Below are 49,147 nucleotides of genomic sequence, written 5' to 3' on the forward strand. Positions count from 1 at the left end.
ACAAGGATTAACGTCATGATGCACGCGGATTTGATTGACCAGGATGACCTGCTGGGCCAGCTGCGGTCGTTGGGTTTCGAGGTGTCCAGCGGCGCTACCGCCGAGCAGGCTTGCGAGTGTGCGGTGCGCGGCTTGAGCGCGGCGCGGGCCAAGGCGCTCAAGGGTATGGTTGAGCAGATGTACACCGGCAGCGCGACGATCTTGCCGGCGGTGAGGCAGGCGATCGACAAGCAGTTGTTGCCGGCGCTGGTGCAATTTCGGCAGAACTCTGGCGCCTGATATACCGCATTCGCGAGCAAGCCCGCTCCCACATTCGACCGCGTTCCTACTGAAAAAACGCGGTCAAGTGTGGGAGCGGGCTTGCTCGCGAATGCAGGCGACTCGGTCTAAAGCCTTACGCTGGCGAAAGTCGACTCATTCCTGGCCTGGCTCAACGCCGACAACGGCCCGGACAACGGTGACAACACCAGCGCCTGCGGAATCGGCATCATCGCTACCTGCTGCGTGGTGTTGGAACCCACACGCTCATCCCGCGGCGGAATGCCGAAGTATTCGCGGTAGCACTTGGAGAAGTGCGGCGTGGAGACAAACCCGCACACCGACGCCACTTCGATGATCGACATCGGCGTTTGCTTGAGCAACTGCCGCGCACGGATCAGGCGCAACTTGAGGTAGTAGCGCGACGGCGAACAGTGCAGGTATTTCTGGAACAAGCGCTCCAGCTGACGCCGGGACACCGCTACGTACACCGCCAGTTCATCGAGGTCGATCGGCTCTTCCAGGTTGGCCTCCATCAGCGCGACGATTTCCTGCAACTTCGGCTGGTTGGTGCCAAGCATGTGCTTGAGCGGCACGCGCTGGTGATCCTGTTCGTTGCGGATGCGCTCGTACACAAACATCTCGGAGATCGCCGCCGACAATTCACGGCCGTGGTCGCGGCTGATCAGGTGCAGCATCATGTCCAGCGGCGCGGTGCCGCCGGAGCTGGTGAAGCGGTTGCGGTCGAGGGTGAACAGGCGTGTGCTCATGGCCACGCGGGGAAAGGCTTCCTGCATCGACGCCAGGCATTCCCAGTGCACGCTGCAATCAAACCCGTCCAGCAGGCCGGCGCAGGCCAGGGCCCAGCTGCCGGTGCACACCGCGCCAAGGCGACGGGATTGGCGCGCCTGGCTTTGCAGCCACGACACATGTTCACGGGTCACGGTGCGCTGGATACCCACGCCGCCACAGACGATCACGGTGTCCAGGGCCGGGGCTTTGTGCATGGAAGCATCGGGGGTGATTTGCAGACCGTCGCTGGCCCACACCTGGTTTCCGTCCACACTCAACGTCGTCCAGCGATAAAGCTCGCGGCCGGAGAGTTGGTTGGCCATGCGCAGGGGTTCGACTGCGGAAGCCAGGGAAATCAGCGTGAAATTGTCCAGCAGCAAAAAGCCGATGGATTGAGGCGCACGGTTCTGGGGTTGAGCCCCGGAGTTGAACGACGTCATCGCGGTATCTCCTCACACAAAGCGGGTGATGGCCTCAGGCGAGGCTCTTGTTATTGCGCTCATCGCCTTAAGGAAACTCCTATGGCGAGAGGCTTTGTATTGATAGAGCAAATGCCATGCCTAAAGTTGAATGCGTATTCAATAACTCCTGAAAACGACCTCATGACGTGTCTATATAAGCCCGCGCATGGAGTGGGGGATATGACCCAGAAAAGACGTGAGAGAACGCAGGCTCAAGGTGTGTGAGCAGATCGGTAGCACTTGTGGGAAGGGAGAGAAACGACGTGGGAAAAGTCTGTCACCACAAGCACGGGTGACCGATGGTCATGAGGGGAAATCGTTCGGGAGCTACTTATCTAATTGCGACGCGCTAAAAGGTGGCGCTTGCGGGTGTCGGTGTTCACTTTATGAGCAATGTTGCTCTTCTGTGGCGAGGGAGCTTGCTCCCGCTGGAGTGCGAAGCGCTYCCAAGATTTTGGGGCCGCTGCGCAGCCCAGCGGGAGCAAGCTCCCTCGCCACAGCAATCTACCTCCCCACAGCAATCTCTCCCCACAGCAAGCTCCCCCGCCACAAAAGCCTTTCCGGTTGTTTGTAGACCGCTATAACAACGACAGCGGGTAACTGATGAATATCCGGTTTTCATCAAACTCGTTGGTACTGAAATCCCGGCGCATCGTTGCGTTGCGCCAGCGCACATTCAGGTCCCGCAGTGGACCGCTTTGTACCGTGTAGGCCAGTTCCGACTCACGGCCCCACTCCTTGCCATTGGTGATCGCCCCGGTGTGCACGTTATCGCCACTGATGTAGCGGTTCATCATGGTCAACCCGGGAATGCCCAGTACCACGAAGTTGAAGTCGTGCCGCACCTGCCAGGATTTTTCCTTGGCGTTGTCGTAGCTGGCGTTGTAGCTGTCGTTGGCCAGGGTGCCGCCGCTGGTGCCGTTGACCCGCATCCAGGCGCTGTCGCCGGTGAGTTTCTGCAGGCCGATATAGAAGCTGTTGCCTTTGTATTTGGCCGAGAGCAGGGCGAACGCGGTTTTGTTGTCGAGGTCGCCGGCCAGGGCCTTGCCGTCTTCCTTGCCGGTGAAGAACCCGAGGTTGGCGCCCAGGGTCCAGTCGCCCACGGGCTGGCTGTGGGTCAGGTTGAAATACTGTTGCTGGTAGATGTCACTGAGTTCGGCGTACCACACGCCAACCTGGGTGCGCTTGTCGTTGAAGGTGTATTCGCCGCCGCCGAAGTTGAAGCGGTCCGAGGTGAATGCGGCTTTGCCGTTGAGAAACATGTCATCCATGCTCGCGTCGTTGCGCGGGCTGTTGCCGCGAAACTGGCCGCCATACAAGGTCAGGCCGGCGATTTCCCTGGACGTTACCTGGCCGCCGCGGAACGTTTGCGGCAGTGAGCGGCCGTCATCCGAGCGCAGGATCGGCAGTACCGGCATCCATTCGCCGACTTTCAATTCGGTGTTCGACAGCTTGGTTTTCAGCGCCACGCCCAGGCGCCCGAAGTTATCGGCAGGACGGCCATCGCTGCGGGTCGGCAGCAGTTGGGTGCCGGCGGTACCTTTGCCGCCGTCGAGTTTCTGCGAGTACAGGCCCAGCACGTCCAGGCCGAAACCGACGGTGCCTTGAGTGAAGCCGGACCTGGCATCGAGAATGAAGTTTTGCGTCCACTCCTCGGCCTTGCCCTGGGGGTAGGCGGGGTTGGTGAAGTTGCGGTTGAAGTAGGCGTTGCGCAGGTTGAGCGTGGCGGTGGCGTCATCGATGAAGCCTTCTGCCGAGGCGGTGGCGGGGAGGGTAAAGGCCAGGCTGCTCAAACCGATGGCGGCAAAACGGGTGGTGCCGGAGAACTGGCGGACGTGTTGGCTCACAGTGACGCTCCCTTGTCTTTTTGTTGTTTTTATTTTTTGTTATACGTTGTCGTACAACATTGAGGGCGATATTTGCGAGGTTTCAGGGGGTTGTCAATCGAAAGTTATACGATGACTCCCTGCGTGAAGGGAGTCAGTGGGGGAGGAGTTATCCCGCTGCAACCATGGGCGGCAAGGTGCCAAGCAGCGAAACGGCGGCTACCGCTGAAACACCTAGTAACCATTCAATCATCACGCTGGCCTTCAAGGCAGGCAGCCGCTGCTCACAGTTGTGAATCCGCAGGCGGTTCAGGAGCGCCAGGGCGAGCATGCCGAACACCAGCAGCACCTTGATCAACAGGATCAGGGCGAACCCTGTGAACAAGGGCGTCGGCCAGAACTGCCCGGTGAGCACCCGCACGTTGATCAATCCGGTCACCAGCAGCCCTGTCACCAGGCCATAACCGATGCCACTGAAGCGCTTGAGGATCGGTTCCAACGGATAGCGGGGCGATTGCCTGAGGATCAACACCAGCAGGAGCAGGCCGCCCAGCCAGGCACCGACACACACCAGGTGCACCACCTGATTGAGGATCAGCAACTGTCCGGCCATGCCATTGAGCATGGCGCCATGGCCCACCGGTGCCAGTGTCGCCAGCAGCAATGCACAGAGCGGCAGGCGCAACGCTTTCCACGGCGTCATCAGGCCCAGCACCAGCAGCACGTTCAGTAGCAAGTGCCAGGTCCAGACCTGGCCGAAGAAGGTTTTGCCCAGCACCAACTGCACGGTCGACCATTCCAGCGCGCCCAGCCCGACACCGGCCATGCTCGCGCTGATCAACAGCAGCCACGCCACCCCCGACACCAATGCCAGCCACGCCAACCCTTGGGTGATGCGCGACAGTTGGCGGTCCAGCACCGGTTGCGGTCCCGCGCCCAGCAGCCAGGGCCTGAACACACAGGCCCCGAACATCAACAGCACGACGATGAAATGCAGGAAACGGCACAGCACCAGCAGGGTGGCCATGGATTACTGGCCGACCTTGAAGCTGTATTCACCGTTGCTCTTGTGGGTATCCACCGAGACCGCGTTCCACACCACTTTGTAGGTGCCGGCGGCCAAGGGTGCGGCCGGTGTCACCACCAATACTTTCTTGTCGGCGTCCGGGGTTTCCAGGCCCTTGATCGCGACTTCGGTGCCGTCCTTGCTCAGGGATACCTTGGTGAAGGTCGCTTCAACGCCTTCGCTGAACGTCAGGCGCAGGTCCTTGGGCGCGGCGACGCTGCTGTCGGCGGCAGGCTCCGAGCTTTTCAGGTGGGCGTGGGCAAACGCGGCCGAGGCGCCCAGCAGGGAAGCGAGCAGGGCAACGGTGGTGAGGGTCTTCTTGATCAACATTGTTCAATACCTTCAGGTGAGAGTCAGTCGTTCGGTAGTGCCATGTGCAACAAGGGGAAGGGCTTGCCTTCGCCATCGACGGGCGAGCGGCCGGTCTGGATAAAACCATAGTGCAGGTAGAAACCCACGGCCTGTGGATTCTGCTCGTTCACGTCGACCCGCAGGGTGTCGTGGCGGGCGCGTACGAAGTCCAGCAACTGGCGACCGATGCCCTGGCCGCGTCGGTTCGGGTCGATAAACAGCATCTCGACATTATTGCCGCCGGTGCCGACGAAGCCGCCAATGCCTTGGGTATCTTCGTACACCCACACTTCAAGTGCGGGCATCGGCAGGTAGCAGTCGCGTACCAGGGGCAGCAGGCGCTGGATGTCGTCTTCGCTGAGAAAGTCATGGGTGGCGCGCACCGAGCGTTCCCACAGTGCACCCAGCACCGGGTCGTCGCACGCGCTTCGCTGTCGAATAGTCATGGGGGATGATCCTTCGAGGGGATGGCGATGCTAACCAATCCGCTATCGACGGGGAAGGTTCTTGTACGAAGTTTCACAGTGGCGTGTCGCCGCGATCTAGAGCGGATGGTAGTCTTGAAGCCATGTTGTTGTCAGGGAGCCCTTATGGGCAATCACAAGATCGGTATTCGTCGGGTCAACGTCGAAAAGATTCTGCTGGCGGCTGAAAAGGTCTTCGCCGAGAAGGGCTATGGCAGCACCGCCATGGCCGACATCGCTGAAGAAGTGCAACTGCCGCGCTCCAACCTGCATTACTACTTCAGTACCAAGAGCGAGCTGTACAGCGCGGTGTTGTTCGACCTGCTGGAGGTATGGAAGCAGGACGCCTTGTGCTTCGAGATGTTCGACGACCCGCGGGTGGTGCTCAGTAGCTACATCCGCGCCAAGATGCAACATTCCCGCAGCCGGCCTTATGGTTCGAAAGTCTGGGCGAATGAAATCATCCACGGCGCGCCAACCCTGGGGGAGGCGCTGGATGTGAGCCTGTATGACTGGGCCAAGATGAAGGAAGCGAAGATTCGCCAGTGGGTGGAGGACAAGCGGATTTTGCCGGTGGAGCCGTCGAGCCTGCTGTATATGATCTGGGCGTCGACCCAGCACTATGCCGACTTTGATCATCAGGTGAAGATCCTGAATGACCATCAGCCGTTGTCGGACATGCAGTTTGAGCGGGCGGTGCAGACGGTGACGAGTGTGATCCTGCGGGGGATCGGGTTGGAGCCCTAGATCGTTCCCACGCTCCGCGTGGGAATGCCGCCCTGGACGCTCTGCGTCCGCTCTTAAGGTCGTGACGCGGAGCGTCAACGGATGCATTCCCACGCGGAGCGTGGGAACGATCATTCAGGCTACACCGCCTCGCGGTAGGGGTTCCTCGGATCCTGCGTCCAGTTCAAAAACGGCTTCCCGGTATCCACCGGCACCATCTCGATACAGTCCGCCACCGGGCAGGTGATCTGGCACAGGTTGCACCCCACGCACTCATCATCGATCACCTCGTATTTATGTGTCCCATCTGCCTGCTTCAAGCTGGCAATCGCCTGGTGCGACGTATCTTCACAGGCAATATGGCAACGCCCACAGCCAATACATGCCGCCTGGTCAATTTTGGCGATCACCTGGTAATTGATATCCAGGTACTTCCAATCCGTCGTATTGCCCACCGCCCGCCCGGAAAATTCCTGCAGGCTGCTGTAACCCTGGCTGTCCATCCACCGCGACAGCCCGTCCTTCATTTCTTCGACAATCCGAAACCCATGCAGCATCGCCGCCGTGCACACCTGCACCGCGCCGCAGCCCAGCGCAACGAATTCCGCTGCATCGCGCCAGTTGCCAATCCCGCCAATCCCGCAGATCGGCAAGCCTTGTGTCTGTGGGTCCCGGGCAATCTCCGCCACCATGTTCAGCGCGATGGGTTTCACCGCCGAGCCGCAGTAACCCCCGTGGGTGCTTTGGGTGCCGACCATCGGCAGGGCGACCATGCGCTCCAGGTCGACACTGGTGATGGAGTTGATGGTGTTGATCAGCGACACCGCATCCGCGCCCCCACGATACGCTGCCCGCGCCGCCACGCGTATGTCGGTGATGTTCGGCGTGAGCTTGACGATCACCGGCAGCGAGCAATAGGTCTTGCACCAGCGCGTCACCTGTTCCACATACTCCGGCACCTGGCCCACCGCCGCGCCCATGCCGCGTTCCGGCATGCCGTGGGGGCAGCCGAAGTTCAGCTCGATGCCGTCGCAGCCTGTGGCTTCCACCAGCGGCAGGATGTGTTTCCAGGATTCTTCAACACACGGCACCATCAGCGACACGATCAGTGCGCGGTCGGGCCAGTCTTTTTTCACCTGGGTGATTTCCCGCAGGTTGATCTCCAGGGACCTATCGGTAATCAGCTCGATATTGTTGATGCCGAGCACTTCACGGTTGGCGCCAAAGTGCGCCGAGTAGCGCGATGAGACGTTGACCGCGGCCGGGTCTTCGCCGAGGGTTTTCCAGACCACGCCGCCCCAGCCTGCTTCAAAGGCGCGGACCACGTTGTAGGCCTTGTCGGTAGGCGGCGCGGAGGCCAGCCAGAACGGATTGGGGGCTTTGATGCCGGCGAATACAATCGAGAGATCGGCCATTACGCAGCCTCCACATTCAGCATGAGTTGAGCGTGCATGGCTTCAGCGGCCAGCTTGCCGTGTTGCACGGCCTGGACGGTGAGGTCCTGGCCGAGGCTGACGCAATCGCCGCCGGCGTACACACCGGGGATGCTGGTGCGCAGCTGTTCGTTGACGAAGATCCGATCGCCCTGGCGTTGCAGTTGGTGGGCCAGCGGGTCGTGCAGCGCCTCGTCGTCGAAGCCTTGGCCGATGGCCTTGAAGATCGCGTCGGCGGCCAGTTCGAAGGTCTCGCCGGTGGCTTGCAGGCGGCCATCGACCATGCGGGTGCGGGCGAAACGCATGCCGCGCACATGGCCCTGGTCGTCGAGCAACACTTCTTCGGGCTGGGCCCAGGTCAGCAGGCGTACCTGGTTGGCCTTGGCGATGTCCTGCTCATGGCCGGTGGCGCCCATTTCAGCCAGGCCACGGCGATACACCAGGTTGACGTCACGGGCACCGAGGCGGGCCATTTGCACCGCCATGTCGATGGCCGTGTTGCCGGCGCCGAGCACGATGCAACGGTCGGCCAGGGGCAGTTGACTGAGATCGTCGGCCTGGCGCAGTTCACGGATGTAGTCGGTGGCGGCGAGCAGGCCGGGGGCGTCTTCGTGTGGCAGGCCGAGCTGTTTGCTGGCAGCCAGGCCAAGGCCGAGGAACACTGCATCGAACTGCTGGTGCAGTTCGCTCAAGGTCAGGTTATCGCCCAGGCGCTGGCCGTGACGGATCTCGATGCCGCCAATTTGCAGGAGGAAATCCAGTTCCTTTTGCGCGAAGTCATCCACCAGCTTGTACTTGGCGATCCCGTATTCATTCAGGCCGCCGGCTTTTTCCCGGGCTTCGAAAATCACCACGTCATGGCCGTGCAGGGCGCTGCGATGGGCGCAGGACAAACCCGCAGGCCCGGCGCCGACCACCGCGATGCGCTTGCCGGTGGGCGCGGCGCGCTGGAACGGGTGTTCGCTGAAGTGCGCGTTGTCCACCGCGTAACGCTGCAACAGGCCGATCAGCACCGGGGCGCATTCCTCGGCATTGTTGCGCACGCAGGCTTGCTGGCAGAGGATTTCCGTCGGGCAGACCCGGGCGCAACTGCCGCCGAGGATATTCGCCGAGAGAATCTTCTGCGCGGCGCCCTGGACGTTCTCCGTGTGGATATTGCGGATGAACGACGGGATATCGATCTCGCTGGGGCACGCGTTGACGCACGGCGCGTCGTAGCAGTAGAGGCAGCGCGACGCTTCCAGTTGGGCTTGCCGGGCATTGAGCGGCGGCGCCAGGTCGGTGAAATGCGCGGCGAGGGCCGCCGCATCTTCATGGGGGTGGGGAAGATGGTTCAGGGTCTGGATCACGGTATTGGCCTCACGGTTTTTGAGGTGCTGCCTCTGGTGGGCAGTGGTTTTTTTGTTGCCTGTACCGGCCTCTTCGCGAGCAAGCCCGCTCCCTCATTCGTCCCCATTCCAGCAGGATAAATGTAGTCGAATGTGGGAGCGGGCTTGCTCGCGAATGGCGGCCTCAGCGTTTCACAGCAACCGGCCTGGAACGCTCCGCCCGCTTGCTCAACTGCTCAAACACCGGCGGATACGTCGGCCGTTCGATATACCGACCCGCACCCCGTTCGGCGCGCAAATCCCCATCCGCCCAGACCAGCTTGCCCTGGCTGATGGTATGGCTCGGCACGCCGCGCACGGTCTTGCCTTCGAAGATGTTGAAGTCGACTTTCTGGTGGTGAGTCTTCGCGGAAATGGTCCGTGTGCCTTGCGGGTCCCACAGCACCAGGTCAGCATCGGCCCCCACGCGGATCGCTCCTTTGCGTGGATACAGGTTGAAGATCTTCGCGGTGTTGGTAGACGTCAGCGCAACGAATTCCTGCATCGACAAGCGCCCGGTGTTCACGCCCTCATCCCACAACAGCGCCATGCGGTCTTCGATACCGGCAGTGCCATTGGGAATCTTGCTGAAGTCATCCCGCCCGGCGGCTTTTTGCTCGGCGCAGAAGCAGCAATGGTCGGTGGCGGTGGTGTGCAGGTTGCCCGATTGCAGGCCATGCCACAGTGCCTCCTGATGCCCGCGCGGGCGGAAGGGCGGGCTCATCACATAGCCGGCGGCGGTCTGCCAGTCGGGGTGTTGATACACGCTGTCGTCCAGCAGCAGATGCCCGGCCAATACTTCGCCGTACACCGGCTGGCCCTTGCTGCGGGCGTAGGTGATTTCATCCAGCGCTTCCTTGGTGGACACGTGCACCAGGTACAGCGGCGTGCCGATGGTTTCGGCAATCCTGATCGCCCGGCTGGCGGCTTCACCTTCCACCTGCGAAGGCCGCGACAACGGATGCGCTTCAGGCCCGGTAATGCCCTGGGCCATCAGCTTGCGTTGCAGGTGATACACCAGCTCGCCGTTTTCGGCATGCACCGTCGGTACCGCACCCAGTTCCAGGCAGCGTTCGAAGCTCGCCACCAAGGTGTCGTCCGCGGCCATGATCGCGTTCTTGTACGCCATGAAATGCTTGAAGCTGTTGATGCCGTGTTGGCTCACCAACTCGGCCATTTCCTCGCGGACCTGCTCGCTCCACCAGGTAATGGCGACGTGAAAGCCGTAGTCGGACGCCGACTTCTCGGCCCAGCCGCGCCACTGATGGAAGGCTTCCAGCAGGGATTGCTGCGGGTTGGGAATCACGAAGTCGATGATCGACGTGGTGCCGCCCGCCAACCCGGCGGCCGTGCCACTGAAAAAATCTTCACTGGCCACGGTGCCCATGAAGGGCAACTGCATATGGGTATGGGGGTCGATGCCGCCGGGCATCAGGTATTGACCGCTGCCGTCGAGTATCTCGGTGCCGGCGGGAATATCCAGATCAGTGCCAATGGCGCGGATTAGACCGTCTGCGCATAAAACATCGGCTCGGTAACTTTCATCATGGGTAATAACGGTAGCGCCACGGATCAACAGCGACATGTCGAGTTCCTCACAGGCTTGACCGGCTTGTGCCAGTTCTAAATGTTGTCATGCATCGCGCCGCTGGAAAGTTAATTCCTGTCAGCGGTGACAGGAATAGAAACTAGCCCGAGTTTTTCGAATGAGCAAGAATATTTTTTATAAGCTTATGTCTGTAATAACTGATTGAATTTTAACGATAAAAAATCAAAATCACCAAAATGTAGCGGCCTCTCACCATTTTGACGCACTTGACAGGTTCCCAATATGAGCAACATTTCCTATTGCAAATCAGACGCTTGAGACATGCCTCTTGACGGGGCCGGTAAATAAAAATAATTGTGTTGCACCAGATTGAGTCCTGATGGTTCGGACAACTTCTGCGTTAGTTGGCCTGAGTAACGCTGAAAGTAACGAGGGGCTCTTCGGTCGAGACAATAAAGCTGATAAACATCAGCAAGTTATATAAGCGGTGCGGGCAGGTTGACGGTTTACGGCACGGTTATTGAGTGCGGTGGCGGTTGGCCGGGTCCCGGATGTCATGTTGTCAACGAGGTACTCCGGCCATCCCGTGCACGTCACGGGATGAGCAAAAATAATTCGAAAAAACCGTGGAGCGGCCATGCAACAGAACAGATCGCAAGTCATTGAGCGCAACGGCCTGTACGAACTCGACGCCGGCCCCGACGTCCTCGACAGCCCCCGCTACAACCACGACATGGCACCGACCAAGGTGCGCGAACGCACCTGGAACAAGTGGCATATCACCGCGCTGTGGATCGGCATGTCGGTGTGTGTGCCGACCTACACCCTGGGCGGCGTGCTCACCGCGTACTTCGGGTTGTCGGTGGGCGAGGCGCTGATGGCGATCCTGCTGGCCAATATCGTGGTGCTGATCCCGCTGACCCTCAACGCCTTCCCCGGTACCAAGTACGGCATCCCGTTTCCGGTGTTGCTGCGCTCGTCCTTCGGCGTGCTCGGCTCCAACGTGCCGTGCCTGATCCGCGCGTTGGTGGCGTGTGGCTGGTTCGGTATCCAGACGATGTTTGGCGGCCTGGCGATCCACCTGTTCCTGGGGTCGATTTTCGAGGGTTGGAAATCCCTTGGCGGCACCGGTGAAGTGATCGGCTTCATGATCTTCTGGACCCTGAACCTGTGGGTGGTATTGCGTGGCGCCGAGTCGATCAAATGGCTGGAAACCCTGTCGGCACCGCTGCTGGTGGCGGTGGGAATCGGGCTGCTGGTGTGGGCGCTGCCGAATGTCTCGCTGACCGAGTTGATGGCGATCCCGCCCAAGCGTCCCGAAGGCGCGAGCCTCACCGGCTACTTCATGGCAGGCCTGACGGCGATGGTGGGTTTCTGGGCCACCTTGTCATTGAACATCCCCGACTTCAGCCGCTACGCCAAGAGTCAGAAAGACCAGATCCTCGGGCAGATTTTCGGCCTGCCGCTGACCATGTTCCTGTTCGCCGCCCTCGGCGTAATCATGACCGCCGCCTCGGTAAAACTGGTGGGCGTCAGCGTCTCCGATCCGGTGACCCTGATCGGCCATATCCAGAGCCCGGTGTGGGTAGCCGTGGCCATGGCGCTGATCATCATCGCCACCTTGTCCACCAACACCGCAGCGAACATCGTCTCACCCACCAACGACTTCCAGAACATCGCGCCCAAGCTGATCAACCGCACCACGGCGGTGGTGCTCACCGGCCTGGTGGGCCTGGCGTTGATGGCCCATGAGCTGCTGAAAAAGCTCGGGCTGATCATCTCCGACGTGAGCCTGGAAACCGTCTATTCCAACTGGTTGCTGGGTTACTCAAGCCTCTTGGGGCCGATCGCCGGGATCATGGTGGTGGACTATTTCATCATCAAGAAACAGCAACTGGACCTCGCCGGTTTGTATCGCGATGACGTGTACCCGGCGTGGAACTGGCATGGCTTCCTGGCGTTTGGTGTGCCGGTGGTGCTGACGTTGCTGTCCCTGGGCAGCGATGCGTTCAGCTGGTTCTACAGCTATGGCTGGTTCACCGGCTCGGCGCTCGGTGGCCTGTTGTATTACGCCCTCTGCATGAAACGCGGGGCTCGTGTGGTCGCCGTGAAAACACCGCTTTAATCGATGTGGAATGCAATCAAATGTGGGAGCGGGCTTGCTCGCGAATACGGTGTGCCAGTCGCCAGATGTGTTAGCTGAATCACCGCCTTCGCGAGCAAGCCCGCTCCCACATTTTTGATCGCAGTCCTCCAGTGAGAGTCTGGTCAAATTCATAAGAACTACTGCCTGAGGAGATCCCCATGAACGCTGCCATAGACGTTCTGCAATCCACCCATCAGCACATCAACCGCGATCGTCTGTGGCTGTCCCTGATGGAACTCGCCAAGCTCGGCGCCACCCCCAAGGGCGGTGTGTGCCGCCTGGCCCTGACCGACCTCGATCGCCAGGCCCGCGACCTGTTTGTGAAGTGGTGCGAAGAAGCGGGCTGTACCGTGACCATCGATGGCGTCGGCAATATCTTTGCCCGCCGGCCGGGGCGCAATCCCCAGTTGCCGCCGGTGATGACCGGCAGCCATATCGACACCCAGCCCACCGGCGGCAAGTTTGATGGCTGTTTTGGCGTGCTGGCGGGCGTTGAGGTATTGCGCACCCTCAATGACCTGAAGGTGGAAACCGAAGCGCCGCTGGAAGTGGTGGTGTGGACCAACGAAGAAGGCTCGCGCTTTCCTCCCTGCATGATGGGCTCCGGGGTGTTTGCCGAGAAATTCACCCTGGTCGACACGCTGGCCAAGACGGATGCCGATGGCGTGACCGTGGGCGATGCGCTGAATGCCATTGGGTATGCCGGATCACGCCCGGTGAGCGGGCACAAGGTGGGCGCATATTTCGAAGCACATATCGAGCAAGGTCCGATTCTTGAGGATGAAAAGAAAACCATCGGTGTGGTGCTGGGCGCCCTTGGCCAGAAATGGTTCGACCTGAAACTGCGGGGTGTCGAGGCGCATGCCGGGCCGACCCCGATGCACCTGCGCAAGGATGCCCTGGTCGGTGCCGCGGCCGTGGTGGCTGCAGTTAACGCGGCGGCGTTGGGTCATCAGCCTCACGCCTGCGGCACCGTCGGTTGCCTGCAAGCGTATCCGGGCTCACGCAACGTCATTCCTGGCGAAGTGCGCATGACCTTGGACTTCCGCCATCTGGAACCGGCGCGGTTGGATTCGATGATTGCCCAGGTGCGCAAAGTGATTGACGAAACCTGCGCCAAGCACGGCCTCACGTTCGAGATGACACCCACCGCTGACTTCCCGCCGCTGTACTTCGACAAAGACTGCGTGGATGCCGTGCGTGATGCGGCCAATGGGTTGGGGTTGTCCAACATGGATATCGTGAGCGGGGCAGGGCATGACGCGATTTTCGTCGCGGAACTGGGGCCCGCGGGGATGATCTTTGTGCCGTGTGAAGGTGGCATCAGCCATAACGAAATCGAGAACGCGGCGCCGGATGATTTGGCGGCGGGGTGTGCGGTGTTGCTGAGGGCGATGGTGGCAGCTTCGGTGGCAATCGCCAGCGGTAAGTTGGCTGCCTGAGTACGTCCAGTCACTGCGATAAAATGTGGGAGCGGGCTTGCTCGCGAAGGCGGTGTGTCAGCCAGCATATCCGGTGCTGACCCACCGCCTTCGCGAGCAAGCCCGCTCCCACAGTTGATCACTGTCGTTCTTGAGACAGGTATCAGGCGTCGGGCTTCCAGCCTCCGCCCAGCGCCGTCACCAACCCCACACTCGCCTGCAACTGCCGCGTCTGCACCGCCTGCAACGTGCGCTGCGCCTGCAACGCCGCCGTCTGCGCCGTCACCACATCCAGGTAACTCACAGCCCCCGCCTGGTAACTGTTCATCGCCAGTGCCTGTGTGTGTTCGGCGGCATTCGCGGCAGCCTGTTCATCCATCGCCTCCTGCTGCAAGTCGCGCAGTTGCCCAAGGTTGTCTTCCACCTCACGCACGGCTCTTAACACCTGGCTGCGATAGTGCGCCGAAGCCTCTTCAAACTCCGCCTTGGCCTGGCGCTCATTGGCGCTCAGCCGGCCGCCATCAAAGATCGGCAGATTCACCAGCGGCCCCAGCGCCCAATACCGATTGGCGGCGGAGAACAAGTTGCCCACACCTTGGGTCTGCCCGCCAATCAAGCCGGTCAAACTGAAATCCGGGTACCACGCCGCCTTGGCCACGCCGATATTCGCGTTGGCCGCAAACACCCGTCGCTCGGCTGCCGCGATATCCGGCCGGCGTTGCAGCAGGTGGCTCGGCAGTTGTTGCGGAATCCCCGGCAGCGCGATCAATTGCTTGCTCGGCGGCAGCTGGAATTCACTGGCGGATACGCCCACCAATTCACCAATCGCATGCTCGGTGAGATTGCGTTGACCGCGCACATCGTCAAGCTGCGCCTGTGCTTCAGCCAGCTGATTCTGCGCCCGGGTCAGGTCGAGCTCCGAGGCGATCTGCCCCTCGTACCGGCTGCGGGTCAGTTTCAGCGCCTGGCCAAAATCATCCAGCGAACTGCTGAGAATCCGGCTCTGGGCATCCAGCCCGTTGAGCTGCACGTACAGCGTCGCCAACTGATGCTGCAGGCTCAGGCGCGCCACCGCCAAATCATCCCCGGAGGCTTGGGCCTGTGCATCGCCAGCCGCCACCTGGTTGCGGATTTTGCCCCACAGATCCAGATCGAAGCTCAGCGCAAACCCCGCCGTGTTGCTGTTGTACACCGAAGGCTGGGTATCACCCCGCAGTGGCCGATTGTCCGATTGCCGCTGGCGCAACGGTTGCGCGCTGGCGGTTATTTGCGGGAACAGCCCGGCATGCAGTTGGCTGGCATACGCTTGTGACGCATCGAAATGCGCCAGCGCTGCGGCCAGGTCCGGGTTGGCCTTGAGCAGTTGTTCCTGCAGGTCGTTCAGGCGCGGGTCCTGGTAAAGCTGCCACCACTTCGGCGCCAGTTGGTCGGACGGTTGCGCGCTGTGCCACGGCCCGTCGCTGGTCTGTTCGCGGTAGTTGGCCGGCAGGTCGATGGTCGGCGCCTTGTAGGTGGGCGCCAGCGAGCAACCGTGCAGTGCCACCAATACCAGGGCCGCGAGGGGTTTAAGCCTTGGGCGCATGGGCACCTCCGGCATCGGCCATTTGCACGGCGTCGCCTTCGCGCAGTGCGTCGGGTGGGTTGTCGACTACGCGGTCAGTGGGTTTCAGGCCCTGGTCAATCACCAGGCGCTCGCCGAGGTCGAGGCCGATGTGGATGTCTTGCAGGTGCACGTGGTTCTTGGCGTCCAGTACCGCGACCTGAGTACCTTCGGCGCGGAAGATCAGGGCGCTGGCCGGGATGCTCACGCCATGGGTATCCGCCGGAATCGCCAGGGTGGCTTCGGCGTAGTCGCCGGGCAGCAACTTGCCGTCCGGGTTGTCGGCCACGAACTGTGCGAGCAGGGTGCCGGAGCGGCGGTCGATGGCGGTGGAGTCGCCCATCAGCTTCGCGCTGAAGTGTTCGCCGGGGTGCTCGGGTACCGTCAGTTGGGCGGCCAGCCCGGGATGAATCACCGCGGCGTAGTTCTGCGGCACCGGCACGTAGAGGCGCAGTTGGTGGGTGTCGGCGATGTCGAACAGTTCCGGATCGCTGTCGCTGTCAGCCTTGATCAACTGGCCGATGTCGGTGTTGCGCGCGGTGATCACACCGGCGAATGGCGCGCGAATGGTCTTGTAGTCTTCCAGCGCCGAGAGCCGCGCATAGTCAGCCTCGGCGGCCTGGGCGTTGGCCTTGGCCGCCAGCGCGTTGGAGGTTTTTTCATCGGCCTCCTGGCGCGATACCGAATGGCTGTCCAGCAGGTTTTTCCAACGGGTGGCAGTGGTTTCTGCCAGTCGTGCGTTGGCCTGTTCCTGCACCATGCGCGCGTGGGTTTGCGCTACTTGCTGGTCGAGGTCGGGGCTGTCGATCTCGGCGAGAATCTGCCCGGCCTTGACCTGGCTGCCGATGTCGACTTTCCAGTCTTTCAGGTAACCGCTGACCCGTGCATGAATCGGTGCCTTGCTCCAGGCTTCCAGATGCGCGGGCAGGCGCAGGGTGTCGCCGGCCGCGTTCTGTTTGGGCTGGAACACCAGCACCTGCGGCACGGCGGCGGTTTCGGTCCAGGCGGTGACGGATTTTTCATGCATCGTACGGGCGTGCAGGCCGTTGGCGACCAACAGGGCGGCCAGTGTCAGGCCGCCGACACCCATGAGCATCAGACGCTTGCGCGAGGGTTTGTGATCAGACGACATGTGAAGTTTCTCCAGCAGCAGCGCGAGTAGGGTGACGACCGTGGACCAGGCTGAAGACCACGGGTACAAACAGCAAAGTGGCAGTGGTGGCGAGGATCAGGCCGCCGATCACGGCACGTCCCAGCGGCGCGTTTTGTTCTTCGGACAAGGCCAGCGGCAACATGCCGATGATCATCGCCAGGGCGGTCATGCAGACTGGGCGGAAACGGGTGTAGCCGGCTTCCAGTGCGGCCTTGAGTGCATCGCCATGTTCGGCCAGGCGCTCTCGGCAGAAGCTCACCACCAGGATCGAGTTGGCGGTGGCCACGCCCATACAGAGGATGGCCCCCGTGAGTGCGGGCACCGACAATGACGTGCCGCTGAGGAACAGCATCCAGACGATTCCCGCGAGCGCTGCCGGCAGTGCGGTGATGATCACGAACGGGTCAGTCCAGGACTGGAAGTTGACCACGATCAGCAGGTAGATCAGCACCACCGCACCGAGCAGGCCGAAGCTCAAGCCGTTGAACGCTTCATGCAGCGCATCGATCTGCCCGTGCAGGCTGATGGTCGCGCCTTTGGGGCGCATCGGGGCCATGTCGTTCAGCACTTTTTGCACATCGCTGGCGACGCCGCCGAGGTCGCGGCCTTGCACGTTGGCGTACAGGTCCAGGGTCGGCTCGATGTTGTAGTGGGTCACCACGGCCGGGCTTTGTACCCGCGAGATGGTCGCCACGCCGCCGAGGATCTGCGACTGACCATCGGCACCGGTTACCGGCAACGCTTCTAGGGACGGCAGGCTGTCGAGGCGGTATTGCGGGGTGGCTGCCACGATCGAATACGACACGCCGTTGGCCGGGTTGAGCCAGAACGTTGGTGCGGTTTGCGAGCTGCCGGCCAGGGACGCAACCATGCTGTTGGTTACGTCACGCTCGGTGATGCCCAGGCCGTTGGCACGCATGCGGTCCACGTTGACTTGCAGTGACGGGTAGCCGGTGGACTGCTGGATGCGCAGGTCGGCAATGCCCGGTATGTGTTTCAGGCGACGTTCCAGTTCGATGGCGTAGGCGCGGTTTTCTTCATCGCTGCGCCCGGAGATTTTCACGTCCAGCGGGGCCGGCGAACCGAAGTTGAGGATCTGGCTGCTGATGTCTGCCGGGAGGAATGCGAACTGGCTGCCGGGGAAGCTTTCGGGCAACGCTTCACGCAGTTTTTTCACGTAGTCGGCGGTGGGCGCATGGTCCTTTTTCAGGGTGACCTGGATATCGCCGTCCTGTGGGCCGATGGTGCCACTGCTGCTGTAGGCCATGTCGATGCCGCTCAGCGGGATGCCGATGTTGTCGACGATGGTGTCCAGTTCGTCGGCCGGAACGATCTCGCGAATCCGCGCTTCGATCCGGTCAAAGGCCGCCGCGCTCTCTTCGATGCGTGTGCCCAGCGGCAAGCGCACGTGCAGGGCCATGGCCCCGGCGTCGGTGGCCGGGAAGAAGTCCTGGCCCAGGCTTGGCAGCAGCAGGAACGAGGCGAGGATGCACGTCAGGAAGCCGATGATGAAGCGCTTGCGGGCGCCGAGGGCCAGGGTCAGCAGGCCGTGGTAAACGTCCCGCACGTTGGAGAAGTGACGCTCAAAACCCTGCTGGAAATTCAGCACCGATTGCAGCACCGCGTTGCGCTGCGGTTTGTGCTGGTCGCCCTCGTGATGGTTGATGAATTCATCTTCCGGGTGATGACCTTCACCTTGCTCCGGCACGTGCGGCTTGAGCAGGAACATCGCCAGGGTCGGCACCAGGGTTCGCGACAGAATGAACGAGCTGGCCATGGCGAAAATCACCGCCAATGCCATCGGGCGGAACAGGTAGCCGGCGATGCCTTGCAGCATGAACATCGGCACAAACACGATGCAGATACACAGCAGGGACACGAACGCCGGGCCGACGATCTGCTTGGCGCCGTCGAGGATCGCGTCCTTCACCGCCTTGCCTTGTTCCAGGTGCCAGTTGATGTTCTCGATGGTCACTGTGGCGTCGTCCACCAGGATCCCCACGGCCAACGCCAGCCCGCCGAGGGTCATGACGTTGAGGGTTTGCCCGGTGGCCGCCAGCAGGGCGATGGCCGACAGTACCGCGAGGGGAATCGACGCGGCGATGATGATGGTCGAGCGCCAGCTGCCGAGGAACAGCAGGATCATCGCACTGGTCAGCAAGGCGGCGATGATGCCTTCCTGGGCCACGCTGCCCACCGACTGTTTGACGAACACCGAGGCGTCGCCGAGCAGCGAGGTCTTCAGCGACGGCGGCAGGGTTTCATTGATGCGCGGCAGCATCTGGCGGATGCCGTCGATGATCGACAGGGTGGAGATGCTGCCGTTTTTCAGGGCCGGCATCAGCACCGCACGGTGGCCGTCGACGCGCACGATGTTGGTCTGCGGCGGCGAGCCGTCACGCACGTGGGCCACCTGGCCGATGGTGATGATCGCACCGTCGACTGTCTTGATCGGCAAGTCGTTGAGCTCATCAATCGCCTTCGGGCTGTTGTTGAGCAAAATCGTGTATTCGTTGGGGCCGAGTTTGGCGGTACCCACCGGGATAATCTGGTTCTGCAGGGCCAGGGCGTTGCCTACGTCCTGCGCCGAGAGACCTTTGGCGGCCAGCGCCTGTGGGTCGAGGTCGAGGGTGATCTGGCGTTGCTTGCCGCCCATTGGCGTGGGCATGGCCAGGCCGGGCAGGGCGCTCAGGGGCAAGCGGATGTTGTTCTGCACCAGGTCGCGGATCTTCGCTTCCGACAAGCTGGGGCTGGAGAACGCCATCTGCAGAATCGGCACCGTAGAGGCGCTGTAGTTGAGGATCAGCGGCGGCGTAATGCCCGGTGGCATCTGCTTGAGCACGGTTTGTGACACCGCTGTTACCTGGGCGTTGGCGGTGCGGATATCCACTCCGGGCTGGAAGAAAATCTTCACGATGCCCATGCCGGGTAACGACTGCGATTCAATGTGCTCGATGTCGTTGACGGTGGTACTGAGGGAGCGTTCGTAGGTGTAGATCACGCGACCGGCCATGGCGTCCGGAGACAGGCCGTTGTACTGCCAAACCACCGCAACGACGGGGATACCAATATCGGGAAATACGTCAGTGGGGGTACGCAAGGCCGCCATGGGCCCGATGATGCAGATGAAAATTGCCAGCACGATAAACGTGTAGGGCTTGAGCAGTGCGGTCTTTACCAGCCCGAGCATGCCGTAACCTCCAAAGGAGTTGGATTGCAAACGCTCGCAGTCTTGACGGACCCACCTAACACGCACCTTTCAGCCAGGTGAAGGAAGATTTAGTTAACGGCTGAAGATCCTTTCATATGTATTCATTTGTTCAACAATGGTGACAGTAACAAGCTGGATACCGATCGAACGGGAGCTGTTTCGCCTGTTCACTCTTTATCCATTTGGAGTTCTGCCATGTCGCTTAAACCCTTGTTGTTGATCCCGGCCTTGAGTGCGGTCCTGTTGTTGTCGGCGTGTGCCGGCCCGATGCCGAAGGCGGACCCGAGCGAAGCCTGGATCGGCTTGCAAGAGGAGGCACCCAACGACCTGATGGCCGAGCGGGTAGACGGTAAAAACATTAATGATGGCCGCTACTTCGAAGTGAAACCCGGCGCGCATCGCCTGGACGTCACCTTGTTTGAAGAAGAGGCGGGGGATGATAACCAGCAGGATTGTCGCGGGCATGTGACCTACGGCAACTTCAAGGCCGGCGAGCATTACACCCTGGTGGAATCCAGCCTGGGTACGACGGTGCGTGCCGAGTTGAAGGATAGCCACGGCAAGGAATTGGCGCAGACCGAAGACTTCAGTTGCATGCCTGGCTAAGGCGTCAGGCGTGGTGCCCGGCGGGTTTGTGCAGCTTGCCGGGTGCTGCGGGTTTTACGTGTGGGTGATGGTGCCGGCGGGTCACGCGCATCACGCCCCACAGCATGGCGGCGGCGACGGCCAGCCAGCCACAGATCAAAAGCAGAATCGTTGTTGTCAGGCTCATAAGTGCCTCCTTTCGCCCGGTGCCGGGCACACACTGTCTTCTCAATGGACAGTCTAGCTATCCGCAGGTTGCCTGCTATTGACCAATGGTCGTGTGCGTCCAACTTGTTTGCTCTATCGCCGGCCTTTTACTGCGCTGCAAGGCTATACCCGCGCCCCGGAGCGTCCTATGATCAGGGCCCACGTCGACCGTTGATCAAGTGAGTGAAGAAGTTGCGGTTTCCCTCGAACATTAAAACCTCCTGGTGGGTCGCCGCCTGTTTCATGGGGCTGGCGGCCTGTTCCTCGCATCCAAAACCCACGAGCATCCCGGGGCTGCCGGAGAGTGTCGAGCTCAAGGGCGTGCCGGCGTTTCGCGGTGAGACTTACCTCGGTGGCCCAGCCGCTCTTGCCAGCATGCTGTCCCAACAAGGCATTGTGATTACACCGGGGCTATTGGATAAGCCACTGCATTTGCCGGGCGCTGAAGCGGACCTTGAACGCAACATGCAGGTGCTGGCCCGTGAATACGGGATGTTGGTGTACCCGCTGGAAGATCAGCTGCCGGCGCTGCTGGCACAGGTCGCGGCCGGGTACCCGGTGATGGCGCGTATCACCCAGGGCTCGACCTTCTGGGCCGGTCCGCGGTATGTCGTGGTGGTGGGTTACAACAAGCAGAAGAGCATGGTGCTGCTGCGTTCAGGCTTGGCGCGGCGCATGCCGATGGATTTCAGCGCGTTTGAGTCGGCGTGGAAAGACGGCGGCAAGTGGGCGGTACTGATTCAGCGGCCCACCCAGTTGCCGGTCAAGGTCGACGCCCAGCGCTGGCAGCAGGCTGCCAGCGCCACCGCGCAGGCGGGCCAGGAACAGGCGGCGGCCCAAGCAGTCAAGGCACTGGCCAGTCAGGCGAAATAAAAAAACGGCGCTCAAGGGCGCCGTTTTTTATGTCGCTATTTACGGATCAGCGGGATTCGGTGACCTGAACATTCGCCCGTGGGCGGTTCTTCAGGTTTTTGTCAGCCTTGTAGCGCAATGCGACGTCTGGCACCGAGCCGCTCTTGCCGGTTTCGACCCAGCTGCGGATGCGCCCGGCATCGGCAAAGTGGGTGAATTTGCCGAAGGCATCGAGGATCACCAGCGACACCGGGCGATTACCCATGCTGGTCACCAGCACCAGGCAATGGCCGGCCTGGTTGGTAAAGCCGGTCTTGGTCAGCTTGATGTCCCAGTTGGCGCGGTTGATCAGGTGGTCAGTGTTGGAGAAACCCAGGGTGTAGTTGGGTTTGCGGAACGAGACGGTCTTTTCCTTGGTGGTGCTCAACTGGCTGAGCATCGGGTACTTGCGTGCGGCGGCCAGCAGCTTGCTCAGGTCGCGGGCGGTGGACACGTTATGGATCGACAGGCCGGTAGGTTCCACATAATGGGTACTGGTCATGCCCAGTGCCTTGGCCTTGGCGTTCATCGCTGCGATGAAGGCCGGGTAGCCGCCCGGGTAGTGGTGGGCCAGGCTGGCGGCGGCGCGGTTTTCCGAGGACATCAGGGCAATCAGCAACATCTCCTTGCGCGGCATCTCGCTGCCGATCTTGACCCGGGAGAACACGCCTTTCATCTCTGGCGTGTCCTTGATGTTGATGTCGATGTATTCATCCATGTTCTGCTTGGCTTCCAGCACGATCAGGCCGGTCATCAGTTTGCTCACCGAGGCGATCGGCACGATGACATCCGGGTTGCTGGCATAGATGACTTTGTTGGTCTGCAGGTCTACCACCATCGCACTGCCGGAGGCGATGTGCAGGGTGGACATGTCGCGGGGAGCGGTGGTGGTTTCGCTTGCGCTCGCGAAGGTGCCTGTCAATGCAAAAAATAGGCTGACAATGGAAAGATGAATTTTCACGCGGATGAACTCGCTAAAAAAAGTAGGGATATACCGTTCTGCACGGACTTTCTGATAAATGCCGTTACATTTTAGGAGTATGGATCAGAAACTGTCGAATGTTCTTCTAGAAACAGATGAAACCCCTTAAAAACAAAGAAAAAACTACTTTTTTTCGGCCAATAAAAAGCCCTGCGATAAGGCAGGGCTCTTTCAGAACGGCTGGTTATTAGACGTGCAGGGTTTCGGCTGCGTACAGGGTATTTTCCAGCAGGCAGGCACGGGTCATCGGGCCGACACCACCGGGTACCGGGGTGATCCAGCCGGCACGGGGCAGGGCGGTTTCGTACACCACGTCGCCCACGAGCTTGCCATCGTCCTGGCGGTTGATGCCCACGTCGATGACGATGGCGCCCTCCTTGATCCACTCACCCTTGACCAGGCCCGGCTTGCCGGCGGCGACGACCACCAGGTCGGCGCGGCCAACGTGGCCGGCCAGGTCCTTGGTGAAGCGATGAGTCACGGTCACGGTGCAGCCGGCCAGCAGCAGTTCCATGGCCATCGGGCGACCGACGATGTTCGAGGCGCCGACGACGACGGCATCCAGGCCATACAGATCGACGCCGGTGCTTTCCAGCAGGGTCATGATGCCCTTCGGGGTGCACGGGCGCAGCAGCGGGATACGCTGGGCCAGGCGGCCGACGTTATAAGGGTGGAAACCGTCGACGTCCTTGTCCGGGCGGATGCGTTCGAGCAATTTCGACGCGTCCAGATGCTCGGGCAATGGCAGTTGCAGCAGGATGCCGTCGATGGCCGGATCGTCGTTGAGGCTGTCGATCAGGTCGGTGAGGGCCTGTTGGGTGGTGTCTTCAGCCAAGTCGTAGGCTTTGGAAATAAAGCCGACCTCTTCACAGTCTTTACGCTTGTGCGAGACATAAACCTGAGAGGCAGGATCGCTGCCGACCAGGATCACCGCGAGGCCCGGCGTGCGCAGGCCTTGTTGGCTGCGCTCGGCGACTCGTTTGGCGATCTGCTGGCGCAGGCTGGCGGCGATTGATTTGCCGTCGATAAGTTGTGCAGTCATTACGCGTGATTAACCATCGAGAGGGGGAAGAAAAGTGCGCGTATTCTCGCATGCCATGGCGTGAGGGCAAAGGCGCTTGGTCTGCAAATTCCCCTAACCCCTTAAATAAAATGAATTTTTTATAAAAAGGATTTGACGGGTTTCGGGTCCATCTATACTATTCGTCGCACTTGTCGGGCACAGCCTAGCACTGGTTAGTTTGTAATCCTCCAAGAGTACAGATTAATAAGGCGCCCGTAGCTCAGCTGGATAGAGCATCCGCCTTCTAAGCGGATGGTCGCAGGTTCGAGTCCTGCCGGGTGCGCCATTAGGCAGCTTTGGCACAAGTAGCGCAATATGGTGGGCGTAGCTCAGTTGGTAGAGCACGGGATTGTGACTCCCGTTGTCGAGGGTTCGATCCCCTTCGTCCACCCCATATTTCGAAAGGCGCCAGATTAATAGTCTGGCGCCTTTTTTGTTTCAGCGGTTTGAGTTTCAACGCAGTCGCAGGTGTTGGGCTGCAGGGCAGGGCGTTTCGTCGTATTTATGTTTCGCGATGATGCCGCACTGCCTGCCGGCCTTGTTCGCAGGGTCGGTTGTCAGGGAGATGATTGGCAACCGCTTCTATATATAGAAGGGTTGGCGCAGAGCCCTGGCATGATGGGATGTATTTGCCACCGGGGCGAGCTGCACTCGTGCATTCGCACCTATAAATTGCCTGCTGTTTTTTTACCCGTTTTCAGTAGGGTGACTTCTTGAGTTTGACCCACTAGAATGCATGCCCTTGATTCTGGGGTCGGAAACGGCCAGCTAACGTCTGTGCAACGAGGAATATCCATGCAAGTTTCTGTTGAAAATACTTCTGCTCTTGAGCGCCGCATGAGCATCACCGTGCCGGCCGAGCGCATCGAGACCCAGGTCAACAAGCGTCTGCAGCAGACTGCCCAAAAGGCCAAGATCGCTGGTTTCCGTCCAGGCAAAGTGCCAATGAGCGAAATCAAGCGCCGCTTCGGTGCTGATGCACGTCAGGAAGCTGTAGGTGACGTGATCCAGGCTTCCTTCTACGAAGCCGTTGTCGAGCAAAAGCTGAACCCGGCTGGCTCGCCTTCCATCGAGCCCAAGTCCCTGGAAGCAGGCAAGGATCTGGAATACGTTGCAATCTTCGAAGTGTTCCCTGAGTTCGAAGTTGCCGGTTTCGATTCGATCGCCATCGAGCGCCTGAGCGCTGATGTTGCTGACTCCGACCTGGACAACATGCTGGAAATCCTGCGCAAGCAGAACACCCGTTTTGAAGTGGCCGATCGTGCTGCCCAGAACGAAGACCAGCTGAACATCGATTTCGTTGGCAAGGTTGACGGCGAAGCATTCGCTGGCGGCTCCGCCAAGGGTACTCAGCTGGTGCTGGGTTCCAACCGCATGATTCCTGGTTTCGAAGACGGCCTGGTTGGCGCCAAAGCCGGCGAAGAGCGCGTTCTGAACCTGACTTTCCCGGCTGACTATCAGAACCTGGACCTGGCTGGCAAAGCCGCCGAGTTCACCGTGACCGTCAACACCGTTTCCGAGCCCAAGCTGCCAGAACTGAACGAAGAGTTCTTCAACCAGTTCGGCATCAAGGAAACCGGCATCGAAGGTTTCCGCACCGAAGTTCGCAAGAACATGGAGCGTGAACTTCGTCAGGCCATCAAATCCAAGGTCAAGAACCAGGTGATGGACGGTCTGCTGGCTGCCAACCCGATCGAAGTGCCGAAGGCCCTGCTGTCCAACGAAGTTGATCGTCTGCGCGTGCAGGCTGTTCAGCAGTTCGGCGGCAACATCAAGCCTGACCAGCTGCCGGCCGAACTGTTCGAAGAACAGGCCAAGCGCCGCGTTGTACTGGGTCTGATCGTGGCTGAAGTGGTCAAGCAATTCGACCTCAAGCCTGACGAAACCCGCGTTCGCGAAATGATCCAGGAAATGGCTTCGGCCTACCAGGAGCCTGAGGCTGTTGTGTCCTGGTACTACAAGAACGACCAGCAGCTGAACGAAGTGCGTTCGGTTGTGCTGGAAGAGCAAGTTGTGGATACTGTTCTGCAGAAGGCTAAGGTGACCGATAAAGCGGTCTCTTACGAAGAAGCAGTCAAGCCGGCTGAAGCAGCACAAGCCGACTGATCGCTCAACTCGTTTGAAAATACACCCATAAGCCAGCCTCGCGCTGGCTTATGCGTATTCAAGACATGACTATTTGGGAGTAACTGCAGAGCATGTTCCGTAATTCGTATATTCAGCAGAACTCTGATATCCAGGCCGCTGGCGGCCTGGTCCCGATGGTTGTCGAGCAATCTGCTCGTGGCGAACGCGCCTATGACATCTACTCGCGCCTGCTCAAGGAGCGAGTGATCTTTCTGGTTGGTCCGGTAGAGGACTACATGGCCAACCTGATTTGTGCGCAGCTGCTGTTCCTTGAAGCGGAAAATCCGGACAAGGACATCCATCTCTACATCAACTCCCCGGGCGGTTCGGTGACAGCGGGCATGTCGATCTACGACACCATGCAGTTCATCAAGCCGAACGTATCGACCACCTGTATCGGTCAGGCGTGCAGCATGGGTGCTTTCCTGCTGACCGCTGGTGCTGAGGGCAAGCGTTACTGCCTGCCGAACTCACGCGTGATGATTCACCAGCCACTGGGCGGTTTCCAGGGCCAGGCATCGGACATCGAAATCCATGCCAAGGAAATCCTCTTCATTCGTGAGCGTCTCAACACGCTGATGGCCAAACATAGCGGGCATACCCTGGAAGAGATCGAGCGCGATACCAACCGTGACAATTTCATGAGCGCCGAAGCGGCTCGTGAATACGGGTTGATCGACGCAGTGATCGAAAAGCGCCCCGCTTAATATAAGCAGCTCAAAATAGGGCTGGTCGGCAGGTCCGACCACCAGTGGACTTGAAAAAGCCCTCAATAGCCTTCATCTTGTGTTGCAAGCCTATCGGATTTGGATCGAACGAATGACTGACACCCGCAACGGCGAGGACAACGGCAAGCTGCTCTATTGCTCCTTCTGTGGCAAAAGCCAGCATGAAGTACGCAAGTTGATTGCCGGCCCCTCGGTCTTTATCTGCGACGAGTGCGTCGACCTGTGCAATGACATCATCCGTGAGGAGGTGCAGGAAGCCCAGGCCGAAAGCAGCGCGCATAAATTGCCTTCGCCTAAAGAAATCAGCGGCATCCTTGATCAGTATGTGATTGGTCAAGAGCGTGCAAAGAAGGTTCTGGCCGTAGCGGTGTACAACCACTACAAGCGTCTGAACCAGCGTGACAAGAAAAGTGACGACGTCGAGCTCGGCAAAAGCAACATCTTGCTGATCGGCCCTACAGGCTCGGGTAAAACCCTGCTTGCAGAGACCCTGGCTCGCCTGCTGAACGTTCCCTTCACCATCGCCGACGCAACCACTCTTACCGAGGCCGGTTACGTAGGTGAAGACGTCGAGAACATCATTCAGAAGCTGCTGCAGAAATGCGACTACGACGTGGAGAAGGCCCAGATGGGCATTGTCTACATCGATGAAATCGACAAGATTTCGCGCAAATCCGACAACCCGTCGATCACCCGGGACGTTTCCGGTGAAGGCGTGCAGCAAGCGCTGTTGAAACTGATCGAAGGCACGGTTGCTTCCGTACCGCCACAAGGCGGCCGCAAGCACCCGCAGCAGGAATTCCTTCAGGTTGATACGCGCAACATCCTGTTCATCTGTGGCGGTGCGTTCTCCGGCCTGGAAAAGGTTATTCAAAACCGTTCCACCCGTGGCGGCATTGGCTTCAGTGCAGAAGTACGCAGCAAGGAAGAAGGCAAGAAAGTCGGTGAATCCCTGCGTGAAGTCGAGCCTGACGATTTGGTCAAGTTCGGTCTGATCCCGGAATTCGTTGGCCGTCTGCCGGTCCTGGCGACGCTGGACGAGCTGGATGAGGCTGCGTTGATGCAGATCCTCACCGAGCCGAAAAACGCCCTGACCAAGCAATACGCCAAGCTGTTCGAGATGGAAGGTGTGGACCTCGAGTTCCGTGCTGACGCGCTCAAATCGGTGGCCAAGCGGGCACTGGAGCGCAAGACCGGCGCCCGTGGTTTGCGCTCGATCCTCGAAGGCGTACTGCTCGACACCATGTACGAAATCCCCTCGCAGTCCGAGGTGAGTAAAGTGGTGATCGACGAAAGCGTTATAGAAGGCAAGTCCAAGCCACTGTATATCTACGAAAACAGTGAGCCGGCTGCCAAGGCTGCGCCAGACGCTTAAGCGTTGCACCGCCGAGCTGCACAAAATAAAGGGGCCTTAAGGGGCCCCTTTGTTTTTACTGCGTTTAACTGATGCCATTACGCTTGTTTTTTTTGCAGGCAGCCCCCATCTTGGTTTCAAGCTTACTTTCATCTGTCATAGAGGCGAAATCATGAAGACAACCATCGAATTGCCTCTCCTGCCGTTGCGTGATGTCGTCGTCTATCCGCACATGGTTATCCCGCTGTTCGTGGGGCGCGAGAAGTCTATCGAAGCCCTCGAGGCCGCGATGACGGGCGACAAGCAGATCCTGCTGCTGGCCCAGAGAAATCCTGCTGACGATGATCCGGGCGAAGATGCCCTGTATCGCGTTGGTACCGTTGCAACTGTCCTGCAACTGCTCAAGCTGCCTGATGGCACCGTCAAGGTGCTGGTGGAAGGCGAGCAGCGCGGTGCGGTCGAGCGCTTCATGGAAGTGGACGGCCACCTGCGTGCCGAAGTGGCGCTGATCGACGAAGTCGACGCCCCTGAGCGCGAATCCGAAGTGTTCGTTCGCAGCCTGCTGTCCCAGTTCGAGCAATACGTGCAACTGGGCAAGAAAGTCCCCGCAGAAGTCCTCTCTTCCCTCAACAGCATTGATGAGCCAAGCCGCCTGGTCGACACCATGGCCGCGCACATGGCGCTGAAAATCGAGCAGAAGCAGGACATTCTCGAGATCATCGATTTGTCGGCCCGGGTCGAACACGTCCTGGCGCTGCTGGATGCCGAAATCGACCTGCTGCAGGTTGAGAAGCGCATTCGCGGCCGTGTCAAAAAGCAAATGGAGCGCAGCCAGCGCGAGTACTACCTGAATGAGCAGATGAAGGCCATTCAGAAAGAGCTGGGCGACAGCGAGGAAGGCCACAACGAAATCGAGGAGCTGAAAAAACGCATCGATGCCGCCGGCCTGCCGAAAGACGCGTTGACCAAGGCCACTGCCGAGCTGAACAAGCTCAAGCAAATGTCGCCGATGTCGGCCGAAGCCACCGTGGTTCGTTCGTACATCGACTGGCTGGTGCAGGTGCCGTGGAAGGCCCAGACCAAGGTGCGCCTGGACCTGGCCCGCGCCGAAGATATTCTCGATGCCGATCACTACGGCCTCGAAGAAGTCAAGGAGCGCATCCTCGAATACCTCGCCGTGCAAAAGCGCGTGAAGAAGATTCGTGGTCCGGTGTTGTGCCTGGTCGGTCCTCCTGGTGTGGGTAAAACCTCGCTGGCGGAGTCGATTGCCCACGCCACCAACCGCAAATTCGTGCGCATGGCCCTGGGCGGTGTTCGTGATGAAGCGGAAATCCGTGGTCATCGCCGGACTTACATCGGTTCGATGCCAGGAAGATTGATTCAAAAGATGACAAAGGTGGGTGTGCGCAACCCGCTGTTCCTGCTCGATGAAATCGACAAGATGGGCAGCGACATGCGTGGCGACCCGGCGTCTGCTTTGCTGGAAGTGCTCGACCCCGAGCAGAACCACAATTTCAACGACCATTACCTGGAAGTCGACTACGACCTGTCCGACGTAATGTTCCTGTGCACCTCCAACTCGATGAATATTCCGCCAGCCTTGCTGGACCGGATGGAGGTGATTCGTCTGCCGGGTTACACCGAAGACGAGAAGATCAACATAGCCGTCAAATACCTCTCGCCCAAGCAGATTGCGGCCAACGGCCTGAAAAAAGGCGAGATCGAATTTGATGCCGACGCGATCCGCGACATCATTCGTTTCTACACCCGCGAGGCCGGTGTACGGGGCCTTGAGCGTCAACTGGCGAAGATCTGCCGCAAGGCCGTGAAGGAACATGCGCTGGAAAAACGCTTCTCGGTGAAGGTCACCGCTGACCTGCTGGAACACTTCCTGGGCGTGCGCAAATTCCGCTACGGCCTGGCTGAGCAGCAGGACCAGGTAGGCCAGGTCACTGGCCTGGCGTGGACCCAGGTGGGCGGCGAATTGCTGACCATCGAGGCCGCCGTAATCCCGGGCAAAGGGCAACTGATCAAGACCGGTTCCCTGGGTGACGTGATGGTTGAATCCATCACCGCCGCGCAGACCGTGGTGCGCAGCCGCGCCAAGAGCCTGGGGATCCCCCTGGACTTCCACGAGAAGCACGACACCCACATCCACATGCCGGAAGGGGCAACGCCGAAAGACGGTCCTAGCGCTGGCGTAGGCATGTGCACGGCACTGGTATCAGCCCTGACCGGCATTCCGGTGCGCGCCGATGTCGCCATGACCGGGGAAATCACCCTGCGTGGCCAGGTACTGGCCATTGGTGGCCTCAAAGAGAAATTGCTGGCTGCACACCGCGGTGGTATCAAGACTGTGATCATTCCTGAAGAGAATGTTCGAGACTTGAAGGAGATTCCTGACAACATCAAGCAGGATCTGCAGATTAAACCGGTTAAATGGATTGACGAGGTCCTGCAAATTGCGCTGCAATACGCGCCGGAGCCCTTGCCGGATGTGGCTCCGGAGATAGTTGCAAAGGATGAAAAACGCGAGACTGACTCTAAGGAAAGAATTAGCACGCATTAATACGTTTAAGCCTGGGGGCTTCCTTGACAGCTTTTTAGAGCCCTTGTTATAAAGCGGCTCTTAAGTGTCTGTAGGCCATTCAGCACTGGTTTTTGCTTTCACCAAAAAACTTAGAATCATACTCAATAGATATAAGGGGACTTAGAGTGAACAAGTCGGAACTGATTGATGCTATCGCTGCATCTGCTGATATCCCGAAAGCCGCTGCTGGCCGTGCGCTGGACGCAGTAATCGAATCCGTCACTGGCGCTCTCAAGGCCGGCGACTCTGTGGTACTGGTTGGTTTCGGTACTTTCTCTGTGACCGATCGTCCAGCTCGCACTGGCCGTAACCCACAGACTGGCAAGGCTCTGCAAATCGCCGCTGCCAAAAAACCAGGTTTCAAAGCCGGTAAAGCCCTGAAAGAAGCCGTTAACTAAGCTTCGCTCAAGCCTTACCCATCCGGGTCGGACGCAGGTCTGACCTGGCAGCGGAGCGGCAGCTGACCCGAGTATCCATCGGGTCGCCACGCCGGGGGTGTGGGTTCAAACCCCCGTCCGCTCCGCCAGTTACGAGAAGGCGCATCCTCGGATGCGCCTTTCTTCTATCCGGACTCTACCCACGCTCCACGGTTGCCTAATTTTGAAGTTCAACCGTTTCTGGGGGACGCATGCTGCAGAATATCAGGGACAATTCACAAGGCTGGATTGCCAAGACCATTATCGGGATCATCGTCGCATTGATGGCGTTCACCGGTATCGAGGCTATTTTTCAGGCTTCGACCAACAACAAGCAGGACGTGGCCAAGGTCAACGGTGAAGAAATCACCCAAAGCGAACTGGGCCAGGCCGTCGACATGCAACGTCGCCAGCTGATGCAACAGCTGGGCAAGGACTTCGATGCTTCCTTGCTGGACGAAAAGCTGCTGCGCGACGCCGCCCTCAAGGGCCTGATCGATCGCAAGCTGCTGCTGCAAGGCGCGGCCGATTCGAAATTCGCTTTCTCCGAAGCTGCGCTGGATCAAGTGATCCTGCAGACGCCGGAATTCCAGGTGGATGGCCAGTTCAACGCTGAGCGTTTCGACCAGGTGATCCGTCAGCTGGGCTACAGCCGTATGCAATTCCGTCAGATGCTGAGCCAGGAAATGCTGATCGGCCAGGTTCGTGCAGGCATTGCCGGCAGCGGTTTTGTGACTGATGCCGAAGTGCTCGCGTTCGCCCGTCTGGAAAAACAGACCCGCGATTTCGCCACCGTCAGCGTCAAGGCCGACCCTGCAGCAGTGAAGATCACTGACGACGAGGTCAAGGCTTACTACGACCAGCACGCCAAGGAGTTCATGACCCCGGACCAGGTGGTCATCGACTATCTGGAGCTGAAGAAGGCTTCCTTCTTCGACCAGGTCGCGGTCAAGGACGATGAGCTGCAAGCCCTCTATCAGAAAGAAACCGCCAACCTCGCTGAACAGCGTCGCGCGGCGCACATCCTGATTGAAGTCAACGACAAGACCACTGACGAGCAGGCCAAGGCCAAGATCGAAGAAATCCAGGCGCGCCTGGCCAAGGGCGAGAAGTTCGAAGCCCTGGCCAAGGAGTTCTCCCAGGATCCGGGTTCTGCGAACAACGGCGGTGACCTCGGTTTCGCTGGCCCTGGCGTCTACGACCCTGCCTTCGAAACAGCGCTGTATGCACTGAACAAGGACCAGGTCTCGGCACCGGTGCGTTCCAGCTTCGGCTGGCACCTGATCAAGCTGTTGGGCGTTGAAGCACCAGAAGTGCCATCGTTCGCCAGCCTGAAAGACAAGCTGACCCGCGAGCTCAAGACCCAGCAGGTTGAACAGCGTTTCGTCGATGCGACCAAGCAACTGGAAGACGCTGCATTCGAAGCTTCCGACCTGGCCCAGCCGGCGTCGGACCTGAAGCTGACCGTGCACACTTCCGCGCCGTTTGGCCGTGAAGGTGGCGAAGGCATCGCTGCCAACCGTGCCGTAGTGACCGCTGCATTCAGCCCTGAAGTACTGGATGAAGGTGCCAACAGCACCGCCATCGAGCTGGATCCGGAAACCATCGTGGTGCTGCGTGCCAAAGAGCACCTGAAGCCTACCCAGCTGCCGCTGGAAAGCGTTGCCACTGCCATCCGTGCCCAGTTGACCAAGGAGCGCGCGAGCGCTGCGGCGAAGACTCACGCGGACGAGCTGATTGCCAACCTGCGTGATGGCAAGACACCGCTGAACCAGCCGGTGGATGGCCAGGCCTGGAAAGTCACCGAAGCGGCCACCCGTGGCCAGGAAGGCGTCGAGCCAGCCGTGCTGCAAGCCCTGTTCCGTATGCCAAAGCCTGCGGCCAAGGACAAGCCGACCTTCACCAGCGTGACCCTGCCAGACGGTAGCCTGGTGATCGTGCGCTTGAACGCGGTCAATGAAGCCGCTGCACCGACCGATGACGAGAAGGCTCAGTACCGCCGCTTCCTCGCGTCCCGTGTCGGCCAGCAAGACTTCGCCGCCTATCGCAAGCAGTTGGAAACCAAGGCTGAGATCAAGAAGTTCTGAGCTCGTAACAGTCTGAATAAAAAGACCCCGGCCTGAAGAGGCCGGGGTCTTTTTTTATCCACTAATCAGCTGACTCAACCAGTCTTGATTCAACGCGCAAACTTGAGCTTGCCCCAACTCAGGCCAATCACAGCCGCCAGGGTCGAAGCGCTCAGCACACTCAGCTTGGCAGCCGACAGCAGCGTCGGATCGGAGAAGGCCAGCGACGAGATGAAAATCGACATGGTGAAACCAATTCCCGCCAGCAGGCCCACCAGGGCGACGCCGTTCCAGGTCACGCCCTCCGGCAGCTGGCAGATGTTCAGTTTGACCAGCACCACGCTCGCCAGCATCACACCGAGCGGCTTGCCGAGCACCAACGCCAGGATGACCCCCATGAACACACCGTGGGGCAGCGGGTCGTTCAGGTTGAACCCTTGCAGGCTCACCCCCGCGTTGGCCAGGGCAAACAGTGGCATGACGCCGAAGGCCACCCATGGGTGTAACCCGGCTTGAATCCGCTGCACCGGCGGCAACATTTCCCGTTGGGCCTGTCTCAATTGCTTCAATGGTTTGGCGACCTGATGGGCACTTTCTGACGGATGCGAAAGCCGGTCCATCAGCTCGTTAAATGTGCGCCCGATGGTGTCCAGAGGGCGTTCCCGAGTCGGTCTGGAAGTCACGGGCGTTATCAGGCCAAGCATTACGCCCGCGAGCGTCGGATGCACGCCGGTCTTGAGCAGCCCAAACCAGACAATCGCCCCCGGCAACAGGTACACCACCGCCTTGCCAATTCCCATCCGCTGAAAAACCAGCACCAGCGCCAGCCCGCAGGCCGCGATCACCAGGCCCATGTAGTCCAGGCTGGCGGTATAGAAAATCGCGATGATCAGGATGGCGACGATGTCATCAATGATCGCCAGCGCCAGCAGCAGGATGCGCACGCCGGCGGGGATGGATTTACCCAGCAGCGCCAGCACACCCACGGCAAATGCGATGTCGGTGGCTGTGGGCACCGCCCAGCCACTGGCCGCTACGGTGCCATGGTTGAGCAGGGTGTAAATCAGCGCCGGCATCAGCACGCCACCCAGTGCCGCGCCGAGGGGCAGGGTGGCCAGTTTCAGGTTGGCGAGTGCGCCGTCCCTGATCTCCTGGCGAATCTCGGCGCCCACCACCAGGAAGAAGATGGTCATCAGCCCATCGTTCACCAGGAAGTGCAACGAGCGCGAGACCGTGAAGTCTCCCAGCCCGATAGTGAGTGGGGTGTTCCAGAAGTGTTCGTAGGAATCTGCGACGGGGCTGTTGGCCCAGACCAGCGCGACGATCGCTGCCAGCAGCAACACGATACCGCTGACTGCTTCGATCCTTGAAAACCGCTCCAATGCGGACAGGGCGCCTTCGACCAGAACCTGGGGGCGCGGAATAGCAGGGTGTTTATCAGGCACGACAAGTCTCCATTGGCGGCCCGACCAATGCTTATCCTTTAACCTGCGCTGTGCCGTATGCAGCAGCGCACCCGGTGCGATCATAAGAGTTAAGAAACATCACGTCACGTTTCGTTTAAACATCGGTTAAACGCAGCGTCGCGATCAGCGCCAGTACGACCAACGCGGCGACCGCCCATGGAAACGATGTCACTCCCCACCCTTGCAACAACATGCCGCCGAGTAGTCCGCCACCGGCGATGCCCAGGTTCCACACCGTCACCAGCATCGACTGTGCGGCATCGGCTGAATCCCCGGCCGACTTGGCCAGCGCCGTTTGCAGCAATGCCGGCAAACCGCCAAACGCCAGCCCCCATAACGCCACCGTGGTGTAGATCACCGTCGCCGAGGTGATCCAGAACGCCAGCGCCAGGGCCGACAGCGCGAACATTGCGCAGCTGATCACCAATAAGGCGCGCAACCGCTGATCAATCAGCGCGCCGACGATCCAGATACCCAGCAGCGCCGCCAGGCCAAACACCAGCAGCACCTGGTCGATGTCCGCTGCAATCCCGGCAGGTACCAGGAACGGCGCGATATAGGTGTAGAGAATGTTATGAGCTAGTACGTAGGTGAAAGTCACAAACAGCACCGGACGAATCCCTGGCAGTGCCAGCACCTGGCGCAGCCCCAGGCGTTTTTCCGCCTGTTGCCCGGCAAAGTCCGGGACCTGCCAGCGCACCCAGGCCAGCAGCACAACCGTCAGGCCGGACATGATCGCGAAGCTCAGGCGCCAGCCCACCGTGGTGCCCAGGAATGTCCCGGCCGGTACACCCAGTGACAGCGCCAATGGCGCGCCGAGCATGGCCACGGCAATGGCCCTGCCTTGCAGGTGCGGCGCAACCATGCGGCTGGCATAACCGGCCAGCAGCGCCCAGAGCAATCCCGCGAACACCCCGGCGAAGAACCTGGCCACCAGGGTCAGCAGGTAATCGCTGGAAAACGCCGTCACACTGTTGACCAAGGCAAACCCGCCGATGGCAATCATCAGCAATGGCCGCCGGCGCCAGCCCCGGGTGGCGATGGTCAGGGGAATCGCGGCCAACAGCGAGCCCAGGGCGTACAGGGTCACCAACTGGCCCACCAACGCTTCGGACACCCCGAGGCCGGCGCCCATTTGCGGGAGCAAGCCCGCCGGCATGGCTTCGGTGAGGATGGTGATGAAGCCGGCGGTAGCCAATGCCAACAGGCCGCCCAGAGGCAGTCGTTCACGGCTCACCGTGGGGGTCGTGGAAGATAGGGCGCTGTCGCTCATGTTTCTTGGCTCCGGTTTTCAGACGAAAGGGCAGGGAGCCAGAGTAGGGTGCTGCACGGTGGAGAAAAACAGGCTAAGGTTCCGAACTTATCGGACGCCAATGTCCGCAATCCTCGGGAGCGAGACGATGGACAGCCTGGGCAGTATTTCAGTGTTTGTGCAGGTGGCCGAAACCCGCAGCTTTACCGAGGCCGGGCGCATGCTGGGGGTGTCGTCCTCGGCGATTGGCAAAAGCATCGCGCGCATCGAAGAGCGCCTGGGGGTGCGGCTGTTCCATCGCAGCACCCGCAGTATCACGTTGACCAGCGAGGGCGCGCTGTTTCTCGAACGCTCCCGGCGCATCCTGGCGGAAGTCGAAGCCGCAGAACAGGAACTGAGCCAGGCATCCGCCACCCCCAGAGGCAAGTTGCGCGTCAGCCTGCCGCAAGTGCGCGGCTTGTTGATGCCGGTACTGACGGATTTCATGCGCGCCTATCCCGAGATCGAGTTGGACGTGGACTTCTCCGACCGCATGGTGGATGTGATCGAGGAGGGTTTCGACGCGGTGATCCGCACCGGCAAACCCGAGGACTCACGCTTGATGGCGCGCCACCTCGGGTATTACCGCCTGGTGCTGGTGGCGTCCCCGGAGTACCTGCGCCTGCACGGTACGCCGCGCCAGCCCCGGGATTTGAGCGACCACGCCTGCCTGCGCCACAAATTCTGCGCCACCGGCAAACTGGAAACCTGGCCACTGCGCCCGGAGCCGGGCCTGCCGGAGCCGACCCTGCGTGCGCCGCTGGTCTCCACCACCATCGAATCACTGATGCACGTGGCCCATGAAGGCCTGGGGATTGCCTGCCTGCCAGACTTCATGGTCCGCGAATCGGTGGAGCAGGGCCGGCTGCAACGGGTGCTGGACTATTACCTGGAGCACAGCGGCAGCTTCTGGATGCTCTGGCCATCAAGTCGCCATGCCTCGGCGAAATTGCGCGTGTTTATCGACCATATGGGCGAGCGGCTTTTTCCTGCGGACACCGTCCCGTAAGGCTGTGACGTTTTACCGACAGGAATTCGCGCGCCGAGGCCACGTTCTGTTGCACAATACCGCCCTGACTGTTTTCCTCAGGATTTTCGATGTCGACATCATTTCACTTGCGTAGCCTCGGGTTGGCGCTGGTGCTGGCGGGCGCTGCGGGCTGCTCGTCACCCAAGACCGCTATTTATGAACATGAGAACTTCGACGACTCCGGCACGTTTTCCCGTGATTACCCGGTCAGTGACACGGCGGCCTGCGAAGCGGCGCGGCGTGCGCTGTTGAGCCAGGGTTACATCATCACCAGCAGCGATCCAAAGCTGGTGGCGGGTAACAAGAGCTTCCAGCAGACCGGCGAAACTCACCTGCAGATCAGCTTCAACGTGGTGTGTGCCGACGATGGCAGCGGCAATCATCACTCGACGATGTTCGCCAACGCCTTGCAGGATCGCTACGCCTTGAAGAAGGTCAACAACTCCGCCAGCCTCGGTGTGGGTGTGTTGGGTTCGGTGTCGATGCCGATTGGCTCCACCGACGACTCCATGGTCAAGGTGGCCAGCGAGACGGTGTCTGCGCCGAAGTTTTATGAGCGTTATTTCGCCCTGGTGGACGTTTTCCTGCCCCAGGAAGTGAAAAAGGCAGCGCATATTCCAGAGAAGCCCAAGGCTGACCTGGGCATCCCGGAACCTAAGGCAGCTCCGGCGGCCGATAAGGCCGATAAGGTTGAAGCGCCGAAAGAAGTGCCAAAAGAAACGCCGGCCACACCGGCAGCCCCAGTGACACCGGCGGTGGTGCCAGCGGCATCGGAGCCGGTGGTACCACCGGCGGAACCCGCGCCGATTGCACCAAAGGAAGCCCCGGCACCTGCGCCAGAGGCCACCACTCCTGCGCTGCCGGCGCCGACCGAAGCGATTCCGCCTCTGCCGACGCCTGCGCAGTAACTACACCGCTACGGGGTTGGCCTTGTCGACGTTGATCCCGTAGCGGCTGATCGCCTCCGCCACCCTGGCGCGGCTGATCAGGCCGTCATCCGCCAGCGCCTTCAAGGCCGCCAGGGCAATGAAATACCGGTCCACCTCGAAGAACTCGCGCAAGGTTTCGCGGGTATCCGATTGCCCGAAGCCATCGGTGCCCAGCGCCACAAAGCGCCGGCCCGGTACAAACGGGCGAATCTGATCGGCAAAGATTTTCATGTAGTCGGTGGCGACCACCACGGGCCCGGGCTGGCCCTCAAGGCACTGCTCGACATAGCTGGTACGCGGTTCGCTTTCAGGATGCAGCAGGTTCCAGCGCTCCACGGCATGGCCTTCCCGGCGCAGCTCGGTCAGGCTGGTGACACTCCACACATCGCTGGCCACGGCAAAATCATCGCGCAGCAGGTCCGCGGCGGCGATGACTTCCCGCAGGATCGAACCGCTGCCCATCAGTTGTACCCGTGGTTGCGTGGTGTCTTCAGCCGCCTTCAACCGATACATACCCTTGAGAATCCCGTCCTCGACGCCTTCGGGCATCGCCGGGTGCGGGTAGTTTTCGTTGAGCAGGGTGATGTAGTAGTAGATGTCCTCTTGCTCGACGTACATCCGGCGCATGCCTTCGCGAATGATCACCGCCAGCTCGAAGGCAAACGTCGGATCGTAGGAAATGCAGCACGGGATCACCGACGACAGCACGTGGCTGTGGCCATCGTCATGCTGCAGGCCTTCGCCCATCAGCGTGGTGCGCCCGGCCGTCGCCCCCAGCAGGAAGCCCCGCGCCCGTGCATCGCCCGCGGCCCAGGCCAGGTCGCCAACCCGCTGGAAGCCGAACATCGAATAGAAAATGTAGAACGGCACGGTCATCAAGCCGTGGTTGGCGTAGGACGTGCTCGCTGCGATCCATGAGGAAATGGCGCCGGATTCATTCAGGCCTTCCTGCATGATCTGTCCGTCCTTGCTTTCCTTGTAGTAGGAAAGCTGACCGGCATCCTGTGGGGTGTAGAGCTGGCCGACAGCGGAGTGAATGCCGATCTGGCGGAACAGGCTTTCCATGCCAAAGGTGCGGGACTCGTCCGGCACGATGGGCACGATCAGTTTGCCCAGGTTCGGGTCCTTGAGCAGGGTGCCGAGGATGCGCACAAAGGCCATGGTGGTGGAGATCGCGCGTTCGCCGGTGTCCTTGAGCTGGGTGGCGAAGGCATCCAGTTCCGGGATCTTCAGCGACTCGACCGCGCTATGGCGGGCCGGTACGTAGCCGCCCAGTGACTGGCGGCGGGCGGCGAAATAGCGTGCCTCTTCGCTGTCGGCGGCCGGTTTGAGATACGGGATTTCAGCCAGTTGGTCGTCGGCCACTTCCAGCCCGAAGCGATCGCGGAAGGCTTTGACGGCTTCAGCGCCCATCTTTTTCAGCTGGTGGTTGATGTTCTGGCCTTCGCCGGCCTCGCCCATGCCGAAGCCCTTGACGGTTTTCGCCAGGATCACCGTCGGCTGGCCGCTGTGACGCACGGCGGCGGCATAGGCGTTGTAGACCTTGTCCGGGTCATGGCCGCCTCGTGAGAGTTTCCAGATATCGTCGTCGGACATATCTGCCACCAGCGCCAGCAACTCCGGGTATTTGCCGAAGAAGTGTTCCCGCACGTAGGCGCCGTTTTGCGATTTGTAGTTCTGATAGTCGCCGTCCACGCATTCCATCATGCGCTGGCGCAGCAAGCCGCTTTTATCCTTTTCCAGCAGCGCATCCCAGCCGCCGCCCCAGATTACCTTGATCACGTTCCAGCCGGCGGCGCGGTACAGGCTTTCGAATTCCTGGATCACCTTGGCATTGCCGCGCACCGGCCCATCCAGGCGTTGCAGGTTGCAGTTGACCACGAAGATCAGGTTGTCGAGCTTCTCGCGCCCGGCCAGGGAAATGGCTGCCAGGGATTCCGGCTGATCCATCTCGCCATCACCGAGGAACGCCCACACCTTGCGGCCCTGGTGCTGCTTGAGGTCGCGGAACTCCAGGTAGCGCATGAAGCGCGCCTGATACGCGGCGGTAATCGGTCCGAGCCCCATGGAAACCGTAGGAAACTGCCAGAAGTCTGGCATGAGGCGAGGGTGCGGATAGGATGACAAACCGTCGCCACCGGCTTCCCGGCGGAAGTTGTCCAGCTGGGCTTCGCTGATCCGGCCTTCGAGGTACGCCCGCCCGTAAATGCCCGGCGCGGAGTGGCCCTGGATGTACACCAGGTCGCCATCGAAGCTTTCAGTTCGGCCACGGAAGAAATGGTCGAAGCCTACGTCATACAGCACCGCAGCCGACGCATAGGTTGCGATATGCCCGCCCACGCCGGAATGTTTGCCCGCGCGCAGCACCATGGCCATGGCGTTCCAGCGAATAAACGCATTCAGCCGGCGCTCGGTGGCCAGGTTGCCGGGGTAGGGCAACTGGCGGTCTACCGGGATGGTGTTGACGTACGGGGTGGTCACCCGCCCGTAGAAGTCGCCATGCCGCGCCACGTCGAAATCCAGCAACTGATCAATCAGGTAATGCGCGCGCGGGCGGCCTTCGGTGGACAGCACCGATTCGATGGACTCCAGCCATTCGCGGGTTTCCTGTGGATCGTCGTCGAGGCGTACTGCAGTGTTCGGGGTCATGTCAGGCTCCAGGGTGGACGGGTTTCAGCGTGTGGGCTCCTTGTGGGAGCTTTGCGAATGTAGTTGCAATTGCAACTACATGGCTGAATCTAGCGCGGGATGAGCTACTATTGCAACCTTCTTGAAATTCCCCGGATGGTGTTGCATGTCGTCGAAAGAGCCTGATGTCTGGTTCCGTTTTGTTCGGGCCCACAGGACGGTCATCCGTGAAATCGAACGGCGCCTGGCCGATGCCGGTCTGCCGCCGTATGCCTGGTACGACGCTTTGTGGGGCCTGGAAAGTGGCCCCGATGGCACCCGGCGCATGCACGAATTGGCCGATGTGCTGGCCATCGAACGCTACAACCTGACGCGCCTGGTCGACCGTCTGGAAAAGGACGGCCTGGTGGTGCGTTCGCGCTCCGACGGTGACGGGCGTGCTGCCTTTGTCTCGATCACCGACGCGGGCCGGGTATTGCGTAAAAAGATGTGGAAAATCTACGAAAGCAGCGTGGATGAATTGTTTTTGTCGCAGCTCGACAGCGAGCAACGCCGGGGTTTTGCCGAGGCGTTGGAACGCACTGCAGGGCTGGCGATGGAGGCGGGTGTGCAGACCCGTGGGCGGCGTAAGACCTGAAGCAAATATTCCAGGCGACGCGGATTCCGTGTGGGAGCGGGCTTGCTTGCGAAAGCGGTGTGTCAGCAACAGTAATATCAACAGGCACACCGTCTTCGCGAGCAAGCCCGCTCCCACATTTGATCTGCGATGGATTGCAGATCGTCATTTCAGGTGATATCGATTCAGGGCGGTCTCCACCTGTTCTGCTTCGATCCAGCCGTCATCCGCCAACGCCTTCAATGCCAGCACCGCTACCCAATATCGACTGGGTGCTGACGTTTCCACGGAGCCCGCACCCAATGCTACAAAACGCGCATCCACATGCCCCGCCAATTGATCGACGATAGGCTGCGGATACCCGGTGACTGCGACCACCGGCGCGCCATCCCCAGCCAGGCAATCCCTTAGATGACAACTGCGCTTCGGTGCCAACGGGTGCAGGCGATTCCAGCGTTGCGCTGCATCCGCTTCGCGGGCCAGCCGTGTGTAGCTGGGGCAACTCCACAGTTGCGCCTCGACGTTCCAATCCGTCTCGAGCAACTGCGCGGCGTGCACGACTTCTTCAAACGCTCGACCCGCACCCAGCAACCGCACCCTCAATTCACTCGTGTATGAGCGCCAGACCCGGTACATGCCCCTGAGCGCATGGTCACTATCCTGGGGGCTCAGCCCTGGCCCTTCGTGTTGATCGTGCAGTGCCAGATAGTAGAACCCCGGCTCGCCGTCGACATAAAGCGCCTGCAAACCCGCCAGCACAATCGCCCGGGCTTCCTCGCCGGAGGCCGGGTCATAAGGTGTGCAGTGAGGATTGCTGGCCAGCCATAAGGGCAGTGAAGGGGAGGGCTGGGTTGCATTGTCGTTGCACAGGATGCCCCGCTGACGGGTCTCGCCGGACAGCGCGCGCAACTGCGCCGATGACGCGGCAGTGTGCAGGTACAGCATGGGTTTTTCCCCGGTATTGCGCGCGAACCAGGTGGGCCAGCTCACCACTCGGCGTGAGCGCGACTGGCCGCGAATCACCCACGCCTGCCGGCTGGACTCCAGGGTGTTGGCCATGGTCATCACGCTATACAGGGGCGAGCAGCGGGGCTGCTGCGTTGCATTCAGGGCGTCGATGCAGATCAGGGCAGAGCGTTCGGTGCTGGCAGTCATGAGCAGGGTCGCTTGGCAACGGGTGCCCATACCCTAAAGGAATTCGGCTTACGATTGCAATTGCAATGATTGCAGTTGCATCTAAAATTCATCCGGCTAAATCAAGGCAATCCTGCTACGTTTAATCCTGAAGTGCAGGAACGTCATGCCACGGACATTTTTTCGTCATGACGGCACTTTAGGCTGGTTGTGCAGGTCACTAAGCAACCCCTTTTCATAAAACAAGGAGTCAACCATGGACGATTACCAGGAAGAATTGCTCGAGTACCACGCCTTTGAACTGGATCCGCTGGATCCGGCCGATGATGCCACCGAGCTGTAAGACAGACGTCAGGCGGAATGCCGCTGACTGCGGCGAAATTCCCCTGGGGTCTGGCTGTTCCAGCGCTTGAACGCCCGTTGAAAGGCTTCCGCTGAAGCAAAACCGAGCAAATAGGCAATTTCACCGAACGCCAGTTCGGTATCGCGAATGTAGGTCATGGCCAGGTCGCGGCGAGTGTCGTTGAGAATCGCCCGGAACTGAGTCCCTTCTTCCGCCAGCTTGCGCCGCAGGGTCCAGGTCGGCAGTTTCAAGCGTGACGCCACTTCTTCTAGGTCGGGTTCCCGGCCACCATTGAGCATCGGCCCGAGCAAGCGGGTAATGCGCTCGCGCAGGCTGCGGGTGCGCGTCAACTGCTCCAGTTCCCGTTCACACAATTGCACCAGTAATTGCCAGGTACTCGGGCAATGTTCCGGGTTGCGCAGGGCCAGGGTTTTCTGGCTCAGGCGCAGTTGGTTGTGCTCGGCGCCAAACTGGATCGGGCAGTCCCCCAGCACGCTGTAGCGCTCGCTGTAGTCCGGTGCTTCGAATTCGATTTCGATGCGTTGCGCCTGCACCGGTTGCAGGCTCAGGCTCGACAACTGATGCAGCCACCCGGCGATGATCGAATCCACCACAAAGCGGTTGTAGGCGTTGTAGGGGCTGATGGAATAGAAGCGCAACCAGGCGCCATCCGTGTCCTCGTGAAAGCTCGACTGGCCGCGATAGTTGGAGCCGTACAAGGCTTCGAAGCGCGTCAGGGTACGGGCGGCTTCGCGCACGGTGGGCGCCTGGGCGGCGGTGACCCCGGCGAGCCCGGCCTGGCTCAGGCGGCTGAGCTGGCCCATGCGCAGGCCCAGGCTGGCGTCGCCGGTCAACTGGATGGCCGCAAAGCCCAGGCGCATATAGCGCGGGATCGACAAGCGTGCACCCGCCTCGGCCAGGCGTGCCGGGTCAAGGCCGTATTGCAGCAGCAACGGTTGCGGGTCCAGGCCATGGCTGTGGATCGCATCGGCCAAGGTGTGGACGAAGCCCACCGACAAATCCCCAAGCCGCACCGGCTTCATTGAGTTACAGCCACACGTTCAGCAGGCGCGCGCCACGGGCATTGCCGTCGGCGAACACCTGGCCGTTGCTGCTGAGGAAGCTTTGCCCGGCGCTGCCCATGTCAAAGAACTGCCCGCGCAGGAACACGCTCATGCCGGCGGTGGCCTGGCTGATGGGTTGCTGGCTGATCAGGGTCAGGCGGTGCCAGGCTTCGCCTTCGCTGAGCTCTTCGGGCTTGAGGCTGATCTCGGCTGGCGTCGACACGCTTTTGAAGCCGCGCCACGGCTTGTCCCAGGTTTCGCGGCCAATCACGAAGGCCGGCACCGCCACCAACTGGGCGCCTTGCTCGTTGAGCTTGCGGTAGTTGTCCGGGTACCAGCTGTCGCTGCCGATCAGGATGCCCAGGCGCCCGGCCGGGGTATCGACCACGCTGACGCTGTTTTCATCGCCCGGCTCAATAAAGCCGCGCTCGTCAAAAATCGGATACAGCTGGCGTTGCGGCTGGCCCAGCGGCAAGCCATCGCGGTCGAAGACCACACTGGTGTTGTACAGCGCGCCATGGCCGATCTGCAGCTGGCCCTGGTTGACGCTCGGGTTGGGCAGGGCAATGGAGCCGGCCACCAGGGTCACGCCGAATTCCTTGGCCAGGCCACCGAACAGCACTTGATAGTCGCGGGCCATGGCCGGGGCCTTCATACGCAGGTAGGCGTCGTCGATGCGGTCGTCACCCTTGGCGCTGATCAAGGCCCGCAGGAACAGCAGCGGGTTGCTCGCCGACAACCAGTTCATCGCTTCCTTGAGGTTGGTGGCCTGGTACAGCTCGTTCTTTTCGCCGCTGACCATCAGCCAGGTGCCGATATGTTCCGGCAGTACCACGATGGTCTTGTCGTTGATCAGGCCCTGGTCACGGGCGTTTTGCAGGTAGGCCGCCAGCTTGAGGTGCAGGCGTTCCAGGCTCTGGTAGTCGGCGGGGAACAGTTCCGGCTGGATGCCCAGCAGGTTGCCGCGGTCGGCGGGCACGCCCTGGTCGACTGCCAGGTTGATCCGCAGGTCGGACAGGTAATGGCCCACGGGGCGCTCCTGGGTCCAGACCAGATAGGCGGAAACGGCGGCGACCAGGGCCATGATGAGGGTGAAGCCAAGAAGTTTACGCATGGGGCAAATGACAACGGACCGTGTGCTGGGTTTGCATTTTCTCTCAAATTTCTGGGCTGGGTACGAAAAACCGTGGTTTGGCACGAAAATCTCAAAAGCCTTGAGTGCGTGTTTTCGCCGCGGGCCGGATCTTCCAGGGTCGACAGTAACGGGTTGTGACCACAGGTGCACGCGCGCGGGTCAATGCCGTGGGATGTTACTCGTGCGCGCACCAGCTTCTGGCAGATTGTTACTTTGTGCCTCAATACCGTGCGCAAGTTCCTCGCCAAGGTTGATTCGCGCAATGGGTTCGCGGAGGGCTGGCCTCGCAACTCAAGTGTTTCAGCGCCTTACAGGCCTCTCTGTTCAACGACGCGTCGAGTTGGCAACAACCTTGCATATGCTTGTATGTACAAGTAAAGATGTGTGCGTAAGAGTCCATGARCWTCCTCTTCGCACCCATCAATGTTCGCGCATTGATCGTTGAGGATTTTTTTGTGACCAAGCCTACCCAATACCGTGACGTTGAAATCCGTGCCGCACGCGGCAACACGCTGACCGCCAAAAGCTGGCTGACTGAAGCGCCGCTGCGCATGTTGATGAACAACCTCGACCCGCAGGTTGCCGAAAATCCGAAAGAACTGGTGGTGTACGGCGGTATCGGCCGTGCGGCACGTAAYTGGGAATGCTACGACAAGATCGTCGAAAGCCTGACCAACCTCAACGACGACGAAACCCTGCTGGTGCAATCCGGCAAACCCGTCGGCGTGTTCAAGACCCACAGCAACGCCCCGCGCGTGCTGATCGCCAACTCCAACCTGGTRCCGCACTGGGCGAGCTGGGAGCATTTCAACGAACTGGATGCCAAGGGCCTGGCCATGTACGGCCAGATGACCGCCGGCAGCTGGATCTACATCGGCAGCCAGGGCATCGTGCAGGGCACCTACGAAACCTTCGTCGAAGCCGGTCGCCAGCACTACAACGATGACCTCAAGGGCCGTTGGGTCCTGACYGCCGGCCTCGGCGGCATGGGCGGCGCCCAGCCACTGGCCGCGACCCTGGCCGGTGCCTGCTCGCTGAACATCGAATGCCAGCAGGTCAGCATCGACTTCCGCCTGAGCAGCCGCTACGTCGACGAACAAGCCACCGACCTCGACGACGCCCTGGCGCGCATCGACAAATACACCAAGGCCGGCCAGGCGATCTCCATCGCGTTGCTGGGCAACGCCGCTGAAATCCTTCCGGAACTGGTCAAGCGCGGCGTGCGCCCGGACATGGTCACCGACCAGACCAGCGCCCACGACCCGCTCAACGGCTACCTGCCCGCCGGCTGGACCTGGGACGAATACCGCGCCCGCGCCAAGACCGAACCGGCCGAAGTGATCAAGGCCGCCAAGCAGTCGATGGCCGTGCACGTCAARGCCATGCTCGAGTTCCAGAAACAAGGCATCCCGACGTTCGACTACGGCAACAACATCCGTCAGATGGCGCAAGAAGTGGGCGTGGAAAACGCCTTCGACTTCCCGGGTTTCGTCCCGGCCTACATCCGTCCGCTGTTCTGCCGTGGCATCGGCCCGTTCCGTTGGGCTGCGCTGTCGGGCGACCCGCAAGACATCTACAAGACCGACGCCAAAGTCAAAGAGCTGATCCCGGACGACGCGCACCTGCACAACTGGCTGGACATGGCCCGCGAGCGCATCAGCTTCCAGGGCCTGCCGGCRCGTATCTGCTGGGTTGGCCTGGGCCAGCGCGCCAAGCTCGGCCTGGCATTCAACGAAATGGTGCGCAGCGGCGAGCTGTCGGCRCCSATCGTGATCGGCCGCGACCACCTGGACTCCGGCTCGGTGGCCAGCCCCAACCGTGAAACCGAATCGATGCAGGACGGYTCCGACGCCGTGTCCGACTGGCCACTGCTCAACGCCYTGCTCAACACCGCCAGCGGCGCGACCTGGGTTTCGTTGCAYCACGGCGGCGGCGTCGGCATGGGCTTCTCCCAGCACTCGGGCATGGTGATTGTCTGCGACGGTACCGACGAAGCCGCCGAGCGTATCGCTCGCGTGCTGCACAACGACCCGGCGACCGGCGTGATGCGTCATGCGGATGCGGGCTACCAGATCGCGATTGATTGCGCCAAGGAGCAGGGTTTGAACCTGCCGATGGTCAAGTAAACCAGGCAGCCAGTTGCACCCTTTGCTTCATGGACGTCGGGCAGGTTGAGACGGATTTCAAGGTTCCGGTGCTTTATGTGTTTTCGGTAGGAGTGACTTGATGAGTCTCATGCAGATGCTCAGTTTTGGCGACACGGGTTGGGGGATGGCCTTGCTCAAGGCCGCCCTCATGACCGTGTTGTTGACCCTTGCGGCGCTGGTGGTCGGTGCGCTGGTCGGCAGCCTGGTGGCCATGGCCAAGCTTTCCAAAAAGCGTGCCTTGCGATACCTGGGGGATGCGTATTCCATCCTGTTCCGGGGGATTCCGGAGCTGTTGGTGATCTACCTGTTCTATTTCGGCGGTGCCAGTGTGGTGACGGCCGTCAATCACTGGTTTGGCGGTGAAGGCTATGTCGATGTCCCGCCGTTCATGGTGGGGGCCATCGCCGTCGGATTGATCTCGGCGTCGTATCAGGCTGAGGTCTATCGCGGTGCCTTTATCGCGGTGGCCAAGGGTGAGCTTGAGGCGGCACTGGCGATCGGCATGAACCGCGCAACGCGGATTCGCCGGGTGCTGATCCCGCAGATCTGGCGGTACGCGCTGCCGGGCCTGGGCAACGTCTGGCAAATGAGCCTGAAAGACTCCGCGCTGATTTCGGTGATTGGCCTGGTGGAACTGATGCGCGCCAGCCAAGTGGCGGCGGGTTCCACGCGCCAGTACTTCACGTTCTACATCGTCGGCGGCGTGTGCTACCTGATTCTGACCGGGCTTTCGGGCCGTCTTTTCAATATTGCCGAAGCGCGCGTACAGCGTACGCAGCGGCGCAATCCTGCACAGTCGTGAGAAGGGACCGTTTGCCATGATCGATTTCGCCTTTCTTGCCGACACCATGCTCAAGTTGCTGGGTGCCTTGCCCATCACCCTGGCCTTGTTTTTTTCGTCCCTGACCCTGGGGTTGCTGCTGTCGCTGGGCGTGGTGTCCATGCGCGTCAGCCGCTGGCCATTCCTCAGCTACCCGGCGCGTTTCTACATCATGCTGTTTCGCGGCACGCCGCTGATGATCCAGATGTTCCTGATCTATTACGGCCTGGGCCAGTTCCCGGCGATTCGCGACAGCTTCCTGTGGGTGGTGTTGAGGTCGCCTTATGGCTGCGCCGTGGTCTCCCTGGCGCTGTGCACCGCCGGTTACACCGCTGAAATCATTCGCGGTGGCCTGCTGAGCGTGCCTCAAGGGCAGATCGAAGCGGGGCAGGCGGTGGGCATGGGGCGTTGGACCCTGCTGTGGCGAGTGATCGGCCCCGTCACCTTGCGCCAGGCGCTTCCGGCCTATTCCACCGAGGCCATCTTGCTGGTCAAGTCCACCGCGCTGGCCAGCCTGGTCACCGTGTGGGACGTCACCGGCGTGGCGCAACAAATCATCCAGCGTACCTACCGCACCATGGAAGTGTTCATTTGTGCGGCGTTGATCTACCTGATCCTGAATTTCCTGGTGGTGCGTGTGGTGGCCTGGATTGAACATCGTCTGTCGCCCCATCTGCGTGAGCGGCCGAAAGACGTGCCGGTCAAGCAAACCCCCGAACCTATTTCTCATTCCTGATTGCAGCGGAGCTTGTCATGAGTACTCAGATTCAGAGCGCCCTTACGGTTAACAACATTCACAAGGCTTTCGGTTCGGCACAGGTTCTCAAGGGGATTTCGCTGGAGGCTCACAAAGGTGACGTGATTTCCATCCTCGGTGCCAGCGGTTCGGGCAAGAGCACTTTCCTGCGTTGTATCAACCTGCTGGAAACCCCGGACGAGGGCAGTATTGTGCTCGACGGCGAAACCATCGAGCTCAAGCGCCAGCGCAACGGTCGGTTGTTGCCTGGCAGCACGCGGCAGGTGGAGACCATGCGCAGCAAGCTGGGCATGGTGTTCCAGAGTTTTAACCTGTGGTCGCATATGACGGTTTTGCAAAATGTCATCGAGGGGCCGATGCGGGTGCTCAAGCGTTCGAAGGCCGAGTGTGTGGAGGAAGCTGAGCAACTGCTGCACAAGGTGGGGCTTTATGATCGCCGTGATTATTACCCGGCGCATTTGTCGGGTGGGCAGCAGCAGCGGGTGGCGATTGCCCGGGCGTTGGCGATGAACCCGCAAGTAATGTTGTTTGATGAGCCGACGTCGGCGCTGGACCCGGAGTTGGTGGGGGAGGTGTTGCGGGTGATGCGGTCGCTGGCCGAGGAAGGGCGGACCATGTTGGTGGTGACCCATGAGATGGGGTTTGCGCGGCATGTGTCCAATCGGGTGGTGTTTATGGCCAATGGGTTGATTGATGCCCAGGGCACCCCGGCGGAGTTGTTTGAGGGGTTGCCGACTGAGCGGTTTCGGCAGTTTGTATCGAGTCATACGCAGCGTAGTGCGGAGTAGTGGTTGGGTGTTGGTTGGGTTTGGGTATATATCCGTTGCTGCGGTAACGGCCGCTTATGGTTTCGCTCTTACAGCGAGTCACTTTGCAAAAGCGTGTACGGACCGGACACATGGTTGACGGGTGTACGGGGACATGGTTGACACTTTTCGGCGAGCTAACTACGCC

Annotated in this window: 39 protein-coding genes and 2 tRNA genes; 21 read left to right on the forward strand and 20 right to left on the reverse strand. The window is 60.5% G+C overall.

All coding sequences use genetic code 11. The features are described from left to right. The first annotated feature begins 15 nt into the window (after window positions 1-15). Complete coding sequence (locus A462_RS27320; RefSeq protein WP_003216918.1) at window positions 16-279, forward strand: hypothetical protein; 264 nt, start codon at window positions 16-18, stop codon at window positions 277-279. A 107-nt stretch (window positions 280-386) separates the two neighbouring features. On the opposite strand, the gene A462_RS27315 is transcribed toward A462_RS27320, so the two are convergent. The 5 genes from A462_RS27315 to A462_RS27295 form a co-directional block, all read right to left on the reverse strand. Continuing rightward, window positions 387-1,490 carry a GlxA family transcriptional regulator gene (locus tag A462_RS27315; RefSeq protein ID WP_003216915.1) on the reverse strand — a complete coding sequence of 368 codons (1,104 nt, stop codon included), beginning with the start codon at window positions 1,488-1,490 and terminating at the stop codon, window positions 387-389. 599 nt (window positions 1,491-2,089) lie between these two features. Then, window positions 2,090-3,358: an OprD family porin gene (locus A462_RS27310; protein WP_008431917.1), complete on the reverse strand. Its 1,269-nt coding sequence runs from the start codon at window positions 3,356-3,358 to the stop codon at window positions 2,090-2,092. 148 nt (window positions 3,359-3,506) lie between these two features. Continuing rightward, a complete protein-coding gene (copD, locus tag A462_RS27305; protein WP_003207822.1) occupies window positions 3,507-4,364 on the reverse strand; it encodes a copper homeostasis membrane protein CopD in 858 nt (285 codons plus the stop codon). A 3-nt stretch (window positions 4,365-4,367) separates the two neighbouring features. Next, entirely contained in the window at window positions 4,368-4,733 is a 366-nt protein-coding gene (gene copC, locus A462_RS27300) for a copper homeostasis periplasmic binding protein CopC (RefSeq protein ID WP_003207825.1), read from the reverse strand. 23 nt (window positions 4,734-4,756) lie between these two features. After that, window positions 4,757-5,200 (reverse strand): GNAT family N-acetyltransferase, encoded by a 444-nt coding sequence (locus A462_RS27295; protein WP_003207827.1) that lies wholly within the window; start codon window positions 5,198-5,200, stop codon window positions 4,757-4,759. Between the two features lie 144 nt (window positions 5,201-5,344). Between A462_RS27295 and A462_RS27290 the strand changes: the two genes are divergently transcribed. Beyond that, window positions 5,345-5,965 carry a TetR/AcrR family transcriptional regulator gene (locus A462_RS27290; RefSeq protein WP_003207828.1) on the forward strand — a complete coding sequence of 207 codons (621 nt, stop codon included), beginning with the start codon at window positions 5,345-5,347 and terminating at the stop codon, window positions 5,963-5,965. Between the two features lie 119 nt (window positions 5,966-6,084). On the opposite strand, the gene preA is transcribed toward A462_RS27290, so the two are convergent. The 3 genes from preA to hydA all read right to left on the reverse strand — a co-directional run bounded on the left by preA (window position 6,085) and on the right by hydA (window position 10,329). Next, window positions 6,085-7,359: an NAD-dependent dihydropyrimidine dehydrogenase subunit PreA gene (gene preA / locus A462_RS27285; RefSeq protein ID WP_003207829.1), complete on the reverse strand. Its 1,275-nt coding sequence runs from the start codon at window positions 7,357-7,359 to the stop codon at window positions 6,085-6,087. Beyond that, a complete protein-coding gene (locus tag A462_RS27280; RefSeq protein ID WP_003207831.1) occupies window positions 7,359-8,726 on the reverse strand; it encodes an NAD(P)-dependent oxidoreductase in 1,368 nt (455 codons plus the stop codon). Before A462_RS27280 ends, preA begins: the two co-directional genes overlap by 1 nt. 163 nt (window positions 8,727-8,889) lie before the next feature. Beyond that, entirely contained in the window at window positions 8,890-10,329 is a 1,440-nt protein-coding gene (hydA, locus tag A462_RS27275) for a dihydropyrimidinase (protein ID WP_003207833.1), read from the reverse strand. 601 nt (window positions 10,330-10,930) lie between these two features. Here hydA and A462_RS27270 point away from each other — a divergent pair. Both A462_RS27270 and A462_RS27265 read left to right on the forward strand, forming a co-directional pair. Then, a complete protein-coding gene (locus A462_RS27270; RefSeq protein ID WP_003207834.1) occupies window positions 10,931-12,418 on the forward strand; it encodes an NCS1 family nucleobase:cation symporter-1 in 1,488 nt (495 codons plus the stop codon). Window positions 12,419-12,597: 179 nt separating this feature from the next. Then, window positions 12,598-13,881 carry a Zn-dependent hydrolase gene (locus tag A462_RS27265; protein ID WP_008431928.1) on the forward strand — a complete coding sequence of 428 codons (1,284 nt, stop codon included), beginning with the start codon at window positions 12,598-12,600 and terminating at the stop codon, window positions 13,879-13,881. 142 nt (window positions 13,882-14,023) lie between these two features. On the opposite strand, the gene A462_RS27260 is transcribed toward A462_RS27265, so the two are convergent. The 3 genes from A462_RS27260 to A462_RS27250 are packed head-to-tail and all read right to left on the reverse strand — an operon-like array spanning window position 14,024 to window position 19,803. After that, window positions 14,024-15,442 carry an efflux transporter outer membrane subunit gene (locus A462_RS27260; RefSeq protein ID WP_008431930.1) on the reverse strand — a complete coding sequence of 473 codons (1,419 nt, stop codon included), beginning with the start codon at window positions 15,440-15,442 and terminating at the stop codon, window positions 14,024-14,026. Further along, a complete protein-coding gene (locus A462_RS27255; protein ID WP_003207841.1) occupies window positions 15,426-16,592 on the reverse strand; it encodes an efflux RND transporter periplasmic adaptor subunit in 1,167 nt (388 codons plus the stop codon). The genes A462_RS27260 and A462_RS27255 overlap by 17 nt, the downstream gene beginning before the upstream one ends. Beyond that, window positions 16,582-19,803 carry an efflux RND transporter permease subunit gene (locus tag A462_RS27250; RefSeq protein WP_008431933.1) on the reverse strand — a complete coding sequence of 1,074 codons (3,222 nt, stop codon included), beginning with the start codon at window positions 19,801-19,803 and terminating at the stop codon, window positions 16,582-16,584. Before A462_RS27250 ends, A462_RS27255 begins: the two co-directional genes overlap by 11 nt. A gap of 216 nt (window positions 19,804-20,019) precedes the next feature. Between A462_RS27250 and A462_RS27245 the strand changes: the two genes are divergently transcribed. Further along, window positions 20,020-20,430: a PA0061/PA0062 family lipoprotein gene (locus A462_RS27245; RefSeq protein ID WP_003207845.1), complete on the forward strand. Its 411-nt coding sequence runs from the start codon at window positions 20,020-20,022 to the stop codon at window positions 20,428-20,430. 4 nt (window positions 20,431-20,434) lie between these two features. Here the strand turns inward: A462_RS27245 and A462_RS34575 are convergent, their stop codons facing one another. Next, entirely contained in the window at window positions 20,435-20,596 is a 162-nt protein-coding gene (locus tag A462_RS34575; protein WP_003207847.1) for a hypothetical protein, read from the reverse strand. Between the two features lie 263 nt (window positions 20,597-20,859). On the opposite strand from A462_RS34575, the gene A462_RS27240 reads away from it, so the two are divergent. Beyond that, the gene (locus A462_RS27240) at window positions 20,860-21,489 is read left to right on the forward strand and encodes a peptidase C39 family protein (RefSeq protein ID WP_050550299.1); all 630 of its coding nucleotides are present in this window, start codon (window positions 20,860-20,862) and stop codon (window positions 21,487-21,489) included. A gap of 46 nt (window positions 21,490-21,535) precedes the next feature. Here the strand turns inward: A462_RS27240 and pbpG are convergent, their stop codons facing one another. Both pbpG and folD read right to left on the reverse strand, forming a co-directional pair. After that, window positions 21,536-22,468 carry a D-alanyl-D-alanine endopeptidase gene (gene pbpG / locus A462_RS27235; protein ID WP_003207851.1) on the reverse strand — a complete coding sequence of 311 codons (933 nt, stop codon included), beginning with the start codon at window positions 22,466-22,468 and terminating at the stop codon, window positions 21,536-21,538. Window positions 22,469-22,676: 208 nt separating this feature from the next. Next, window positions 22,677-23,531 (reverse strand): bifunctional methylenetetrahydrofolate dehydrogenase/methenyltetrahydrofolate cyclohydrolase FolD, encoded by an 855-nt coding sequence (gene folD, locus A462_RS27230; RefSeq protein ID WP_003207853.1) that lies wholly within the window; start codon window positions 23,529-23,531, stop codon window positions 22,677-22,679. Between the two features lie 230 nt (window positions 23,532-23,761). On the opposite strand from folD, the gene A462_RS27225 reads away from it, so the two are divergent. The 8 genes from A462_RS27225 to A462_RS27190 all read left to right on the forward strand — a co-directional run bounded on the left by A462_RS27225 (window position 23,762) and on the right by A462_RS27190 (window position 32,854). Continuing rightward, window positions 23,762-23,838, forward strand: a tRNA-Arg gene (locus A462_RS27225). A 32-nt stretch (window positions 23,839-23,870) separates the two neighbouring features. Further along, window positions 23,871-23,946, forward strand: a tRNA-His gene (locus A462_RS27220). 401 nt (window positions 23,947-24,347) lie between these two features. Beyond that, window positions 24,348-25,658 carry a trigger factor gene (gene tig, locus A462_RS27215; RefSeq protein ID WP_008431940.1) on the forward strand — a complete coding sequence of 437 codons (1,311 nt, stop codon included), beginning with the start codon at window positions 24,348-24,350 and terminating at the stop codon, window positions 25,656-25,658. 92 nt (window positions 25,659-25,750) lie between these two features. Continuing rightward, entirely contained in the window at window positions 25,751-26,386 is a 636-nt protein-coding gene (clpP, locus tag A462_RS27210) for an ATP-dependent Clp endopeptidase proteolytic subunit ClpP (RefSeq protein WP_003174822.1), read from the forward strand. A gap of 112 nt (window positions 26,387-26,498) precedes the next feature. Further along, window positions 26,499-27,782 carry an ATP-dependent Clp protease ATP-binding subunit ClpX gene (clpX, locus tag A462_RS27205; protein ID WP_003207856.1) on the forward strand — a complete coding sequence of 428 codons (1,284 nt, stop codon included), beginning with the start codon at window positions 26,499-26,501 and terminating at the stop codon, window positions 27,780-27,782. A 151-nt stretch (window positions 27,783-27,933) separates the two neighbouring features. Further along, on the forward strand, window positions 27,934-30,330 hold the full coding sequence (gene lon / locus A462_RS27200; protein ID WP_003207858.1) for an endopeptidase La: 2,397 nt from the start codon (window positions 27,934-27,936) through the stop codon (window positions 30,328-30,330). A gap of 146 nt (window positions 30,331-30,476) precedes the next feature. Next, window positions 30,477-30,749 carry an HU family DNA-binding protein gene (locus A462_RS27195; protein WP_003174819.1) on the forward strand — a complete coding sequence of 91 codons (273 nt, stop codon included), beginning with the start codon at window positions 30,477-30,479 and terminating at the stop codon, window positions 30,747-30,749. A 230-nt stretch (window positions 30,750-30,979) separates the two neighbouring features. Further along, complete coding sequence (locus A462_RS27190; RefSeq protein WP_003207860.1) at window positions 30,980-32,854, forward strand: SurA N-terminal domain-containing protein; 1,875 nt, start codon at window positions 30,980-30,982, stop codon at window positions 32,852-32,854. 89 nt (window positions 32,855-32,943) lie between these two features. On the opposite strand, the gene nhaA is transcribed toward A462_RS27190, so the two are convergent. Beyond that, entirely contained in the window at window positions 32,944-34,278 is a 1,335-nt protein-coding gene (gene nhaA, locus A462_RS27185; RefSeq protein ID WP_008431950.1) for a Na+/H+ antiporter NhaA, read from the reverse strand. A 115-nt stretch (window positions 34,279-34,393) separates the two neighbouring features. Further along, window positions 34,394-35,572 (reverse strand): MFS transporter, encoded by a 1,179-nt coding sequence (locus A462_RS27180; protein ID WP_008431952.1) that lies wholly within the window; start codon window positions 35,570-35,572, stop codon window positions 34,394-34,396. Window positions 35,573-35,699: 127 nt separating this feature from the next. On the opposite strand from A462_RS27180, the gene A462_RS27175 reads away from it, so the two are divergent. Continuing rightward, window positions 35,700-36,599, forward strand: coding sequence for a LysR family transcriptional regulator (locus A462_RS27175; RefSeq protein ID WP_003207864.1), 900 nt, complete (start codon window positions 35,700-35,702; stop codon window positions 36,597-36,599). Window positions 36,600-36,688: 89 nt separating this feature from the next. Next, window positions 36,689-37,528 carry a DUF2242 domain-containing protein gene (locus tag A462_RS27170; protein WP_008431955.1) on the forward strand — a complete coding sequence of 280 codons (840 nt, stop codon included), beginning with the start codon at window positions 36,689-36,691 and terminating at the stop codon, window positions 37,526-37,528. Here the strand turns inward: A462_RS27170 and aceE are convergent, their stop codons facing one another. Next, complete coding sequence (aceE, locus tag A462_RS27165; protein ID WP_003207866.1) at window positions 37,529-40,198, reverse strand: pyruvate dehydrogenase (acetyl-transferring), homodimeric type; 2,670 nt, start codon at window positions 40,196-40,198, stop codon at window positions 37,529-37,531. A 145-nt stretch (window positions 40,199-40,343) separates the two neighbouring features. On the opposite strand from aceE, the gene A462_RS27160 reads away from it, so the two are divergent. Next, on the forward strand, window positions 40,344-40,814 hold the full coding sequence (locus tag A462_RS27160) for a MarR family winged helix-turn-helix transcriptional regulator (RefSeq protein WP_008431958.1): 471 nt from the start codon (window positions 40,344-40,346) through the stop codon (window positions 40,812-40,814). Window positions 40,815-40,958: 144 nt separating this feature from the next. Here A462_RS27160 and A462_RS27155 read toward each other — a convergent pair whose 3' ends face one another. From A462_RS27155 to A462_RS27145, 3 genes are all read right to left on the reverse strand, one after another. After that, on the reverse strand, window positions 40,959-41,978 hold the full coding sequence (locus A462_RS27155) for a transketolase-like TK C-terminal-containing protein (RefSeq protein WP_008431960.1): 1,020 nt from the start codon (window positions 41,976-41,978) through the stop codon (window positions 40,959-40,961). Window positions 41,979-42,278: 300 nt separating this feature from the next. After that, the gene (locus tag A462_RS27150) at window positions 42,279-43,313 is read right to left on the reverse strand and encodes an AraC family transcriptional regulator (RefSeq protein WP_008431962.1); all 1,035 of its coding nucleotides are present in this window, start codon (window positions 43,311-43,313) and stop codon (window positions 42,279-42,281) included. A gap of 4 nt (window positions 43,314-43,317) precedes the next feature. Next, entirely contained in the window at window positions 43,318-44,448 is a 1,131-nt protein-coding gene (locus A462_RS27145; protein WP_008431963.1) for a carbon-nitrogen hydrolase family protein, read from the reverse strand. Window positions 44,449-44,924: 476 nt separating this feature from the next. On the opposite strand from A462_RS27145, the gene hutU reads away from it, so the two are divergent. The 4 genes from hutU to A462_RS27125 all read left to right on the forward strand — a co-directional run bounded on the left by hutU (window position 44,925) and on the right by A462_RS27125 (window position 48,981). Continuing rightward, window positions 44,925-46,595 carry a urocanate hydratase gene (gene hutU, locus A462_RS27140; RefSeq protein ID WP_008431964.1) on the forward strand — a complete coding sequence of 557 codons (1,671 nt, stop codon included), beginning with the start codon at window positions 44,925-44,927 and terminating at the stop codon, window positions 46,593-46,595. 100 nt (window positions 46,596-46,695) lie between these two features. Next, on the forward strand, window positions 46,696-47,418 hold the full coding sequence (locus A462_RS27135) for an ABC transporter permease (protein ID WP_003220032.1): 723 nt from the start codon (window positions 46,696-46,698) through the stop codon (window positions 47,416-47,418). A gap of 16 nt (window positions 47,419-47,434) precedes the next feature. Beyond that, the gene (locus tag A462_RS27130; RefSeq protein ID WP_003220033.1) at window positions 47,435-48,172 is read left to right on the forward strand and encodes an ABC transporter permease; all 738 of its coding nucleotides are present in this window, start codon (window positions 47,435-47,437) and stop codon (window positions 48,170-48,172) included. A 17-nt stretch (window positions 48,173-48,189) separates the two neighbouring features. Next, entirely contained in the window at window positions 48,190-48,981 is a 792-nt protein-coding gene (locus A462_RS27125; protein WP_003220035.1) for an ABC transporter ATP-binding protein, read from the forward strand. The last annotated feature ends 166 nt before the right edge of the window (window positions 48,982-49,147 follow it).

It is taken from the genome of Pseudomonas sp. Ag1 (assembly GCF_000278565.1).
Classification (GTDB): domain Bacteria; phylum Pseudomonadota; class Gammaproteobacteria; order Pseudomonadales; family Pseudomonadaceae; genus Aquipseudomonas.

Excerpts from the sequence above, each read along its gene's own strand:
- A462_RS27320 (WP_003216918.1), top strand. The coding sequence starts at position 16 with ATGATGCACGCGGATTTGATTGACCAGGATGACCTGCTGGGCCAGCTG.
- A462_RS27315 (WP_003216915.1), bottom strand. The coding sequence starts at position 1,490 with ATGACGTCGTTCAACTCCGGGGCTCAACCCCAGAACCGTGCGCCTCAA.
- copD (WP_003207822.1), bottom strand. The coding sequence starts at position 4,364 with ATGGCCACCCTGCTGGTGCTGTGCCGTTTCCTGCATTTCATCGTCGTG.
- copC (WP_003207825.1), bottom strand. The coding sequence starts at position 4,733 with ATGTTGATCAAGAAGACCCTCACCACCGTTGCCCTGCTCGCTTCCCTG.
- A462_RS27295 (WP_003207827.1), bottom strand. The coding sequence starts at position 5,200 with ATGACTATTCGACAGCGAAGCGCGTGCGACGACCCGGTGCTGGGTGCA.
- A462_RS27290 (WP_003207828.1), top strand. The coding sequence starts at position 5,345 with ATGGGCAATCACAAGATCGGTATTCGTCGGGTCAACGTCGAAAAGATT.
- preA (WP_003207829.1), bottom strand. The coding sequence starts at position 7,359 with ATGGCCGATCTCTCGATTGTATTCGCCGGCATCAAAGCCCCCAATCCG.
- hydA (WP_003207833.1), bottom strand. The coding sequence starts at position 10,329 with ATGTCGCTGTTGATCCGTGGCGCTACCGTTATTACCCATGATGAAAGT.
- A462_RS27270 (WP_003207834.1), top strand. The coding sequence starts at position 10,931 with ATGCAACAGAACAGATCGCAAGTCATTGAGCGCAACGGCCTGTACGAA.
- A462_RS27265 (WP_008431928.1), top strand. The coding sequence starts at position 12,598 with ATGAACGCTGCCATAGACGTTCTGCAATCCACCCATCAGCACATCAAC.
- A462_RS27260 (WP_008431930.1), bottom strand. The coding sequence starts at position 15,442 with ATGCGCCCAAGGCTTAAACCCCTCGCGGCCCTGGTATTGGTGGCACTG.
- A462_RS27255 (WP_003207841.1), bottom strand. The coding sequence starts at position 16,592 with ATGTCGTCTGATCACAAACCCTCGCGCAAGCGTCTGATGCTCATGGGT.
- A462_RS27250 (WP_008431933.1), bottom strand. The coding sequence starts at position 19,803 with ATGCTCGGGCTGGTAAAGACCGCACTGCTCAAGCCCTACACGTTTATC.
- A462_RS27245 (WP_003207845.1), top strand. The coding sequence starts at position 20,020 with ATGTCGCTTAAACCCTTGTTGTTGATCCCGGCCTTGAGTGCGGTCCTG.
- A462_RS34575 (WP_003207847.1), bottom strand. The coding sequence starts at position 20,596 with ATGAGCCTGACAACAACGATTCTGCTTTTGATCTGTGGCTGGCTGGCC.
- A462_RS27240 (WP_050550299.1), top strand. The coding sequence starts at position 20,860 with ATGGGGCTGGCGGCCTGTTCCTCGCATCCAAAACCCACGAGCATCCCG.
- folD (WP_003207853.1), bottom strand. The coding sequence starts at position 23,531 with ATGACTGCACAACTTATCGACGGCAAATCAATCGCCGCCAGCCTGCGC.
- tig (WP_008431940.1), top strand. The coding sequence starts at position 24,348 with ATGCAAGTTTCTGTTGAAAATACTTCTGCTCTTGAGCGCCGCATGAGC.
- clpP (WP_003174822.1), top strand. The coding sequence starts at position 25,751 with ATGTTCCGTAATTCGTATATTCAGCAGAACTCTGATATCCAGGCCGCT.
- clpX (WP_003207856.1), top strand. The coding sequence starts at position 26,499 with ATGACTGACACCCGCAACGGCGAGGACAACGGCAAGCTGCTCTATTGC.
- lon (WP_003207858.1), top strand. The coding sequence starts at position 27,934 with ATGAAGACAACCATCGAATTGCCTCTCCTGCCGTTGCGTGATGTCGTC.
- A462_RS27190 (WP_003207860.1), top strand. The coding sequence starts at position 30,980 with ATGCTGCAGAATATCAGGGACAATTCACAAGGCTGGATTGCCAAGACC.
- A462_RS27180 (WP_008431952.1), bottom strand. The coding sequence starts at position 35,572 with ATGAGCGACAGCGCCCTATCTTCCACGACCCCCACGGTGAGCCGTGAA.
- A462_RS27175 (WP_003207864.1), top strand. The coding sequence starts at position 35,700 with ATGGACAGCCTGGGCAGTATTTCAGTGTTTGTGCAGGTGGCCGAAACC.
- A462_RS27170 (WP_008431955.1), top strand. The coding sequence starts at position 36,689 with ATGTCGACATCATTTCACTTGCGTAGCCTCGGGTTGGCGCTGGTGCTG.
- aceE (WP_003207866.1), bottom strand. The coding sequence starts at position 40,198 with ATGACCCCGAACACTGCAGTACGCCTCGACGACGATCCACAGGAAACC.
- A462_RS27160 (WP_008431958.1), top strand. The coding sequence starts at position 40,344 with ATGTCGTCGAAAGAGCCTGATGTCTGGTTCCGTTTTGTTCGGGCCCAC.
- A462_RS27155 (WP_008431960.1), bottom strand. The coding sequence starts at position 41,978 with ATGGGCACCCGTTGCCAAGCGACCCTGCTCATGACTGCCAGCACCGAA.
- A462_RS27150 (WP_008431962.1), bottom strand. The coding sequence starts at position 43,313 with ATGAAGCCGGTGCGGCTTGGGGATTTGTCGGTGGGCTTCGTCCACACC.
- A462_RS27145 (WP_008431963.1), bottom strand. The coding sequence starts at position 44,448 with ATGCGTAAACTTCTTGGCTTCACCCTCATCATGGCCCTGGTCGCCGCC.
- A462_RS27135 (WP_003220032.1), top strand. The coding sequence starts at position 46,696 with ATGAGTCTCATGCAGATGCTCAGTTTTGGCGACACGGGTTGGGGGATG.
- A462_RS27130 (WP_003220033.1), top strand. The coding sequence starts at position 47,435 with ATGATCGATTTCGCCTTTCTTGCCGACACCATGCTCAAGTTGCTGGGT.
- A462_RS27125 (WP_003220035.1), top strand. The coding sequence starts at position 48,190 with ATGAGTACTCAGATTCAGAGCGCCCTTACGGTTAACAACATTCACAAG.